At 42.8% G+C, this 55,452-nt stretch carries 67 protein-coding genes (1 of these 67 only partly in view); 27 read left to right on the top strand and 40 right to left on the bottom strand.

What is annotated here, in order from left to right; translation table 11 throughout:
• Window positions 1–206, bottom strand: the 5' end (the start) of a protein-coding gene (mtgA, locus tag HZC12_07060; protein ID MBI5026472.1) for a monofunctional biosynthetic peptidoglycan transglycosylase. The gene continues 601 nt to the left of window position 1, outside the view; only the first 206 of its 807 coding nucleotides appear in the window; the start codon lies at window positions 204–206; its stop codon lies beyond the left edge, outside the window.
• 190 nt (window positions 207–396) lie between these two features.
• Between mtgA and HZC12_07055 the strand changes: the two genes are divergently transcribed.
• Genes HZC12_07055 through HZC12_07040 form a run of 4 tightly spaced genes read left to right on the top strand, consistent with a single transcriptional unit; the run spans window position 397 to window position 1,746 of the window.
• A complete protein-coding gene (locus HZC12_07055) occupies window positions 397–699 on the top strand; it encodes a hypothetical protein (GenBank protein ID MBI5026471.1) in 303 nt (100 codons plus the stop codon).
• 10 nt (window positions 700–709) lie between these two features.
• Window positions 710–1,069 (top strand): DsrE family protein, encoded by a 360-nt coding sequence (locus HZC12_07050; protein MBI5026470.1) that lies wholly within the window; start codon window positions 710–712, stop codon window positions 1,067–1,069.
• Window positions 1,069–1,479 carry a DsrE family protein gene (locus tag HZC12_07045; protein MBI5026469.1) on the top strand — a complete coding sequence of 137 codons (411 nt, stop codon included), beginning with the start codon at window positions 1,069–1,071 and terminating at the stop codon, window positions 1,477–1,479. The genes HZC12_07050 and HZC12_07045 overlap by 1 nt, the downstream gene beginning before the upstream one ends.
• A gap of 15 nt (window positions 1,480–1,494) precedes the next feature.
• Window positions 1,495–1,746, top strand: coding sequence for a sulfurtransferase TusA family protein (locus HZC12_07040; protein MBI5026468.1), 252 nt, complete (start codon window positions 1,495–1,497; stop codon window positions 1,744–1,746).
• A 55-nt stretch (window positions 1,747–1,801) separates the two neighbouring features.
• Here the strand turns inward: HZC12_07040 and HZC12_07035 are convergent, their stop codons facing one another.
• The 9 genes from HZC12_07035 to HZC12_06995 all read right to left on the bottom strand — a co-directional run bounded on the left by HZC12_07035 (window position 1,802) and on the right by HZC12_06995 (window position 8,566).
• Window positions 1,802–1,987, bottom strand: coding sequence for a 4Fe-4S binding protein (locus HZC12_07035; GenBank protein ID MBI5026467.1), 186 nt, complete (start codon window positions 1,985–1,987; stop codon window positions 1,802–1,804).
• 232 nt (window positions 1,988–2,219) lie between these two features.
• The gene (locus HZC12_07030; GenBank protein MBI5026466.1) at window positions 2,220–2,399 is read right to left on the bottom strand and encodes a 4Fe-4S binding protein; all 180 of its coding nucleotides are present in this window, start codon (window positions 2,397–2,399) and stop codon (window positions 2,220–2,222) included.
• A gap of 60 nt (window positions 2,400–2,459) precedes the next feature.
• Complete coding sequence (gene nrfD, locus HZC12_07025; protein MBI5026465.1) at window positions 2,460–3,632, bottom strand: polysulfide reductase NrfD; 1,173 nt, start codon at window positions 3,630–3,632, stop codon at window positions 2,460–2,462.
• Between the two features lie 12 nt (window positions 3,633–3,644).
• The gene (locus HZC12_07020) at window positions 3,645–4,445 is read right to left on the bottom strand and encodes a 4Fe-4S dicluster domain-containing protein (GenBank protein MBI5026464.1); all 801 of its coding nucleotides are present in this window, start codon (window positions 4,443–4,445) and stop codon (window positions 3,645–3,647) included.
• On the bottom strand, window positions 4,442–4,840 hold the full coding sequence (gene dsrJ / locus HZC12_07015) for a sulfate reduction electron transfer complex DsrMKJOP subunit DsrJ (protein MBI5026463.1): 399 nt from the start codon (window positions 4,838–4,840) through the stop codon (window positions 4,442–4,444). The genes HZC12_07020 and dsrJ overlap by 4 nt, the downstream gene beginning before the upstream one ends.
• Complete coding sequence (locus tag HZC12_07010) at window positions 4,833–6,458, bottom strand: (Fe-S)-binding protein (GenBank protein MBI5026462.1); 1,626 nt, start codon at window positions 6,456–6,458, stop codon at window positions 4,833–4,835. The genes dsrJ and HZC12_07010 overlap by 8 nt, the downstream gene beginning before the upstream one ends.
• Before the next feature lie 4 nt (window positions 6,459–6,462).
• A complete protein-coding gene (gene dsrM, locus HZC12_07005; GenBank protein ID MBI5026461.1) occupies window positions 6,463–7,455 on the bottom strand; it encodes a sulfate reduction electron transfer complex DsrMKJOP subunit DsrM in 993 nt (330 codons plus the stop codon).
• A 36-nt stretch (window positions 7,456–7,491) separates the two neighbouring features.
• Window positions 7,492–8,052 carry an RsbRD N-terminal domain-containing protein gene (locus tag HZC12_07000; protein MBI5026460.1) on the bottom strand — a complete coding sequence of 187 codons (561 nt, stop codon included), beginning with the start codon at window positions 8,050–8,052 and terminating at the stop codon, window positions 7,492–7,494.
• Between the two features lie 178 nt (window positions 8,053–8,230).
• A complete protein-coding gene (locus HZC12_06995; protein MBI5026459.1) occupies window positions 8,231–8,566 on the bottom strand; it encodes a TusE/DsrC/DsvC family sulfur relay protein in 336 nt (111 codons plus the stop codon).
• A 355-nt stretch (window positions 8,567–8,921) separates the two neighbouring features.
• On the opposite strand from HZC12_06995, the gene HZC12_06990 reads away from it, so the two are divergent.
• Window positions 8,922–10,679, top strand: coding sequence for a HAMP domain-containing protein (locus tag HZC12_06990; GenBank protein MBI5026458.1), 1,758 nt, complete (start codon window positions 8,922–8,924; stop codon window positions 10,677–10,679).
• Window positions 10,680–10,750: 71 nt separating this feature from the next.
• On the opposite strand, the gene HZC12_06985 is transcribed toward HZC12_06990, so the two are convergent.
• The 12 genes from HZC12_06985 to HZC12_06930 form a co-directional block, all read right to left on the bottom strand.
• Window positions 10,751–13,000, bottom strand: coding sequence for a hybrid sensor histidine kinase/response regulator (locus HZC12_06985; GenBank protein ID MBI5026457.1), 2,250 nt, complete (start codon window positions 12,998–13,000; stop codon window positions 10,751–10,753).
• A complete protein-coding gene (locus HZC12_06980) occupies window positions 13,000–13,401 on the bottom strand; it encodes a chemotaxis protein CheW (GenBank protein ID MBI5026456.1) in 402 nt (133 codons plus the stop codon). The genes HZC12_06985 and HZC12_06980 overlap by 1 nt, the downstream gene beginning before the upstream one ends.
• Complete coding sequence (locus tag HZC12_06975) at window positions 13,398–13,763, bottom strand: response regulator (GenBank protein ID MBI5026455.1); 366 nt, start codon at window positions 13,761–13,763, stop codon at window positions 13,398–13,400. The genes HZC12_06980 and HZC12_06975 overlap by 4 nt, the downstream gene beginning before the upstream one ends.
• Before the next feature lie 11 nt (window positions 13,764–13,774).
• Window positions 13,775–15,052, bottom strand: a complete 1,278-nt coding sequence (locus HZC12_06970) for a response regulator (protein ID MBI5026454.1) — start codon at window positions 15,050–15,052, stop codon at window positions 13,775–13,777.
• A 2-nt stretch (window positions 15,053–15,054) separates the two neighbouring features.
• Window positions 15,055–15,942 (bottom strand): DUF3365 domain-containing protein, encoded by an 888-nt coding sequence (locus HZC12_06965; GenBank protein ID MBI5026453.1) that lies wholly within the window; start codon window positions 15,940–15,942, stop codon window positions 15,055–15,057.
• Between the two features lie 101 nt (window positions 15,943–16,043).
• On the bottom strand, window positions 16,044–16,595 hold the full coding sequence (locus tag HZC12_06960) for a hypothetical protein (GenBank protein MBI5026452.1): 552 nt from the start codon (window positions 16,593–16,595) through the stop codon (window positions 16,044–16,046).
• Between the two features lie 22 nt (window positions 16,596–16,617).
• Entirely contained in the window at window positions 16,618–17,289 is a 672-nt protein-coding gene (locus HZC12_06955; GenBank protein ID MBI5026451.1) for a HEAT repeat domain-containing protein, read from the bottom strand.
• An 8-nt stretch (window positions 17,290–17,297) separates the two neighbouring features.
• Window positions 17,298–18,881, bottom strand: a complete 1,584-nt coding sequence (locus HZC12_06950) for a cobyrinate a,c-diamide synthase (GenBank protein ID MBI5026450.1) — start codon at window positions 18,879–18,881, stop codon at window positions 17,298–17,300.
• 51 nt (window positions 18,882–18,932) lie between these two features.
• Window positions 18,933–19,178, bottom strand: coding sequence for a hypothetical protein (locus HZC12_06945; protein MBI5026449.1), 246 nt, complete (start codon window positions 19,176–19,178; stop codon window positions 18,933–18,935).
• A 67-nt stretch (window positions 19,179–19,245) separates the two neighbouring features.
• Window positions 19,246–20,316 (bottom strand): dissimilatory-type sulfite reductase subunit beta, encoded by a 1,071-nt coding sequence (gene dsrB, locus HZC12_06940; protein MBI5026448.1) that lies wholly within the window; start codon window positions 20,314–20,316, stop codon window positions 19,246–19,248.
• Window positions 20,317–20,339: 23 nt separating this feature from the next.
• Window positions 20,340–21,521: a dissimilatory-type sulfite reductase subunit alpha gene (gene dsrA, locus HZC12_06935; protein ID MBI5026447.1), complete on the bottom strand. Its 1,182-nt coding sequence runs from the start codon at window positions 21,519–21,521 to the stop codon at window positions 20,340–20,342.
• 599 nt (window positions 21,522–22,120) lie between these two features.
• Window positions 22,121–22,360: a sulfurtransferase TusA family protein gene (locus HZC12_06930; GenBank protein MBI5026446.1), complete on the bottom strand. Its 240-nt coding sequence runs from the start codon at window positions 22,358–22,360 to the stop codon at window positions 22,121–22,123.
• Between the two features lie 112 nt (window positions 22,361–22,472).
• Here HZC12_06930 and HZC12_06925 point away from each other — a divergent pair, with 112 nt between their 5' ends.
• The gene (locus HZC12_06925; protein ID MBI5026445.1) at window positions 22,473–23,894 is read left to right on the top strand and encodes a diguanylate cyclase; all 1,422 of its coding nucleotides are present in this window, start codon (window positions 22,473–22,475) and stop codon (window positions 23,892–23,894) included.
• Window positions 23,895–23,959: 65 nt separating this feature from the next.
• Window positions 23,960–26,569 carry a CBS domain-containing protein gene (locus HZC12_06920; GenBank protein ID MBI5026444.1) on the top strand — a complete coding sequence of 870 codons (2,610 nt, stop codon included), beginning with the start codon at window positions 23,960–23,962 and terminating at the stop codon, window positions 26,567–26,569.
• Window positions 26,570–26,828: 259 nt separating this feature from the next.
• Here the strand turns inward: HZC12_06920 and HZC12_06915 are convergent, their stop codons facing one another.
• On the bottom strand, window positions 26,829–27,047 hold the full coding sequence (locus HZC12_06915) for a DUF3553 domain-containing protein (GenBank protein ID MBI5026443.1): 219 nt from the start codon (window positions 27,045–27,047) through the stop codon (window positions 26,829–26,831).
• Window positions 27,048–27,162: 115 nt separating this feature from the next.
• Between HZC12_06915 and mutL the strand changes: the two genes are divergently transcribed.
• From mutL to HZC12_06895, 4 genes are read left to right on the top strand one after another with little or no spacing between them, the layout of a single operon-like run.
• A complete protein-coding gene (mutL, locus tag HZC12_06910) occupies window positions 27,163–28,845 on the top strand; it encodes a DNA mismatch repair endonuclease MutL (protein ID MBI5026442.1) in 1,683 nt (560 codons plus the stop codon).
• Complete coding sequence (gene miaA, locus HZC12_06905; GenBank protein MBI5026441.1) at window positions 28,842–29,885, top strand: tRNA (adenosine(37)-N6)-dimethylallyltransferase MiaA; 1,044 nt, start codon at window positions 28,842–28,844, stop codon at window positions 29,883–29,885. The genes mutL and miaA overlap by 4 nt, the downstream gene beginning before the upstream one ends.
• Window positions 29,882–30,121: an RNA chaperone Hfq gene (gene hfq, locus HZC12_06900; GenBank protein ID MBI5026440.1), complete on the top strand. Its 240-nt coding sequence runs from the start codon at window positions 29,882–29,884 to the stop codon at window positions 30,119–30,121. Before miaA ends, hfq begins: the two co-directional genes overlap by 4 nt.
• Window positions 30,118–30,513 carry an NUDIX hydrolase gene (locus HZC12_06895; protein ID MBI5026439.1) on the top strand — a complete coding sequence of 132 codons (396 nt, stop codon included), beginning with the start codon at window positions 30,118–30,120 and terminating at the stop codon, window positions 30,511–30,513. The genes hfq and HZC12_06895 overlap by 4 nt, the downstream gene beginning before the upstream one ends.
• Here HZC12_06895 and HZC12_06890 read toward each other — a convergent pair.
• Window positions 30,510–30,902, bottom strand: a complete 393-nt coding sequence (locus HZC12_06890; protein MBI5026438.1) for a PaaI family thioesterase — start codon at window positions 30,900–30,902, stop codon at window positions 30,510–30,512. The genes HZC12_06895 and HZC12_06890 overlap by 4 nt on opposite strands.
• A gap of 158 nt (window positions 30,903–31,060) precedes the next feature.
• On the opposite strand from HZC12_06890, the gene HZC12_06885 reads away from it, so the two are divergent.
• Window positions 31,061–32,083: a zinc-binding dehydrogenase gene (locus HZC12_06885; GenBank protein MBI5026437.1), complete on the top strand. Its 1,023-nt coding sequence runs from the start codon at window positions 31,061–31,063 to the stop codon at window positions 32,081–32,083.
• 77 nt (window positions 32,084–32,160) lie between these two features.
• Here the strand turns inward: HZC12_06885 and HZC12_06880 are convergent, their stop codons facing one another.
• The 3 genes from HZC12_06880 to HZC12_06870 all read right to left on the bottom strand — a co-directional run bounded on the left by HZC12_06880 (window position 32,161) and on the right by HZC12_06870 (window position 33,164).
• The gene (locus HZC12_06880) at window positions 32,161–32,376 is read right to left on the bottom strand and encodes a hypothetical protein (GenBank protein ID MBI5026436.1); all 216 of its coding nucleotides are present in this window, start codon (window positions 32,374–32,376) and stop codon (window positions 32,161–32,163) included.
• Window positions 32,367–32,636, bottom strand: a complete 270-nt coding sequence (locus tag HZC12_06875; GenBank protein ID MBI5026435.1) for a hypothetical protein — start codon at window positions 32,634–32,636, stop codon at window positions 32,367–32,369. The genes HZC12_06880 and HZC12_06875 overlap by 10 nt, the downstream gene beginning before the upstream one ends.
• Before the next feature lie 75 nt (window positions 32,637–32,711).
• Window positions 32,712–33,164, bottom strand: a complete 453-nt coding sequence (locus HZC12_06870; GenBank protein ID MBI5026434.1) for a hypothetical protein — start codon at window positions 33,162–33,164, stop codon at window positions 32,712–32,714.
• Between the two features lie 466 nt (window positions 33,165–33,630).
• On the opposite strand from HZC12_06870, the gene HZC12_06865 reads away from it, so the two are divergent.
• Both HZC12_06865 and HZC12_06860 read left to right on the top strand, forming a co-directional pair.
• Window positions 33,631–34,677, top strand: a complete 1,047-nt coding sequence (locus HZC12_06865; GenBank protein ID MBI5026433.1) for an alcohol dehydrogenase catalytic domain-containing protein — start codon at window positions 33,631–33,633, stop codon at window positions 34,675–34,677.
• Between the two features lie 17 nt (window positions 34,678–34,694).
• Complete coding sequence (locus HZC12_06860) at window positions 34,695–35,168, top strand: cupin domain-containing protein (GenBank protein MBI5026432.1); 474 nt, start codon at window positions 34,695–34,697, stop codon at window positions 35,166–35,168.
• A 25-nt stretch (window positions 35,169–35,193) separates the two neighbouring features.
• Here the strand turns inward: HZC12_06860 and HZC12_06855 are convergent, their stop codons facing one another.
• Genes HZC12_06855 through HZC12_06845 form a run of 3 tightly spaced genes read right to left on the bottom strand, consistent with a single transcriptional unit; the run spans window position 35,194 to window position 36,990 of the window.
• Complete coding sequence (locus HZC12_06855; protein MBI5026431.1) at window positions 35,194–36,123, bottom strand: hypothetical protein; 930 nt, start codon at window positions 36,121–36,123, stop codon at window positions 35,194–35,196.
• A gap of 20 nt (window positions 36,124–36,143) precedes the next feature.
• Window positions 36,144–36,581, bottom strand: coding sequence for a DUF86 domain-containing protein (locus HZC12_06850; protein MBI5026430.1), 438 nt, complete (start codon window positions 36,579–36,581; stop codon window positions 36,144–36,146).
• Window positions 36,565–36,990, bottom strand: a complete 426-nt coding sequence (locus tag HZC12_06845) for a nucleotidyltransferase domain-containing protein (protein MBI5026429.1) — start codon at window positions 36,988–36,990, stop codon at window positions 36,565–36,567. The genes HZC12_06850 and HZC12_06845 overlap by 17 nt, the downstream gene beginning before the upstream one ends.
• A gap of 102 nt (window positions 36,991–37,092) precedes the next feature.
• Here HZC12_06845 and galU point away from each other — a divergent pair, with 102 nt between their 5' ends.
• The 6 genes from galU (at window position 37,093) to HZC12_06815 (ending at window position 44,425) form a co-directional block, all read left to right on the top strand.
• Window positions 37,093–37,977 (top strand): UTP--glucose-1-phosphate uridylyltransferase GalU, encoded by an 885-nt coding sequence (gene galU / locus HZC12_06840; protein ID MBI5026428.1) that lies wholly within the window; start codon window positions 37,093–37,095, stop codon window positions 37,975–37,977.
• Window positions 37,977–40,373: an endopeptidase La gene (gene lon / locus HZC12_06835; protein ID MBI5026427.1), complete on the top strand. Its 2,397-nt coding sequence runs from the start codon at window positions 37,977–37,979 to the stop codon at window positions 40,371–40,373. Before galU ends, lon begins: the two co-directional genes overlap by 1 nt.
• 14 nt (window positions 40,374–40,387) lie before the next feature.
• Window positions 40,388–41,404, top strand: coding sequence for a thiamine-phosphate kinase (gene thiL / locus HZC12_06830; GenBank protein MBI5026426.1), 1,017 nt, complete (start codon window positions 40,388–40,390; stop codon window positions 41,402–41,404).
• Window positions 41,405–41,523: 119 nt separating this feature from the next.
• Complete coding sequence (locus tag HZC12_06825) at window positions 41,524–41,979, top strand: DUF2062 domain-containing protein (protein MBI5026425.1); 456 nt, start codon at window positions 41,524–41,526, stop codon at window positions 41,977–41,979.
• On the top strand, window positions 41,976–43,355 hold the full coding sequence (gene rimO / locus HZC12_06820; GenBank protein ID MBI5026424.1) for a 30S ribosomal protein S12 methylthiotransferase RimO: 1,380 nt from the start codon (window positions 41,976–41,978) through the stop codon (window positions 43,353–43,355). The genes HZC12_06825 and rimO overlap by 4 nt, the downstream gene beginning before the upstream one ends.
• A gap of 203 nt (window positions 43,356–43,558) precedes the next feature.
• A complete protein-coding gene (locus HZC12_06815) occupies window positions 43,559–44,425 on the top strand; it encodes a site-2 protease family protein (GenBank protein ID MBI5026423.1) in 867 nt (288 codons plus the stop codon).
• Between the two features lie 79 nt (window positions 44,426–44,504).
• Here HZC12_06815 and HZC12_06810 read toward each other — a convergent pair whose 3' ends face one another.
• Genes HZC12_06810 through trxA form a run of 10 tightly spaced genes read right to left on the bottom strand, consistent with a single transcriptional unit; the run spans window position 44,505 to window position 50,391 of the window.
• Window positions 44,505–45,149, bottom strand: a complete 645-nt coding sequence (locus HZC12_06810; GenBank protein ID MBI5026422.1) for a ribonuclease HII — start codon at window positions 45,147–45,149, stop codon at window positions 44,505–44,507.
• A 12-nt stretch (window positions 45,150–45,161) separates the two neighbouring features.
• Window positions 45,162–45,512 (bottom strand): 50S ribosomal protein L19, encoded by a 351-nt coding sequence (gene rplS, locus HZC12_06805; protein ID MBI5026421.1) that lies wholly within the window; start codon window positions 45,510–45,512, stop codon window positions 45,162–45,164.
• Window positions 45,513–45,516: 4 nt separating this feature from the next.
• Complete coding sequence (gene trmD, locus HZC12_06800) at window positions 45,517–46,248, bottom strand: tRNA (guanosine(37)-N1)-methyltransferase TrmD (GenBank protein MBI5026420.1); 732 nt, start codon at window positions 46,246–46,248, stop codon at window positions 45,517–45,519.
• Between the two features lies 1 nt (window position 46,249).
• Complete coding sequence (gene rimM, locus HZC12_06795; protein MBI5026419.1) at window positions 46,250–46,756, bottom strand: 16S rRNA processing protein RimM; 507 nt, start codon at window positions 46,754–46,756, stop codon at window positions 46,250–46,252.
• 3 nt (window positions 46,757–46,759) lie between these two features.
• Window positions 46,760–46,990 carry a KH domain-containing protein gene (locus HZC12_06790; GenBank protein MBI5026418.1) on the bottom strand — a complete coding sequence of 77 codons (231 nt, stop codon included), beginning with the start codon at window positions 46,988–46,990 and terminating at the stop codon, window positions 46,760–46,762.
• A gap of 28 nt (window positions 46,991–47,018) precedes the next feature.
• Window positions 47,019–47,255 (bottom strand): 30S ribosomal protein S16, encoded by a 237-nt coding sequence (gene rpsP / locus HZC12_06785; GenBank protein MBI5026417.1) that lies wholly within the window; start codon window positions 47,253–47,255, stop codon window positions 47,019–47,021.
• 39 nt (window positions 47,256–47,294) lie between these two features.
• The gene (gene ffh / locus HZC12_06780; protein ID MBI5026416.1) at window positions 47,295–48,614 is read right to left on the bottom strand and encodes a signal recognition particle protein; all 1,320 of its coding nucleotides are present in this window, start codon (window positions 48,612–48,614) and stop codon (window positions 47,295–47,297) included.
• A gap of 28 nt (window positions 48,615–48,642) precedes the next feature.
• On the bottom strand, window positions 48,643–49,134 hold the full coding sequence (locus tag HZC12_06775; GenBank protein ID MBI5026415.1) for a TlpA family protein disulfide reductase: 492 nt from the start codon (window positions 49,132–49,134) through the stop codon (window positions 48,643–48,645).
• 7 nt (window positions 49,135–49,141) lie between these two features.
• Window positions 49,142–50,065, bottom strand: a complete 924-nt coding sequence (gene trxB / locus HZC12_06770; protein MBI5026414.1) for a thioredoxin-disulfide reductase — start codon at window positions 50,063–50,065, stop codon at window positions 49,142–49,144.
• Window positions 50,062–50,391 carry a thioredoxin gene (gene trxA / locus HZC12_06765; protein MBI5026413.1) on the bottom strand — a complete coding sequence of 110 codons (330 nt, stop codon included), beginning with the start codon at window positions 50,389–50,391 and terminating at the stop codon, window positions 50,062–50,064. The genes trxB and trxA overlap by 4 nt, the downstream gene beginning before the upstream one ends.
• A gap of 293 nt (window positions 50,392–50,684) precedes the next feature.
• On the opposite strand from trxA, the gene HZC12_06760 reads away from it, so the two are divergent.
• The 7 genes from HZC12_06760 (at window position 50,685) to HZC12_06730 (ending at window position 55,413) form a co-directional block, all read left to right on the top strand.
• Window positions 50,685–50,915 carry a DUF167 domain-containing protein gene (locus HZC12_06760; protein ID MBI5026412.1) on the top strand — a complete coding sequence of 77 codons (231 nt, stop codon included), beginning with the start codon at window positions 50,685–50,687 and terminating at the stop codon, window positions 50,913–50,915.
• Between the two features lie 41 nt (window positions 50,916–50,956).
• Window positions 50,957–51,505, top strand: a complete 549-nt coding sequence (locus tag HZC12_06755) for a sigma-70 family RNA polymerase sigma factor (GenBank protein MBI5026411.1) — start codon at window positions 50,957–50,959, stop codon at window positions 51,503–51,505.
• The gene (locus HZC12_06750; protein ID MBI5026410.1) at window positions 51,502–52,131 is read left to right on the top strand and encodes a zf-HC2 domain-containing protein; all 630 of its coding nucleotides are present in this window, start codon (window positions 51,502–51,504) and stop codon (window positions 52,129–52,131) included. The genes HZC12_06755 and HZC12_06750 overlap by 4 nt, the downstream gene beginning before the upstream one ends.
• Before the next feature lies 1 nt (window position 52,132).
• Entirely contained in the window at window positions 52,133–52,696 is a 564-nt protein-coding gene (locus tag HZC12_06745) for a hypothetical protein (GenBank protein MBI5026409.1), read from the top strand.
• 12 nt (window positions 52,697–52,708) lie between these two features.
• Entirely contained in the window at window positions 52,709–53,662 is a 954-nt protein-coding gene (locus tag HZC12_06740) for a hypothetical protein (GenBank protein ID MBI5026408.1), read from the top strand.
• Window positions 53,663–53,748: 86 nt separating this feature from the next.
• Complete coding sequence (gene amrS / locus HZC12_06735) at window positions 53,749–54,888, top strand: AmmeMemoRadiSam system radical SAM enzyme (protein MBI5026407.1); 1,140 nt, start codon at window positions 53,749–53,751, stop codon at window positions 54,886–54,888.
• Window positions 54,889–54,981: 93 nt separating this feature from the next.
• The gene (locus HZC12_06730) at window positions 54,982–55,413 is read left to right on the top strand and encodes a DUF488 domain-containing protein (GenBank protein MBI5026406.1); all 432 of its coding nucleotides are present in this window, start codon (window positions 54,982–54,984) and stop codon (window positions 55,411–55,413) included.
• Window positions 55,414–55,452: the final 39 nt, after the last annotated feature.

The following is a 55,452-nucleotide window of genomic DNA, read 5'->3' as shown; positions in this document are numbered from 1 at the left end:
ATCTGGTTTATCCTGTATTTCCTGCCTTCTTTCCTCCATTCCTTTTCCCTGTATTGCATAAAAGAGGTCTTGCCGGGGTTTTCCTTTTTTAATTTTGATACATCTGGCAGGCTCAATAGATAAAAAGCAAGTGCGGCAATAACAGCAATGAATGTCAACAATAAGATTTTTTTAAAAGACCTCTTTAACTTCCCTGAATAAGACATAATCATTCTGCCTCCCTGCCTAACTTCTGACCATCGGCTGTTAACTATATTAACTCTTAATTTACAAAAACAACAGAGGGGAAGTGGTGTCAATTTCTCTTATTATGCCTTGGTTTCCTTGACAAAACATGGCATGAGTGTATAAACTTATGTGCTGTTCATCAATAATATTCCCATGGAGGTGAAAAAAATGAAGCTTGGAGTCTTTCTCAGCGACCTCAGAAGAACCGAAAACACTATTGAGCGGCTTAAGGCCGAAAAATTCGGCATCTTCCTCGTCAGCAACGGCATCTATCATGCTACGCTGAAGTTTAACGGTGAAATTAGTCCTGTCCTGAAGATTCAAGGGGCCAATTATTACGCCCTTCTGGAGGACCTTCAGACGAGAGGGCTTTCAGAGAATAACCTGGTTGATAAAAAAATAAAGGTCATAACCTATGATGGACTGGTTGATTTAATTATGAACGATTACGAACAATTAGCCTGGCTTTAGGAGGGATAAAATGGCTACATTAACCATAGGCACTTTTTCATCTCTTGTTGGCTCCATGAGCCTTGATTTTGTTGCAAAATTGTCAACTGCTGCAGTAAATAAGGGTCATAAAGTAAATATCTGGCTGTCCGGAAACGCCACAATGCTTGCAAAAAAAGGGCAGAAAGCCTTCAAAGATTACTCTCATCTTGAAAAATCAATCAGGGAGCTTCTGTCAAAAGGGGTGGAGATAACTACCTGTGAGGCATGCACCCTGGCGAGAGGAATTCATAAGGAAGATACTATCGAGGGCATTCGGTGGGACGCCATGCACTGGTATTTAGCAAAGATTGCCAATAGTGACAGAGTTCTGCATATAGGAGGTGAATAATGGCCGATACAAAATTATTATTTTTAGTTCAAAGACCCCCGTATAAAAGTGAGAACCCAAGACTCGCTATAACCCACGCCATATCATATCAGACCGTGGATTTGTTCCTTGAGGAGGGAGAGACAGTAACCCCAGTTCTGGCCTTTGTCGGAGACGGTGTCTTAAACTGTCTCAAGGACCAGAAATCTATACAGACATATGATACAACGAGCACGGAAACCCATGTTAAAAACTCCCTGCTCCTTGATATAAAGGTGATTGTGTGTAAGGAAGACCTTGAGAGACTTGGCATCTCCCATGACAGGTTAGCTGATGCTGCCGATATGGGGGCAGAGTCGAGCATAAACGTAGCGCCCTTTGTTGAGATTATGAAAGAAATGGAAACTTCAAAACACTTACTCTGTTTTTAAAAAGGAGGATGTAAAATGACAGATATTAAATCAATAACACCGGCCCAGGAACTCGATGTTTTAGGAAGGGTTTGCCCTTATCCCCTTGTGATGGTTAAAAAGGCTATGGAGAAACTCGGTTCAGGGCAGGTCTTAAAGGTATTAGCTGATGCGCCAGCATCTGTAGAGGACACAATACCACGGTTCTGCGAAAAACAGGGCTATAGCCTGGAGACTGTTAAGCTCGAAGATAAAGGTTACTGGGAGCTTTATATCCTTAAGTCGTAAAGAAAACCACAATAAAAAAAGGGCAGACTATCCGGCTGCCCTTTTTTATTAATCTCTATGCCTCGGTAACTGTGATAGCACCGGTGGGACAGACTTCTACACAGCTCATACAGCCTACACACTCATCAACATTAAATGGATCAGCCTTCCCATCAGTTATCTTTAGAACACCTGAAGGGCAAACATCAACACATTCCCCTTTGCCATCACATTTTTCTTTATCAACTACAACAATCCACACAGTCTTTATCCTCCTGTAAATTTAATTTTAATTCTTCCCTCAATTATTGACTTACGCATAAATAATGTCCGCTTTTTTGTCATTCCCGAAGGTCTTAATCGGGAATCCAGATTTTAAGTCGGGGAATGACAGCACTATCAGTAAATAGGACATTATTATTACGACTATCAATTAGTTGCCAAACAGGGGTTCTCTCCTTACTTTTAACTCTTAACTCTTAACTTTTTTACTCCTACATCTCTGTTATAGCTATTGCATCTGTAGGACACACACCTGTACAGCTCTCGCAGAAAACACACTCAGCAGTCTGGTAAGGGTCTGATTTCACATCTTTCATCTGGAATACGCCCTGTGGGCATACATTCACGCACTCCTCACAGCCCTCACATTTTGCTGCGTCTACCACTACCATGTACAATGAAATCACCTCCTGAATTTTTTTATTCTAAAAAACTTAACCTTAAAAATCAATTTAGCGATCAACTTCGATGCCCACTGTCTCTTCTCTAACTGAGACAGCTATCTTGTAAAGAACAGTTAGTATCAGAAACCCAATTGCCCAGACCCCAATAGTGATTACTGTTTCAGGCATCGTTGGCCAATACTCTGTTATTTTTTCAAAAGGATTGGGGATGAATCCGCCCACAACCAGACCAAATCCCTTTTCGATCCATAAAGACATGAACACTGCTGCAGAAGCCATTGCCAGGGTTTTCTCATTTCTGCGTGTTGCGGGGTTAATCAAAAGAATAAGAGAGAAGACTGCAAGGATAGCTGATGTCCACATCAAGGGAATAAGCCTTCCATACCCTTCTATACCATAGTATAGGTATTCGAAAGTATGCATGTGCCCCGGTATTCGGCTGTAGAAGGCAGTGAAGAATTCAAATCCAAGGAAGAGTACATTTAGAATCATGGTATAAGTAACGATCTTTCCCAGGGCTTGAATAGCCTCTCTGCCAGGATCGAATTTCGTGAACCTTCTTACAATCAGACATAGGATGATAATGAGGGATGGCCCGGAAGCAAACGCTGAGGCAAGAAAACGGACTGCCATGATTGCTGTTAGCCAGAAATCCCTTCCGGGAAGGCCAGAGTACAGGAAGGCCGTCACTATGTGAATGCTGGGGGCCCATGCGATTGATAGATATATGAAAGGTTTTACCCAATTTGGCGGTGGTACATCTTTACGCTCTGCACCCAAAACAGCCCAACCGACCACGATATTAAGCAGAAGATAACCACCCAGGACCATCGCATCCCAGAACATGACCGAATTAGGTGTGGGATGCAAGAATATGTTCATAAACCTCATTGGCTGGCCCATATCCGCAAAGATAAATAACATGCACATAACCACAGAGGGGACAGCCAGAAACTCTCCTAATATTGTTATCTTCCCAAAAACTTTATAGTTATGCAGATAATAAGGCAGGACCACCATAACTGCCGAGGCTGCAACACCCACAAGGAAGGTAAACTGGCCTATATATAAACCCCATGAAACATCTCTGCTCATGCCTGTTATCCCCAAACCATAACTAAGCTGCTTAAGGTAGAAAATAAAACCTATCCCTGTTATCGCAAGTAGAGCGAATATCCAGATCCAGTATCTTCGACTTCCAGTTAGCGCCTTTTCAAGCATTATTGCTACCTCCTATCCTATTATGTAGAAAACACTGGGCATTGTCCCAAGTTCGGCTTTACGTCTTATAGTATAATTTGTGCTGAGCACCTTCCTAACCTCTGAGTTAGGTTCCTTTAAGTCTCCAAAAATCAATGCTCCATTGGATGCCTCCACACATGCTGGTTTAAGACCTTTGGCAAGTCTCTCAAAGCATAAGGTGCATTTTTCCACAACACCTTTTGTCCTTGTTGGATATTCCTTATTCTCCTCCTTGATAAAAGGCCGTCCTTTATCATCTTTACCCCTGGGGTCTCTCCAGTTGAAACTTCTCGCTCCAAAGGGGCAGGCAGCCATGCAGAATCTGCATCCGATACAGCGGTGCTGATCCATCATAACGATTCCGTCTTTTCTCTTGAATGTAGCTTTTGTAGGACATACCCTTACACAAGGTGGATTATCACAGTGGTTGCATAATAGAACAAAGGGCATTCGCTTTAATTTCTCCTCCATATATTCATGTTCCTGCCCGGGGAAGGCATGCTCAAAGGTGTCAGTCCAGATCCATTTAATCTCATCCTTTGGATTGCCAAAATCAGGAACATTGTGGATGCTGTGGCAAGCCTCTATAATCTTTCTGTAATCCTCTTCTGTTTTAAATTTCCTCATATCAACGACCATGGCCCACCTTTTGGCTATTAAGGCATCGGGCCCTGGGGAGAATTGCGATGCCTCTATATCATCTGTGATTTCATTTATTATCGCCATCCCACCTAATCCGAAAATGGCAGAGGCTCCTGCTATCTTTAGGAATTCTCTTCTACTGATGCTCATATCTCCTTCTCCTTTGGCGCAATATGGCAATCCCAGCAGTAAGGTTTTACTGCTGCGTAATTATGGCATTCATCACAAAATTTCTTCTTATTTGAATGGCATTTCATGCATGTATTCTGGAGGCTTATTGTGAACTGCTTCCCTTCACTGTTAATATAGAGCCTATTGCCATCCCGCACAGCTGAATCTCTCCATTCATTCAACAACTTCATGTGCTCAGCCTTCATATAGGCTTTTGGCTCAACACACTTCTTTTCCTTCAATTGCTGGATGACAGAGGTATCAAGCTTTGGTTCTGGTTTAACACTAACCTTCCCAATATTGTAGTATAAAGGAAATGCTACAAAGGCTAAAAAGATAATAAGTCCAATGATAATCTTTCCGCCATTATACATCTTCCTTTGCCTCCTTCCCTGGAAGGGGTTCAAGGCGTAAGTCGGTTGTCCTCTCTTTTTCTCCCTTCATTACCAATGCATTCCCCACCAGCTCGTGAAGGCCCGCCACACGCACACCAGGAACCCAGTAATCCATCAGCGGTGGAAGGGCAGCCCTATCAATGGCACACATATTCGCCAGTATATTCACCCCGTATCTTTCACGAACATACTTCACAGCATTTGCTCTGGGGAATCCTCCCCTCATCCTTAATTCCATATTTTCTCCTGCATTTAAGCCTGAACCACTACCACAGCAGAGGGTTCTCTCCCTGATGGTATTGTCTGGCATCTCATAGAAATAGTTGCATACATTCTTGATGATATATCGGGGCTCTTCAAGAATTCCCATACCTCTGGCGGTGTTACAGGAATCATGCCAGGTCACTTTTAGATGGTCGTTTCGTCTCGGGTCAAGTTTTAGTTTGCCATGCCTGATGAGGTCAGCAGCAAATTCAGCAACGTGAACCATCCTTGCGGATTTTGCATTCTCAAATTTTGTGCCGGTTACTGGTGAAACAGGTACCTCAAGAAAATCTGCAGGTCCGTGCCATGTGTCCAGGTATTGGTGAACAAGCCTCCACATGTGGCCACATTCTCCTCCAAGTATCCACTTTACCTTCAACCGCTTTGCCTCAGCATATATCTTGTAATGAAGTCTTTTCGCCATCTCATTTGATGTGAAAAAGCCGAAATTACCGCCCTCAGAAGCATATGTGCTCCAGGTGTAGTCAAGTCCAAGTTCATGGAAAAGCATGAGATAGCCCATTGCTGTGTAAATGCCAGGGTCACCGAAGAGGTCTCCGGAAGGCGTAACAAAGAGAATCTCAGCACCCTTTCTGTTAAAGGTTGGCTCAATCCTGATCCCTGTAATGGTTTCTATATCATCTATCATAAATTCTATGTTACTTTTGAGTGTATGTGGCTCAAGGCCGAGGTGATTACCCTTTTTATAACAATTCGCCACAGGGCCAGCAATCCAGTCTGTATTCAGACCCAGTAGATTGAGAAGTTCCCTGCCAATTATCGTGATTTCAGCCTGATCAATACCGTACGGGCAGAAAAGAGAGCAGCGCCGACATTCGGTGCACTGGTAGAAATAATACCACCACTCCTTTAGCACATCATACGTGAGTTCTCTTGCGCCAGCAAGCTTACCCAGAATTTTTCCTGATCCTGTAAAATACTTCCTATACACCGACCTTATAAGTTCAGCCCTCAAAACAGGCATATTCTTTGGGTCTCCTGAGCCGAGGAAGAAATGGCACTTGTCAGCACAGGCACCACACCTCACACAGATATCCATAAATATATGAAAGGTGCGGTACTTGCTCAGCCGTTCTTTAATCCCTTCTAACACTATCTCTTTCCAGTTTTCAGGTAGCTTCCAGTCCTCCTCAGAAGACGACCACTCCCTTGGGTTTGGAAAGTCAACTGCCTCGAGATATTTAGGTCTCGTACCATAGCAATACATGCCAGGCTTGAATTCAGCAGGCGTATCCATCCACTTTGTCTTAGGAGGTTTATAGTCTATCTTTGACAGATCTTCTGGTTTTGGTGGTTTTGCCTTCGTTGCCATATTCTCACTCCTTCTCTACTGGTATCCCAGATTGTTTCATTTTTCCTCTGAATTCATCCTCGTACTCCTCATATGTATGAACCTTAACAGGATAATTCCATGGATTAATATGTCTAACTATGCGATTGTTATTTGCGAGGTTCCTCGTAGGACTGAGGAAGACTCCAGCCATGTGCACCAGCTTGCTGAATGGGAAGTAGGCAAACAGGACGCTGATAAGGAAAAGATGGATATAAAATATAACATCGATTCCCTGCGGAATCTTCGGATTAAAATTAACCAATCCCATGGTCAGTTCTTTCACACCGACCACATTCACTTTGAAGAAATACCGCATAAGGATGCCTGTTGCAGCTATACCTAAAATCAAAAAGAGGGGGAAATAATCAGAAGCAAGGGAGATATAACGGACTTGAGGAATATATAGCCTTCTGAGGAAGAGATAGGTTACAGCCAGCAAAAGGATTATGCCTGTCATAAATAGGCGTGGTGCGCCAATTTGCAAAAAACCATCAAGGCTTTCAAGGACATACAAATAAAAAGGCGAAGGTTCGGCAAAAAGTCTGATGTGTCTGAGTAAGATTATTAGAAAAGACCAGTGAAATGCTATGCCTGCTAACCAGAGCCACTTGTCAGAGCCATGAGCGAGCTTTGGCCCTTCCCGCAATTCTGTTTTTGTGTTTCTGAATAGAGAACGGAAAAAAAGCACTTCAAGAGCCATCCTTCCTACAACACCAAGGGTGCTGGAGGGATTATCAAGTTTATTCTGCTTGATCCAGGGGAGAGATTTCTGCTGCCCACCTGTTGTCGGTATACGGAAAGGGACAGGGGAACGCGCCCATTTAATGACACGATAAATAATCCCAAGGGTGAATGTTACAAAAGCTGCGTATGGGATAATAACACCAAAGAGAAAGTGTAAATTTGCTGCCCCTACCCCAATAAAAGCAAGCAGGACAAGTATTATAACTGCAAAGAAAGAGAATATGGCTCCCATTTTTACCCTCTTTTAATTTTATTTGAGATTCAGATATTACTGTCTCTGTCCTGAATTAAATTCAGAATCACGTATCAGCTTCGCTCGTTTCAATAGCCCGAAGGTCATATTTTTCACCTCATTTGCCTTGAGATCATAAATCTTCTCCCGGCATTTCATATAAATATCAAAGGCCAGAAGGGCCAGGTCATCTATTTTATCCTCAAGTGTCAGCAACTCCTCAGCAATTCCGTTTTCGAGTCCTGAATTATCCTGAATTGAATTCAGGGCAGGATCATTTTTCAACTCTTCTCTTATCACTTTTTTTAGAAAGAAAATAAAGGATATGGCCTGCGAGGGCGTAAAATCCTGAATCGCTCTGATTCTGATAATATTATCAAGAAATGGAGAAGCCTTGTCAGGCCTCACCCCATGGAGGAGCTCATCAAAAAGACCCTCTATCCCCTGGAGGATATTTCGCCCCACTGGATTAGTGAATGGGTCCTTTTGCTTCTTTAAAAAACTTGAGGTGGCAGATGGATAAGTATCCAGTATCTCAGCAAACCACTTTTCCAAAATAACAGATCTCTTTGCTGACAGGAGGGTCGAGAGCTTCATATCAGGAAGCTACTGCTCCTTACCGCCTCACTGTTAACAATAGTTTTCACCATGAGAATGGAATACCCTTTCCTATCCTTGATAGTTTTGGTTAAACGTAACGGTAGAAAAATAAAATCCCGGTGCTCGTTCCCTCCGGTACGGATCCTCGATATTGCTTATTCCCTAAGGACTAAACTTACACGCAACCTGTTGGTTTCGGAAGTCCGGCTATCTTACATGCCTGCTTTGCAGGGCCACCAGGGTAAAGCTCATAAAGGTATTTTGTGTTGCCTTTTTCGGGCCCCATAACCTTAGCTATTTCTTTGACAAGGATCTTTATCATTGGAGCAATCTGGTATTTCTGGTAATAGTCCCTGAGGAAATTGACAACCTCCCAGTGTGCCTCGCTCATCTGGATTCCTTCTTTTTCTGCAATAAAATTGGCTAACTCAGGACTCCAGTCATCCAGATTCTGAAGATAACCATCCTCATCAACCTCATAACTCTTGCTTTGAAACTCAATTGTCCCCATTTCTTATCGCTTCGCTCCTTTCTAATTAGATTTATTTAAAAGCTTGAAGCTTCCTACAGTCCCGACGCTTCGGGACCGCTCGCTGTGCATTTTTCAATCTTGATGTTATTGGGATATTATTATAAAATATTTTAAGAAATAATTAAACATATAAGCCTAATATAGCGGTAGCCTGCTGGTCAAATAAAAAAAACTTATCTATAAATCACGATTGCTTATAAACTCAGCATTATTCTGGTCAAAGTCTTTTAATTCTAACGAATTACTTGACTTGAATCTCAATTTAGACTACCTTATAAAGTGAATATTAATAAAATGATAGTATATAAAAAAAAAAAAAAAAAAGGGGGATATTATGGCAGAACTTAAAACAGGGTTGGGTGTGAGATCAAAAATTTTATTAATCTTTATTGTAGTAATCTCCTTAGCAAGCATCTTAGTATTTGCTTATCATCTCCTTAAAATACAGAAAAATACACAAGAGACAAACCTTAAAAAAGGGACTATCGTTGTCTCAACCACCAGTTCAAACCTCACATCCGCCCTTGCAAGCAGTGCTGAACTGCCTCTAACCGAAATCGTGAAGAAAACACTGGCAATGGATAAAGACTTTGCGTACTGCGTTATTCAAGACGACAAAGGCAGTGTTTTAGCCCATACTTTTCCAAAAGATGTGCCAAAGGTTTTAGAGACATTGAAGGCGCCAACAGAAGGAATATCTACAAATAAATGGGAAGACCCCAGAGGTAACCTCATACTGGACATTGCAGCGCCTGCAGGTAAAGGTCGAATAATTCGTCTGGGAATAAAGGAATTTACCCTCCTGGATGCCTTAAACGCAGAGATTACGGACTTTCTTATAGCTATGGCAATAATTTTCTCCATAATAATACCTCTGTCAATCCTCGTATCCGGAAAAATTACCAGACCACTTGTGGAACTTATAGGGGCTACGAGGGCTCTCAGTAAAGGAGACTTCAGCGTTACGGCAACTGTTAGATCTAAGGATGAGTTTGGAGCACTTGCCACGGCTATAAATAACAGCATAGAAACGCTGAGGGCTCAGACCCAGACAGGAGCGGAAAGAAAAAAGACCCAGGAAGGCCTTGTATATATGTTAAACATTATCAGTTCTGCCTCAGAAGGCGACCTTTCTCAGAAAGCGCCAGTGACAGCAGACCTCTTCGGCTCTATTGCTGACGCATACAACCTCATGATCGAAGGACTGTCTGAATTACTTAACAATGTAAGAATGTCCACTACTAAAGTTGGCCAGGAAAGCCAGAAAATGCTTTTAATGCTACGAGAGATGGGTAAAGGCGCAGAGACACAGATGGCAGAAGTAAAAAAGGCTACAGGAAACGTTGATGAAACAATAAACTCAATCATCGATATATCTGAAAAGACAAAGACTGCCCAGGATATATCTTCAGAAACTTCAGGGGCTGCAGAAAAGGGTGACAAGCTCGTTACAGAAAGTATTGATGGGATACAGATTATAAGAGTAACAGTTCAATCTATCAATAAAAAGATGAAAAACCTTTCAGAGAGATTAATGGAGATAGAGACCATATCAAAACTGATCAGTGATGTTGCATTTCAGACAAACCTTCTCGCCCTGAATGCATCCATCGAAGCCGCAAGGGCCGGAGAACAGGGCAAGGGATTTGTTATTATCGCGGAACAGATAAGGGAGCTTGCAGACAGGTCAGCATCAGCTACAAAACAGATAGGTGAAGTGATAAATGCCATCCAATTGGTTGCAGGTGAGGTAACCACTACCCTTGAGGAAGAAACAAGGCTCGTGGAGCATGGAACTAATATAGCAAAAGATACAGGTGATGCATTTGAAGATATTAAAAACGCTATTAACAATACAAGTCGCATAATTTCGGAAATATACGATACTGCTACCAATCAGAAGGGACTTTCCGCTAAAGTTGTTATTGCAATGGAAGAGGTGAACAGGATATCCATGCAGATGTTGAAAATGGTAAAAGACTCTTCGTCCATTTCTGAGAGCCTCTCAGCGACATCAAAAGGGCTCCTCGATGCAGTTGGAACATTTAAACTACCCGGACAACCAGAGATATCTGGAAAGGTAAGCTTCTAAAATAACTAAAACCAAATATATCGTTTAACATTTGGTTTTAGTTATCCTGAGGAGCAAAGCAACGAAGGATCTTATGTGAGGAAGGAGGCAGACAGGTTTCTTCTTACAACTTCTATCAGGGTATCTTCGTCAAAGGGTTTTACCAGATAATCCTTTGCACCGAGTGAAAGAGCTTTTTCCCTGTGTTTTTCGCTGCCCCTTGAAGTCAGGACTACCACCGGAATGTTTTGAAATTTCTCTTCCTTTCTTAGCTCGTTTATCAGCTCATAACCATGCATTACCGGCATTTCAAGGTCGGTTATTATAAGGTCGATCTCATTTTCGCCAAGTAATTTTAAGGCTTCTATTCCGTTAGTGGCAGTATACACCCTGAAGTCCTTTGACTCGAGGAAGCCGCTCACATATTTTCTCACACTGAGAGAATCATCTACAATCAGAACTCTCCTGCCTTGATAAGCCTTCTCTGCAGTTGTAACCGCCCCGATCTCAGAGACTGGAATTTTTTCCTCAAAGAGTTTTGTGGGATTTATAACAACCCTGACTTTCCCATCGCCTGATATTGTGGCGCCTGAGTAAATTGTGAGGCCTTCAAGAAACCTCCCGAGGGGTTTTATAACCGTCTCCTCATGGCTCACTATTTCATCAACTATCATACCTGCAAGCCTTCCCGCGAGATTCACAACAAGAACAGGTTTGTTCCCAACAGTTGCAATGTCCTTGAAACCGAGGGTATCTGTCAGAAGTTTAACAGGGATTCTCCTCCCTCTAAAGTTTAAAGAGTCAGGTTCGTTGATGTCCATATGCGCCCCTGTGTAAGTGATTTCCTCTACAAGTCTTGCCGGCACAACAAATTCCATACCCCCTGCCATAAAGCTCACAACATCAACAATGATAAGAGAAAGCGGTACTTTCAGCCTGAAAGTAGTACCAACGCCCTTTTCTGTATCCACCTCAATAAGGCCGTTGAGGGCAGATATATATTCCCTCACCACATTAAGTCCAATCCCTCTACCGGATACCATATTGGTCGTCTCCGTTGTGGTAAAGCCAGGTGTAAATATTATATCTATAAGATCTTGTCTTCTTAATTGCGGATAATCAACTGAGAACATCCCCCTCTCAACAGCAACCTCGCGAACCTTCTCAGTATCTATACCTCTTCCATCATCTCTTAGCTCGATAACAACGTTGTTACCTTCCCTCCTCGCTGAAAGGGAAATATCTCCCTCAGCCTTTTTGCCTGCCTCTGTCCTTTCCTGCGGAGGTTCTATTCCATGATAAATGGCATTTCTGACAAGGTGCAGAAGGGGGTCGAAGAGCTTTTCAAAGATCAGCTTGTCAACCTTGGTCTCTCCGCCTGAAATATTAAAATCAACCTTCTTATTAGATTCAAGAGCGATGTCTCTCACAGGACGGGTAAACCTGTGGAAGAGCTTACCAATCTCAATCATCCTCACCTCTGAAACTTCTCCCTTCAGAAAACCCACAACTTTATCTATATTTTTCAAAGAAGCCACAAGGTCTCCATAGGTGGCAGCAAGTTCCCTTAATGCCTCATTTATATCGTTTGTAATCTCCTGGAGTTTTCTCGAAAACAGGTTGAGCTCATCGTATCTGTCAAACTCGAGCTCCTGGAAATCTGAAAGGAGGGTGTCTGTATATTTTACAGACTCCGGGAGGGAATACGCATATCTATCCGAGAAACTTGTTAACTCCCTTAGAAGTCTTACACCTGTCGCAAACACCTCATCTGTAAGCTTATCTGTTTTCTTGACGTTCTTAAATAAATGGTTTTTTATTATCGTCAGCTCCCCTACGAGATTCATCATCTCCTCAACTCTACTGACATCAACCCTGACGGACTTGTGCTCAACAAGCTCCTTGTCTTCTTTTCTTCTGCCAAGTTCACGTCTCTCTTCTTCGGGTTTCTCGACTTCCTGTATCTTGGTTTTGATCATGTAATCTATTTTCTCTCCTAAAGACGCGGGCTCTTCTTTGCCCGAGCCGACACCCCTGATAAGTTCCTTTATTGTGTCGAGGATGTAAAGGAGCACTTCTATACACTGGGGTGTAACAGGTATCCTTTCCCCCATAACACCTTCAAGTATATCCTCCATCCTGTGAGCTGCATTACTGATACCATTGAGTTTCACCAGAGCAGCAGACCCTTTTATGGTATGGGCTGACCTGAAGAGCTCTTCTATCTGAGCTATATCCCGGGGATTTGCCTCGAGCTGCAAGATACCCTTTTCGAGGATATTTATATGGTCGTATGCCTCGGCAAGGAAAAAATCAACGAGTCTTGAACTATCAAAATGCATCAGGTCTCCCTTACCCTCAGGGCATCAAAAAACTCAGCGATATCTATCCCTTCCCCGCTCATCTCATCAACAAGGCTCGGAAGGTCTTCTGAGAGAAACCCTATGAGGCCCCTGCCTGCATCAACCACAATTACCACCTTTACAGTTGATGACCTAACCTCTCCTGTATCATATGCCTCGTACACCTGTAAGAGATCCACAACAGGGATTATTCTTCCTCTCAACTGGATAATCCCCCTTACATAATCAGGGGCCAGAGGCACGGGAAATATCTCAGGAATCTTAACTATTTCCTTTACCTCGCTCAGCAGCAGGGTAAACTCCTTTTTGTCCACACGGAAAACACAGTAATTCTTCGGTAATCTTTCCTCGGGAGTCTCTTGCTGTATCTGTTCGTTCATTTACTCAGGTGTTTCTTTACAGCGAGGAGGAGGTCTATTGGTTCAAAGGGTTTAGTCAGATATTCGTCTGCACCCTGTTTGAGGCCCCAGAATCTGTCACCCTCCTGCGTCTTCGATGTAAGCATAATTATTGGAATATTCTTATATTTCTCATCCATTTTTAAGTCCCTGCAAATCTGAAAACCACTCTTTTTGGGCATTACCACGTCAAGGATTATAAGATCAATATGCTCGCTTTTGACCTTTGCCTCTGTTTCCAGGCCATCCATTGCTGTCACCAGCTCGTGAGGGGTATCCTTCAATGCCCCTTTTATAACTTCCAGGTCTGTTGCACTATCATCCGCGATGAGTATCCTCGCCATAAACGCCTCCTTTATTTCTTTTTTACAAGCCCTACTTTTGTAAGAGTATATAGAATTCTCTTTACTTCTCCCTCATCAAGACCACTTTCCTGAATAATTTCAGTAAGGGTCCTTTTACCATTTATGAGGAGGAAAATATTCATCTCCTTCTTATCGAGGGTAACGTTTTCAATCTCTTCGGCATCTGTAATAAGCCTGACAAAGACAACATCCGGTTCTTTGAACGTCTGGCTTGCAAGACGCCTCTCATCAAGACGCCTTACCCCTTCGAGGATTAGAGTGGATACTGCAATCCTGAAGGTTATGTCAGAAAGGCTGTCAGGCAGAGGCATTCTCTCGAAGAAAAACCTCCCCTTTTCAATTCTGATACTTGTATAAACCACATTCTCTACTGTCTTCTTCATCCTCTCCATTAACTCCAGCTCTGATAAAAGACCTTCCTGGACAAGTGCCCTTCCAAGCGGAATACTATCTCTTTTTGAGACTGCGAGGGCGCGGTCAACATCATTTCTTGAGAGTCTCCTGTCCTTCACAAGGTCCTCACCCATAATTGCACTCCATCCCCTTTTGCTCATAATGCCCCACACCACATCGCCATTGTCAAAATAAATCTCTGATGAACACTTAGCCGAGAAAGCCGTGAGTCTTCCTGTTAGCTTACTTGAACCAACAAATTGAAGGACATCAGGCAATTGAAAAATAGAGAGGTCACCAGAAAGCACGAGGGATTCATCCCTTACCAGGCCGAATTTTCTAAGGGAACCAACCAGTATGTTGTTTAGTTGCAATGGGAACTCATTCAGGAAATACCGCCTCATTATACCATCCATTAAGTTCTCGATTCCCCTTACATCTGGCAAAGCCCCTATATGGGGCTCCACCTTTACAGGCTCTTTTTTCACCTCTTCTTTCTCTTCTTCCTCAACAAGGACAGAGGCTATTTTTTCTACAAGGTCGTCGGGTTGAAAGGGCTTTTGAAAATAATCGTTTATCTTGAATGCCTCCATGAACTTTTTACCAACCTGCTCTCCCTTAGCGCTTATAAGGATGAGCGGTGTATTTTTCAGTTCAGGGTCAAACCTTATCATCTTGCAGAGCTGATAACCATTCATACCCGGCATAATAAAATCCACAAGGATAACTGCAGGCTTAATTTCCTTTGCAATTGTGAGCCCCTCCTTGCCGTCGCCTGCTGTATAAACAGTATAACCCTCTGATGTCAGGATGCCCTCTGCGAGTTTCCTTACAGTAGAACTATCATCTATAACAAGCACGCTTCCTCTTGTCATGGCTATTTCTTCTTCAGGATGTCCATTGCCTTCGCAAGACTCAGTTTCAGTCTTGTAAAGGCATCTGCAAGTGTCCTGACCTCATCATTGCTTTTTACGTCAAATTCCTTATCCATCCTGCCCCTGCTGATCTCCTCAGCAGCAATAACAAACCTCTCAATAGGACTTATAATACTGCCTTTTATCACTCTATTTATTATTATCAGGAGGAACAAAAAGAAACCTCCGTAAAGCGATGTGAAGAGTATAAGGGCTTTTTTTGCATTCTTAATAGGCACTTCCGCAGGGACAATAATGGTATTGACTGCAACAATCTCATTCATTTTCCAGCCGTATCCATTGGTTGTGCCGTATTTCTCCCTTTGCTCAGGTGGGGCAATATCAGGGTTACTATGGCACCGCAGACAGTCAAAATCATTCACCACAACAGGCCTCATTATCACATAGAACTCTCCATCAGGAGTGCTTTTAAAACCCCTCCACTCCTTCTCAAGTGTTCCATCACGGAATTTTTTAACCATTTCTTCTTCAAAGGCATCAACCTTATTCTTAGGATTCAAGGGGTTCAGGGTTGCTTCCTTAAAGTAATAGTTCGGCAATTTCTCGTTCATCCTGTTTGCAATATTTGTAGCAACAAAAGTGGATGACATGCCTTCAACTATAAACCTGCCCGGTAATTCCTTGAAGAGTTTTGGTCTTAAGGTCTTACCTACATATGCCCTCGCTGATTCCATAGTAACAAGAAAAATGTTTGCCTCCTCAAGGATTTCCCTTATTGCATTCGCCTTAAGAATATAATAAGAGCTGAATGTCATAATAGGTAGAGATATTGCAAAGACTATAAGCAGTATTACTGTAAATCTTGCCCTTAACCTGAGATTTTTAAGCATCTATAAGTCCCTCCTGTTGATATTTTATTTAAATTATCCTCTTTTGAAATCAGCCCCATGGGACATCTTTATCGGTTTTCTCCTCTAAAACTTTCTCCTCCTCAACTCTTTTCCTCTGAACTCTTCCTTCCTCCCTGCTGGTATTTTGACCTGAATTGCTCCTTTTTGGATTCAGGGAGTTCTCTTATAAGGGATTCCATGAGATAATTGTAATCATCACCTGACATGGAGCTGCCGTTATGGTATGAGATTTCCTTATAAATGTCATTTATAAGCATAGAGCCTATGGGGCCGATAGTATCTACAAAATCTTCCTCAAGGGCCTTTACTTTCTGTGGAGAAACAGTCATAGAGCCGGCAACTATCTCCTTCATAATGGTGGCAACATCCGCTTTACCGATTAGTTTTTCTGTCAGAGGCACCGGCGAAGTCTTCGGGGGTTTCATCCCTTCTATAAAGTTAAATCCGAGAGAGGTCGTATTTCCAATCTTTTCAATACATTCTTCGTTCCTCAGATGTCCAAGGCTTATAAATGTAATTTCCCCATCATTTAGATATATTTTAAGTAAATGTTCCTGCCCCTCTAATTTAACGGAGAGCATCCCCGTCTCACGTTTCTGTGCATGCCTCCTTATAAGGCCTAACAGGTCCATACAGTAAATAATTACAGGTTTTTTAATATTTGTCAAACTTTTCATTTTCCCCATTATTTTTTATCATAGCCATAGCCTTCCTGGCCACTTCTCCGACAGTCATCTGAAAAAGCTCGCCATTGTCATAAATTGTCACAGGAGTGCAGTCGTTCAATAACCGCTGAAGCTCATCTATCCCCTCATCAGCCTTAAGTTGCCCAAGTGTCCATGCTGCTGATGCCCTTACGTCAGGATTATGGTCATCAAGGTAGAATCTAACTAATGGAATATTTGCATTCACCAGAGCAGGGCTTATACTGCCGATTCTTCCTATAGCCCTCAATACACCCGCCCTGAACATCTCTTCCTCATGGAAAGAGACCACGATAGGTAGGATGTCAGAAAAAATGTCAGGGCTGTTTCTGATTATCTCTCCGAGTATCTCTGCCATACTCCATCCGATACCGCCTGATTCTTCGCGCATAGACCAGAGCAGACGCTGGATAAGGTTTCTTACAACCTCTGGATGCTCCTGTGATATTACACCTGTTATTTTCCCTATTGCCTCAATCGCCCTCCAGCAGATGGCACTCTCTTTATTATAGGTAAGGGCTATAAGATGTCTAAAAACGCCCTTATTTCTATGCCCTAAATCAGTCAGTTCTTCAAACCTGCTGTTGTCAAGCATGGTTGCCACCTTTTCCCTTAAGGTCATGCAGATCCTCAGTTAGTTAATTCAGTAATTTTATCTCCACCGTCTAAACTCCTTTGCTTTCTATACATTATTGCGCTGCTGATAATACCCTCTACCCATTCAGGCGTCCCAAGGGCGTGAACATGGGTATATGTAGCTAAGACATTCCTGTAGCACAACCCATCCCTTTTATCTATTATCCCAAGTCCACGTTTCATTTTAAAAGCAGTATATACCCCATTTTTTTCTTTGAACTCTAAAATACTCGAATAATGAAATTCATGGCCTTTTAAAATAGTGCCTGTCCTAAAATATGGATTGGGCATATCTACCTCTATTATTGAATATCCATGTGCCTGGGGCCTCTTTTCCAGACCGAAAACCACTGGCAGCACACCGGCCATAGGATATGTTTTATTTTCTAATACAAGGCTTTCCCCCAGATACATCAAGCCTCCACACTCAGCATAAACAGGGAGCCCATTTTCAATGGCCTGTCGCAGGGAGTTTGGAAAATTAGTATTCTCTGCAATGGTTATTGCATGGGTTTCAGGGAAACCACCACCGATGTAAAGGGCATCGATGTCAGGAAGCTCTTTCTCTGTTAGGGCACTCATCTCAACTATCCTGACACCACGCCTTTCGAGTTCCTCAAAGTTTTCAGGATAATAAAACTGGAAAGCAGTATCTTTGATAACGCCGATTCTTAGTGACGAGTGGCCCTTCGACAGGCTCAGGGCAGGCTCAGAGACGAGTGACTTTTCCAGAGACGAGTGACGAGTGACGAGTGACTTTTCAAGAGACGAGAGACGAGTGACGAGTGACGAGTTATTATATTTACTTGTCTCTTGTCCCTTGTCTCTTGTCACTGAATTGGTCTCTTGTCTCTTGTCTCTTGTCTCTGCCTTAAGCGGCACTGCCCCATTAGCAATCTTCCATATCTCATCTAAATCAAGATAATTCTGCGCTATCTCTAAGATAGCGGAAATAGCCTTTTCAACTTCAGGGTGTTCCTGATAAGGGGTAAGGCCCATATGTCTCTCAGGCAAGGTCGCCTCTTTCAGCTTTGGGACAGCCCCCAATACAGGCACATTACAGTATTTATTTATTGTTGCACGCAATATAGATTCATGTCGCTTACCTGCAACCTGATTCAAGATTACACCTTTAATCTTTACTGATGGATCAAATTTCTGGAGCCCCAGGACCAGAGCAGCAGCAGTGCGTGTTACCTTTGTGCAATCCATGACTACGATAACAGGTGTTTGAAGCAATTTGGCAAGTTCGGCTGTGCTGTAAGTGCCCTCAGCATCAAAACCATCATAAAGGCCCCTGTTGCCCTCAATAACAGCAATCCGAGCTCCATAAGCGTGTTCTACAAATGAACAAAGAAGCTGCTCTTTACCAATTAAAAAAGGGTCCAGATTATAACAGGGCTGGCCTGCTGCTGAGGCCAACCAGCCCGCATCGATATAATCTGGCCCCTTCTTAAATGGGACTACTTTAAAGCCTTTTTTTCTCCACGCCGCTATCAGGGCAATGGAAAGGATGGTCTTACCACATCCGCCACTGAGGCCTGCTACAACTACCCTCGGAATTGAATAATTAAGCATATGAAAGTGGGAAGTAGAAAATGGGAAGTTAAGTTCTCACTTCTCACTTCTTCAGAGAAGGCCTTTTTCTTTGAGGTACTCTTCACTCGGGATCTCCACAGAGCTGGCACCGCCAGAATACGAATACATCACTTTTCCAACATCTATCATCTCTCTTAGAGCCTTCTTTACAGTGTCCTTATCAACTCCTGTCTCCTCGGATATGGCTTTAATCACATCTTTCTCTTTGAGTTTTTTCTTGCCCTTTGATTTTTCTAATAATTCATAAATCTTCTGTTTTATCTCTTCCTTCTCCATCCCTCCACCTCCTTATTGAGGTTGAGGTTAAGGTTAAGTATCTCTCAACCTCAACCTCTACTATAGTTTACCATTTAAATGTCGCCGCTGTCCTGAAGGTCTCACGGGCAAATTTGAAATCGTCAATATGCTGGAATGTAAACTCAATGCCTGTAAGCTTGAAGAACTTTTCCCAGCCAATTCTCTCTATCCACTCGCCTACCCTTTCATGTTGCTTTGCATGCCTGGCATAAGTTTCAAGGATGTTCTTTACAGCAGCAACAACCTTTGGCCACCGTGGAGGTTCGTTGTAAAAGAAAGGAATTGCGAGCTTGGAGAATTTTGGATTGCTCCTCAGGCTGCCGACCTTTCCACCCACCACTATGGCAACACCATCATTTTCAGGGTCATGGATATCTATTGGCGGACAGACAGTAAAGCAGTTTCCGCAGTACATGCACCTGTCAGGATTAATCTTTACACTTTTCTTTGCAGGGTCAGGGCTTATAGCATGTGTGGGGCAGGACGCTATGGTTGTAGGGATTTCGCACACATTCGCTAACCTTCCATGGTCTATCGTTGGTACTTTCCTGTGAACAGCGACTATGGCTATGTCTGAACAATGAACAGCTCCACACATATTAACACAGCACGCCACTGCCAGCCTCACCTTGTTAGGGAGCTCTTTTGTAGTAAAGTAATCGTAAAGTTCATCCATCATGGCCTTTACCAGACCAGAGGCATCGGTGCAGGCACTGTGACAGTGAATCCATCCCTGAGTATGAACAACATTGCTCACCCTCGGGCCTATACCTCCAACAGTGTAGCCTTTGTCTTTGAGTTCTTTTTTAAGAGGCTCAACCTTACTCTTATCTGATACGAGAAACTCTATGTTGTTTCTGCTGGTAAAGCGAAGATAGCCTTCGCAGTATTTATCTGCAATATCGCTGATCTCACGGATAGTATCAGTGCTTAAAAGCCTCGGCGATGCAACTCTCACGGTGTATATCTTATCACCGCTTTCCGCCACATGCACCATTGTTCCGGGGTCCAGCACTTCGTGATACTTCCACTGGCCATAATTCTTCTGGATTACAGGTGGAAGAAACTGCTTATAATGAGGCGGCCCTATATCTGTTTTTCTCTGTGGTAATGACATTTATTATTCCTCCTTTAAGATTTTTATTTTAAATCTTTCTCTGCCCAGAAGAAGAACGGGTCTCTTCTCGGTTCCTTAATCATCTGGGGAACTGGTGGAAGACCAACATACTCAAGGAATGACCTCATGCCTTTGTGTTCTATGACCTCCCCTATCCTCTCCCTGGCCTTTCCGTTCTCATCCCACCACTCTAAAATCTTGCGGATAAGGTCCTTCAATTCTTGATACGGAGGCTCAAGCTTTATGAATGGCACAACGACCCACGAAAGCATTGCGCCCACAACAATCGGGGCTTTACTCCCGATAAGGAGGGTTGCGCCCCTTTCATCGCCAGGCCTGAGGGCCTTTGTCATCTTTGCTATACAGTGCATACATCTGTTACAGTCCTCATCTTCTATCTTTAGTTTCTTACCGTCATAACTCATGCAACCTGTTGGACACATATCAACTATCTCGGCATTGATGTCCATTCCATTTTTAGCATAGTTCTTTACTTCAGCCTGGTCGATCTTTATATCGCCTTTCCATGTCCCGATAATAGATAAATCAGCACGTGCAATTGCGGCGATACAGTCAACAGCACAACCTGCGGTCTTTATTTTAAATTTATACGCGAATGACGGTCTGTGAAGTTCATCCTGAAATTCCTGTGTAAGGGCATAGTTAATATCGAGGGTATCTATATTCGCCCATTCACAGCGGCCAGGACCAACACAGCAGCTCGGAGTCCTCATCGCAGAGCCAGAGCCGCCGAGATCCCATCCGCGGGATGAAAACTCGGCAAAAATGGGCTCGAGACTTTCTGTATTCGTGCCGAGAAGTATCATGTCACCTGTGGAGCCATGCATGTTAGTAAGCCCGCTACCATATTTATCCCACATATCGCACATCTCTCTTAACGCCTTTGTTGTGTAGAACCAACCACTGGGCTGGTTTATTCTCACGGTATGGAAATGAGCCACTCCGGGAAATTCTTCTGGCAGGGAAGAATATCTCCCGATAACTCCGCTCCCGTAGCCGAGGACACCAACAATACCACCGTGCTTCCAGTAACCTCTCTTTGTTTTGTAAGACTTCTCAACCTGGCCTAATTCATCTGCTGCTCTTTCACTCTTTTTTGCGGCCTTCTTAATCTCTTTTACAAAGCTCGGCCACGGACCTTTTTCCAGCTCATCCAACAACGGTGTGTCATACTTCTTACTCATAAACGCCCTCCTTAAACTTAAATTTGGTTCTTCTCCCAAAAAATTGCTAAAAAGGGTTCAAGCAAAATCAAAAATCAAATATCAAAATAATGGAATTCCTTAATTTTGCATTTTGAATTTTGCATTTTGATTTATTACTTATTTATCCCTTGACCCCTTGAATCCTCTTAATTCTCCGACTATTGAAAACTGCATAAGAAATGTCCTATATTTCGTCATTCCCGTGAAGCTTGTCCCCGAAGGTAGTAATCGGGGAACGGGAATCCAGAGACGTACAAAATACTGGATTCCGCATCAAGTGCGGAATGACAACCACAGGAGACATAGGACATTAATATTACCATCTTCATTAATTTGGACATGACCCTTAAATTTTAAATAAGACATGGATATGCAACCGTTAGTAAGACAATTGAAAAACACAGATGCGATTTTTCCATAAGAAATAATAATCCCAAAATTCAAAATATTAAACAAACAGCTAATTTTAAATTTACATTGTAAAAGAGGTCAAATTAGAAAAATTTATCTATTTATAAACTCCTGAAATATCAGTGCTAAATGAACTACCCTGCAGCAAGCTACAGGGAATTATCAAATTAAACCGTCTTTTTTATCAAAAAAATAAAGGTATTGCCTTCTTCTTTTGTTTCGATTAGTTCATTGCCTGTTCTTCTCAGTAAAGCGGGAATGTCGGCCTTTGAACCTGGGTCAGTTGCCACTACGCGTAACACCTGTCCAGTTTTCATAGCATCTATTGCCTTTTTTGCCTTTAGCACAGGCATCGGGCAGCTAAGCCCCTTACAATCTAATGTTACGTCAGGTTGGATATCAGGCATCTTTTCCCTCCTTTTCCTTTGACAAGATAACGAGCAAATATAGCTTATTTTTCAAAAACTTGTCAACCTGAAATATTTTCTGGTAAAATATGTTTGATATGAAAGGTTTAGCATGAAAAAAATCCTGGTCCTCGCAAATCAAGCCACCTCAGGAGCTATTGAATCACCCCTGAGCAAGAAAGAATACTCCATAAAAATAGTATCCAATTCAAGAGAGGCCTCAAAATACATCAAAGATACTCAGTCGGAGATTCGTTCCGAACCTGATGTCATACTTCTTGGTCTTCCTGAAGGGCTCGATAAGCAAAAAATAAAGGCTATTAAGGCCATTGAAGGGCACCCCCCTGTTGTTGGTGTTTTGAAAGGAGATGCAGGCAGGATAATTGAAAGGGCATCTAAATCAGGTGTTGAAGATTTCATTATTTATCCCTGCAAACCAGCTTATTTAAAACTCAGGATAGAAGGTGTCCTGAAGTCGGTTAGTAAGCTGAAGGCACTCAGGAAGGAGAGGTGGAATCTTGAGAACATAATAGAGATAACATCCCTTGTCTCTTCCAGTCTTGACTCTGATAAAATCCTTTACCTTACAGTAAAAAAGATTGCAGAAATAATGCCAGTTATCCGGTGTTCTATTCTTCGCATAGATAGTAAAAACAAGTCTGTTCATGTAATCGCAACCTTTGAGGACCCGAAGATTAAAGATCTAAAGCTTGATTTGAGAAAATACCCTGAAATCAGAAAGGCACTCACATCAAAAGAGCCGGTGATAATAAATGATGTAAATACAGACCCTTTAATGCATAGTGTCAGGGATATTATCTCTCCGCTGGGAATAAAATCTATCATAGTTCTGCCTATTATTTTCCAGGATGAGCTTATCGGAACCCTATTTTTAAAAACATCCCGCGCTGGAAAATCCTTTACAAAGGACGAAATAAAGTTCTGCACTGCTGTTGCAAACGCCTCTGCCAATGCCTTACACAATGCCCTTCTTTATGGAAAGTCAGAGGTAGAAAAAACACGCCTGGAAAAGCTTGCAATTACAGACTATCTGACAGGTGTATTTAATATACGGTATTTCTATCATCGGCTTAAAGAGGAATTCAGCAGGGCCGTGAGATACACAATTCCACTCGCATGCATGATGGCCGATATAGATTTTTTTAAGCGCATAAATGACACTTACGGGCATAAAACAGGGGATAGGGTTCTGAGGGAATTTGCACAGCTCTTAAAAAAGAACACCAGAGAAAGTGATATCCTCGCGAGATATGGAGGCGAGGAATTCATCATTCTGCTGCCCAACACAACAAGAGATGGCGCTGTAGCAGAGGCTGAGAGGATAAGGCACAGCATAAGTAACCACGAATTCAATGCCCTCGGGGGTAAGGAAACCTTAAAAGTAAGCCTTGGTGTTGCCACCATCCCCCATGAAGATATTAATACACCTGACGCTTTAATCTCATGTGCTGATAATGCACTCCTTCTGGCAAAAACCAGTGGAAGGGACCAGGTAGCAGTCTTTAATAAATAGACGGCAAGTTCGGTACGAATCTCTGACTGGTTGGTGTGAGGCCACAGAGGGTCGCCACTACAGTTATGAATATAATCACAACCCACATAAACGCAGATTTTGATGCACTTGCCTCAATGCTCGCAGCAAAAAAATTTTACCCCGATGCGCTGGTCGTATTCCCGGGCTCTCAGGAAAAGAGTGTAAGGGATTTTATATCTTCCCATCAAATACCCCTGGACATTAAAAAACTTAAGGACATCAACCTCGATGATATCAGGCTTTTAATACTTGTCGATACAAAAAACCCACACAGGATTGGCCGCTTTTCTGAAATCTTAGAAAGAAAGGGGTTGAAAATCCACATCTATGACCATCATCCTTTCACCGCTGATGACATACGGGGGCAGAAAGAGGTAGTCGAAAATATTGGTGCCACAGCAACCATCTTTACAGAGATGCTCAAACAGAAAAAAATAGCAATAACACCTATTGAGGCAACCATCCTGTGTTTAGGGGTTTATGAAGAAACAGGCTCCCTTACTTTTTCTTCCACAACTGAAAGGGACTTAATGGCAGCGGCATATTTACTCAAAAGGGGGGCAAATCTGAATATAGTCTCAAGCTTTATAACCAGAGAGTTGAGCAGTGATGAAATAGAACTCTTAAACGAGCTGATACAGTCTTCCAAAGACTATGTCATTCACGGAATAAGGGTAAAGGTTTCAAAGGCATCGAGGGAGCATTATTTAGGGGATATTGCTTATCTGGCACATAAACTAAGGGACATCGAAGACATCGATGCCCTTTTCCTCCTTGTCAGGATGGAGGATAGGATCCACATAATTGCAAGGAGCCGCATGCCAGAGGTGGACGCCGGAGAAATTGCCCAGAGCTTTGGCGGAGGAGGACACTCAACAGCATCTTCTGCAGTTATAGATGAACTCTCTCTGGAAACTGCTGAGGAAAAACTCCTGTTGGTTTTAAAACAGAAAATCAAACCTGAAAAAACTGCCCGCGACATTATGACCCGCCCTGTAAAGAGCATCCAGTGCAATAGCACTGTGAAAGATGCAGAGCAAATAATGACACAGTATGGTGTAAATGTCCTGCCTGTCATGAAGGGAGACTCTTTCTTTGGCCTGATATCAAGAGAGATAGTGGAAAAAGCCCTGTTTCATGGGTTTGCAAAAAACGAAGTTTATGAGTTTTCTACTACAGATTCCTTCACCGTGACACAGCAAACACCCATAAGAGAAATCGAATCACTAATGATAGAGCAGAATCAGAGATTTATGCCAGTGGTCGAAGGCGAAAGGATTGTAGGTGCTATAACGAGGACAGACCTCTTAAGGACCATTTATGAGGACCTGCTCAGAAAGAGCAGACTTGAGGGAGAACAACCGAGAGAAAAACCGTCCATGGGTAAAAACCTTACATCCCTCCTCGAGGAAAAATTTCCAGAAGAACTCCTCCGCATATTGAGACTCGCAGGAGAAGTTGCAGAAACCCTCGGGTTTTCTGCCTATGTAGTTGGTGGCTCTGTGAGGGACCTCCTGAGAGGAGAGGCAAACCTGGATATTGATATTGTCATCGAGGGTGATGGCATAACATTTGCCCAGGCCTTTGGAGAGAAACTTAATGCAAGGGTTAAGAGTCACAAGAGATTCGGCACTGCTGTTGTAATAACCCCGCATGCAGGAAAATTAGACATAGCCACGGCAAGGACTGAATACTACGAATTCCCTGGCGCCCTTCCAAAAGTAGAAATGTCTTCCATAAAAAAAGACCTCTACAGGCGGGATTTCACTATAAACACCCTCGCCTTAAAATTAAATCCGAGGGACTTTGGACAACTCTTAGATTTCTTCGGGGGACAGAGGGATTTGAGAGAAAAGGGTATAAGGGTCCTTCACAACCTGAGCTTCATCGAGGACCCGACAAGGGCCTTCAGGGCCATAAGGTTTTCAGAGAGGTTTGGCTTCAAAATAAGCAAACACACATTGACATTAATAAAAACCGCAGTAAAGATGAACCTGTTTGAAAAACTTTCAGGCTCAAGGCTCTATGACGAACTTAACCTCCTGTTTCTTGAGACAGAACCAACTAAGGCCATAAAGAGGCTGTCAGAGATGGACCTTCTTAAATTTATACACCCATATCTCTCATTGACAAAAGCCCTGATAGAGACCTTTGAATCCCTTCAGGAAACACTTACATGGTTTAACCTCCTGTTCTTTGAAGAAACCCCCAACAAAGGCCACCTCTTTCTCATGGCCCTCATCGAGGGGCTGAAGGCAAAAGATCAAGAAGATGCACTTCAAAGATTCTACGTCCCACCCAGGGAAAAGGAAAACATAATAGCAGGGCTGAGGCAGTCAAAAGAAGCACTGCGAACTCTGAAGGCAGAACCAAAAGGAATTTATTATACCTTACAGCCCCTTAGCCTTGAAGCCATCCTCTTTGCAATGGCAAAGGCAAAAGAGAAAGAGCAGAAAAAGGCCATATCCCTGTATCTAACTGAATTGAGAAAAATAAAAACAGCCATCACAGGAAAAGACCTGAGGCAGATGGGATACCCGCCAGGCCCGCTCTATAACAAAATACTGAAAGGAATCCTCGAGGCCAGACTTGAGGGGCAGATTAAAAGCAAAGAAGAAGAGATAAAGTTTGTAAGGGAAAAATTCCCGATTTAGAGTTTTTATCCCAAAATAGAGATAGGGAAGTAGTTTTACCCCGCTTTTTTAGTTCTATCTCTAATTTCATTACTGTCCGAAATATTATATAAACTTATTGATAATACACATTTTTATAAATCATGTTTAAAGACATTTTTGCGTCATTCCTGCGGAAGCAGGAATCCAGTAGTTTTTACTTTATTTTTCTGGATTCCCGCCTTCGCGGGAATGACATATAGTAGTAATTTCTTAGATTTTTAGCGGACACTACTGATTCTTAATAGAGAATCCTTATGCCTGCATAATAACAGCAGCCTTCGCTGTCGAGGTCATTGATAAACGACCTCTCATTGCCATCCTCAAAGAGGACCCTGACAAGGCAGAACCCCCCTGAAAGAAGCGAATGCTTCTCCTCCACAACCTCTCCAACACCCCATACAGAGTGCCTGATATGTTCCACCCTGTCCCCTACTCTCAGATAAAGCCTCTGCCTCATAATTAAATTATACGAGTTTAAAATAAAAAATCCTATTCCCAGCCACCCCTTTGATTAAAGAATAGTAAAACATGTTGTCCTTGTCAAAATAAAAGCTCAGAGGATAAAATAGATTATGTCTGAAATCTCCATCCTTCCAGAGTTCTTGATAAACAAAATCGCTGCCGGTGAGGTTATTGAGCGGCCAGCATCGGTGGTGAGGGAACTCATAGACAATTCTATTGATGCCTCTGCGAAAAAAATCTCTGTGGAAATACTCCATGGGGGGAAGCAACTAATAAGGGTAATTGATGACGGCGAAGGAATGGACAGAAAGAATGCCTCGCTCTGCTTTGAGAGGCATGCCACAAGCAAGATAAAATCAGAGGACGACCTTTTTAATATATTCACCCTCGGCTTCAGGGGCGAGGCCCTCCCTGCCATAGCATCTGTCTCAAAAGTTACCCTGATAACTTCACAGCCGGACTCTCCAAATGGCACAAAGATAGAAATCAGAATAGGGTATGAAAGGTTGATAACAGATGCCCCTGTATGGCGCGGGACATGTGTAGAGGTGAGGGATATATTTTACAACACACCTGCAAGACGGAAATTCCTCAAGAGCGTTTCCACAGAGCTGTCCCATATAATTGATGTTGTCACGCAGAAGGCCCTTTCATATCCGGAAATATCATTTTCCCTCATACATAACGGAAGGGACATAATTTCTGTCCCTGAGGCAGGCAGTCGCAGGGAGAGATTTATCCAGCTTTACGGCGAAGAATTATTCAATGAATTTTTTGATGCCTCTGAAGAAGGAGATGGAATAAAGCTCTATGGGTTTTTCTCATTCATAGAATTTGCAAGGGCAACCAGAAACTACCAGTATATATTCGTAAACAGGCGGGCTGTAAAAAATCCGACTGTAAGCCATGCTGTGTATAATGCTTACAGCGGTCTAATCCCTAAGGACAGGCACCCGGCATTTTTCCTCTTTCTCGACATTAATCCCAGGAAGGTAGATGTGAATGTTCACCCTGCAAAGCGTGAGGTCAGATTTGATTCTCCTGAAGAAATCCATAAATTGATAACATCTTCCCTCGATAAAAATCTTTCGAAAGGCTCTCCTGTGACAATGATGCAAGATACCCCGTCCTATGAATGGACTGAAACCAGAGGGCCTTTTGCTGTTCATGATTCAGGGCCTGTATTTGATTCAGCAGGTTTTCAAACAGACATCCTGACCTATGGGGCTGTTCCCCATGCACGGTATTTTTATATCGGGGAATCTTTTATTGCAGCAATCACAGAGGGCGGCCTCACAATCATTGACCAGCACGCAGCCCATGAGAGAATCCTTTATGAAAAATTTCTAAAAAAGACCAGCGTAGAAGTAGAAAACCTGCTTTTCCCGGCAAGGATAGAGCTACCAGTTAGGGAATACAATGTTATTATGGATAATAAAAAGCTCCTCCATGATTTTGGCCTTGATTTCGATGAATTCGGCCTGAACAATGTGATAGTTAGAGCCCTTCCCAGGGAACTCCTCAAAGCAGACATCAAAGGACTTTTATTAGACATAGCTTCAGGAATCCTCGAAGAGCAGGGAACCGGCAAAGAAAAACTCATACACACTACAGCCGCCAGACTTGCATGCCATAAAGCTGTGAGAGGCGATGAAGGGTTAAAACAGGACGAGATTACCCGGCTACTATCAGAACTTGAAAAAACAGAAATGCCTGACAGATGCCCTCATGGAAGACCCACGAGGATACACTTCAGCATCAGAGATTTAAGGAGACTTTTTAAGAGAGAATGAAGTCAGTTATTATAATCCTCGGCCCAACCTGTGTTGGTAAAACAGGCCTCTCCATCCTCCTCGCAAAGGCCCTTGACACAGAAATAATCAGTGCAGACTCCATGCAGATTTACCGACACATGGACATAGGGACTGCCAAACCATCTGCTACAGAGCTTAAAGAAGTAAAGCATCATCTGATTGATATTATGGATCCAACCGAATCTTTCAGCGCAGGTCTTTTCAGAGACATGGCTGTAAGGATTATTAATAACCTGCATGAGCGTGGCAAGATTCCAATAGTTGTCGGAGGAACAGGGCTGTATATAAGGACTTTAACAAGGGGACTCTTTGAAGGCCCATCAGCAGATTGGGCATTAAGGGAAAAACTTATAGAAGAAGAAAAAATCCATGGTACAGGCCATCTTTACGAACGCCTGAGAAAAATTGATCCTGCAGCCGCAGATAAGATTAATCCAGCAGACACAAGGAGGATAATCAGGGCCCTTGAGGTCTCACTTAAAGGTAAAAAGGCGATCTCAGAGCTTCAGCGCTCATTCACCGCTGCAGAGCCTTATGAATTCATAAAGATAGGACTCTACAGAGAAAGAAAAGAGCTTTACAGGATGATTGAGCAAAGGGTTGATGAGATGATGGAGAAAGGGCTGGTTGATGAGGTTAGGCAAGTCATAGAATTAATAGGGAAGGATTCCAGACTTCCTTCAATGCAGGCCCTCGGCTATAAAGAAATGTCTTTATACCTTTCCGCCACAGGCGGATCCGCCGAAGGCGGAAAAGGCAATATCAGCTCAGTTACGAGTCGCAACGACCTTCAGGATGCCATAAAAATTTTTAAAAAGCGCACCAAACTATTCGCAAAACGGCAATTCACATGGTTTAAAAAAGAGCCTGATATTTTCTGGGTAGGCATAACAGGGCTCACAGAGTCGGAAGAAATCCTTTCAAGGGTTATAAATAATATTGCAATCTTTAAGGAAATCTTTTATCTTAAAAATAAAAAAATCTGCGATTTGCTGAGTCAGAAAGGAGAAAGCCCATGAGCACCAAAAATCAGAACCTTCAGGATCTCTATCTCAATTATCTGAGGAAAGAGAAAATTCCAGTTGTTATTTATCTTTTAAACGGAGTGCGTCTGAAAGGACTCATAAAGGGCTTTGATAATTTTGTAGTCCTGATAAAAGAAGGCACCCAGCAGCTCGTCTACAAGCATGCAATCTCCACAATCGTCCCGGAGAAAGATGTTGATATAAAATTTGAGACCCCGCAGGAACAGTGATCCACAAAAATCCATTTCTCACCGTCGATATAATTATAGAAATAGCAGACGGGATAATCCTCATTAAAAGAAAAAATCCGCCTGAAGGCTGGGCCCTGCCTGGAGGATTTGTTGATTATGGAGAATCCCTCGAGGCAGCAGCAGTAAGAGAGGCAAAAGAAGAGACAGGCCTCGATATAAAACTGATAAGACAATTCCATACATATTCAGAACCAGATAGAGACCCGAGGCATCATACTGTAAGCACAGTATATATAGCCACTGCCTCAGGCAGGCCAGAGGCAGGCGATGATGCCAGAGAGATTGGGATTTTCAAGAAAGACTCTCTTCCTAAAATCATAGCCTTTGACCACAGAAAAATACTTGAGGACTATTTTGAGGGGAAATATTAATTAACCTTAATAAGCTTGCCCATGGCTTCGGCAATAATAGTTCCGTTTTCTGTGGTAGCCTTTGCCTCTGCCTCTAAAATCTTTTTTGTATCCCTGATTATATTTGCCTCGACTATTAATTTCTCTCCAACGTTAAGGGCCTTTTTAAGGCGGATTTCCATCATAGCTGTAACCGCAGGGATATTAAGGGCAAGGGCAAGCTTGACCATTGCCTCATCAAGCAGAGTTGCTATAATCCCGCCATGGACAATATTTAGATACCCCTGATGAACCTTCTGAGGGGTAAACTCAGTCTTTATGGTCTTTCCATCAAAGGAAAAATCAAGCCTGAGACCTATCGGATTCTTAGGCCCGCACACAAAGCAGTAACCATCATCAGCAAGCTTCATATGAAAATCTACCACAAAGCAATGACAACCTTCAAATCTTTTGGGAAACTGCTCCTTTGAACAAACTACCTCCTAAGAAATTTCTTCCCTTAGAGTTTTAAGGCAGGGGCATTAAAGTGCTTGACCCACATGCATATTTTAGGTTACCTTTCAAACAAATGAGGGCAAATCTTTTAATAAGTCCTGGCGTCTTAGAGCTGAGAGAAATCGAAACCCCACGACCCTCTGAGGGAGAGATTCTGATAAAAATAAAGGCTGCCCTTACCTGCGGCACTGACCTGAAGGCATTTAAAAGGGGACATCCCCTTATTCCAATGCCAGGGGTTTTCGGGCATGAGTTTTCAGGTGTAATTGCAGAGGTTGGCCTTCGTGTGAATGACTTCAAAAAAGGCATGGAGGTAATGGCAGTTCACAGCGCACCATGTGGAGAATGCCCATTCTGCAGGAAAGGCCTACACAACCTCTGTGAGAAAATTATGGATACAAAAATTCTCGGGGCCTTTGCAGAATACATATTGCTTCCGCCACACATCGTGAGACAGAATGTATTTCAAAAGCCAGATAGCCTCAGCTTTGAAGAGGCCGCATTCCTTGAGCCACTCTCATGCGTTGTGCATGGAATTAATTCTGTTTCTCTGTCAGGAGAAGACACGGCACTAATCATCGGCGCAGGTCCAATAGGACTTCTGCACATTATGCTTTTAAAGACAATGGGGCTAAGGGTAATTGTTCTCGGTAAGAGAAAAGAGCGGTTGAAAAAGGCGGCAGAGCAAGGGGCTGACCTCGTAATAGATGCAGATGAAGGGAATGCTGATAAAGCAATAAAAGATTTTACAAAGGGGCTGGGGGCAGACATTGTCTTTGAATGCACAGGACTTCCAGAGGTATGGGAGACATCTATATGGCTTGCACGAAAAGGCGGTACAGTTGTGCTCTTCGGTGGATGCAAAGAAGAAACCACTGTAGTGTATGATACGAAAAGGCTCCACTACGATGAAATGACCCTGAAGGGCATCTTTCACTACACGCCATCTGATGTTAAAAAAGCTTATAAGCTCCTGTGTGATGGAAGCATCAAAGTCAGGGGACTTATCTCAGACAGCTACCCGCTCGATAATCTCAAGACAGCCCTTGAACGCCTTATTCGAGGCGAGGGTATAAAGTATGCAATCATCCCCTGAATACATACCAGTAACGCCTGAACTCACAGGTGCGGTTTCCGCATCCTGTGGAGTGATTTGTTATAGCAGCATTACTTCTATTTTTTTAGAATATCTTCTGCTGTAAAAAAAGATACTTTACCTTTACGCTCCTTTGCCTCAAATTTTTTTATCTCGTCCAAATCCACGACATTTTCATACAACTCAAGCAATGATTTTTTAACTAACGCCGATTTATCCTCATGAAAATACTCGGCCAGTTTCTTTAGAATCTTTTCTTCATCTTTATTCAATCTAATGGATATTACTCCCATTTATCATATACCTCCTCTCTCTTGGCAATTGATATAACGTAATAGTTATTGTTCTCAATATAGAATATGGCTCTATATTTCCCTTTTCTAACGCGATAGTATGTCCTCTTTTCAGATGCCTTTAATTTTTTAATATCAAAAAGGCTGAGATCATGAGTCGTATCTAAAGCAATAAAAACGTTATTAAATCTTTCAAAAACATCTTTAGGTAAAGAACCTTTAGCAACTGACTTTTTAACGTTCTCTTCATAAACAACCATGATATATGTTTACAATGTATTACAGCATTTGTCAAGATGCACTGTGGTGGAATGTATTTTTTTAGCTATAACGACCTAAATCACCGAGAGGCGGGGCAGTTCCCCGCCGATTCGGTGAATTGATTCGTTATGTCCTGCCTTATTTCTTCTTCTTATTAATGGTTCTGGTGACATCCGGAAGTCTATCCATCTTATATATTTTGAAATTGGGAATTCTTGTTTAATATTTTTTAGATAGTTTTTCCTGGCAAGTAAAAACACGATGTCTTTATCTTCAATATTTATTTTTCTTTTCTTCATCTTAGTTCGTAATTTCGGAATCTCTTTAATGAGACGCTGGATGCCATTTGAATTACCTCTGACTTTGATAGGATCATCGCATATATCAATCAGGAATATCCCTTTTGACTGAAGCAGACGAAGAAGATTGTCATATTCTTCTTCAGTTGTTGGTCGTTTTTGAAAATAGTGACTGAAAATTGTGGCTGGTAAGCTTCTATCCTTTTGAATAGAAATCTTGTCTGACATCGCTTTTGGAACATAAAAATATGTCTTTCCAGAGGAGGGCGGAGCTGAGGTCTTTCATATTTTTTTAATCTCGGGCCAACAGCAAGAGCCAATCCACCGATAATCACTAAAATATATGAAACAATTTCACTTTTTGACCAAGCATCCATATTTTTTATTTTTCATTATTTATTATTATTTGTTGTCTAACAATTACTATACGAACTACCGTATTTTCCGAAAACTGGTTAAAATGTAGCACAGCTTGAAGATTTTTTAAAGAGGAAAAGTTGCATAAAATCAATTATGAGGCATTCCAACAATTTCGTCTTTTGTGGTAATATGGACTAAAAGCGAAAGGTTATAAATCATGGCAAAGTCTACTCGGGCATAAGAATGTAGAGACGACCATGATTTACACCCATGTCCTGCGCGATATGAAAAATGCGCCGCAAAGCCCGCTTGATGTGCTTTATGGAGAGAGCAAATGAAAGTAGCAAAGCTTTATAGCTTCACCGATATACGAATAGAAGATATCCCCATTCCGCAGATCGGCCCTCGTGATGCACTTATAAAGACAAAGGCCTGTGGCATCTGCTCAGGGGATGTGATGCCATGGTATATAGAAAAGAAGGCGCCCCTCGTGTTAGGCCACGAGCCAGTGGGTGAGATTGTAGAATTAGGCTCGTCACTTGTCACTCGTCACTCGTCACTTTCTGTTGGTGACATGGTATTTGTTCACCATCATGCGCCGTGCCTAAACTTAAAATCCTGTAGATATTGCAAGCGTGGCGATTATGTCCAGTGTGATACATGGCGGGACACGAGGATAATCCCAGGCGGCATCTCTGAATACATACTCATACCTGAGATAAATCTAAGAAACGATACGCTGATACTTCCAGAAGATATAGACTATGAAGATGGGACATTGATTGAGCCAACTGCATGTGTTGTTAAATCTTTAAAGAGGGCGTCCATAAAAAAGGGTGACACCATACTTGTCATCGGGCTCGGCGTTATGGGACAGATGCATATACTACTTGCCAGGGAATTCGGCATAGAAAAAATAATCGGCGCTGATATGGTACCATTCAGGCTGAATAAGGCACTGGAGTTTGGCGCTGATTATGTCATAGATGTCTCTAAAGAAAATCTCATAGAGAGAGCGAAGGACTTGACCGATGGTTTTATGGCAGATGTTGTGATTGTTGGCCCAAACAGTGTGGAGGCTGTGAAACAGGGGATAGAGGCTGTTTCAAAGGGTGGGACAGTGATTTTGTTTACACCTGTAAAGCCAGGGGAAAATCTTACAATAGACCCTAACCACCTGTATTTCAGGGATATAAATATAGTCACAAGTTACTCATGCGGCCCTACAGATACAAGGGAATCGCTCAGGTTCATATCAGAAGGTGTTGTGGGGGCTGAAAAGTTAATCACCCACAGGTTCCCTGTTGAAAAGACAGCAGAGGCATTCAAGCTCACTTCTCGGGCGAGTGATGCACTTAAAAGTATTATTGCTTTCGATTAATTAACGGAGGTCTTTAAATGCCTAAAAAGGAAAAAGCCCCAATATCATGTGATTGGAAGATGAGGTCTACAACCAGCAGAGGAAAGAAGGCACACATAAAAAATAAAAGCAAACTCTGCAAACACAGGGGCAATTTCACATGGCAGGGCATAAAGACAGAAAAATATAAGCCAGAGGCTGGGAATTGGGCAGCTATTGTAAGGCGAGTTATAATCGGCAATTACGGCGAATCTGCAAAATTTCACCTGAGATACTTTGAGATTGCTCCAGGAGGCCAGAGCAGCTTTGAAAAACACAGGCATGAGCATGTGGTAGTAGTAATCAGGGGCAATGGAAAAGTATTTTTAAACAAAAAACATCACAAGCTAAGTTTTCTCGACATTGTCTATATATCGCCCAATACGCCTCATCAGCTTCTGAACCCTTTTAACGAGCCATTTGGATTTCTCTGCGCCGTACCTGCAAAAAGAGATAGACCGATTGCCCTGTAAATTGTAACCATACACCCATGCTACATTATCTGGTGCCACTTTTCTTTTTAACAGGAGAATAAAAATTCTCAGCAGGAGGAGTCCCTCTAAAATTTCTTGAAAGCGAAATATTCTCAATCGAGCTACTTTTCTTTCTCCTATTATAGGATGCCAGAAGGCATACTGTTGTCTCATTCAGTTTCCCATCGTCCATCTCTTTTGTAAGATGATCTATTGCTGCCCGTATGGTATAAGATTCCTTTCTATATGGCCTCTCTGAGATAAGGGCATCATAGATATCACTTGTAGTAACTATCTCGACAATGGGATGCGACTCCTTAATCCCCCTCGGATAGCCTGAACCATCGATCTTTTCATGATGTTCAAATGCAACCTTATTATTCAATGAATCAACAGTCCCCTGATAATATATAAGCAAAAGATAACCAACAGTTGAATGTTCAGATATAAAGTCATTCTCAGCAACAGTCAGAAAATTGGTCTTTTGCATGACGTGGAGGGGCACTCTTATCTTTCCAAAATCGTGTGTAAATGCTGCTTCTGCAGCATTAAATATCTCATTGGCATTTGAATAGATATCCAATGCCATTCTTACTGTTAAGGCTGTGGTAAGGATGACATGCCTATAGGTGTAAAAATCCCTCTCCTTCATTAAATCAAACTCTTCAAAGAGGATGGGCTGAAGGCTTATACCCCCAATGACCTTTAGCACCTCATCCTTTACACCTTCAGGATCAAATATAAATTGGTAGTTTTTGTAATTTAAGAATTCCTTCAGGTCACTAAACATGGTTGTCTCACTAACTAATTTTTTTACCTCCTTTTTGAACCTGCAAGAATCTGCCAGTAAATGGAGATAGCCTTCTGTTAATACATCGCCTGCCTTTGCAACCCGATTACCATGAATATCATGTATATCGTGTTTGATTGTAAGGTATGTACCTGTTTCATTCATTGTGTCACCCTATTTAAAAATCAGGCTTCCGGAGAACTTTTCAGATACGCCAGAACTGCATCTTTAAATCTTTCAAAATCTCCGAGATGCTTTTTCAGGATAACAACTACAATCTCAGCATCCACCTCTTCATACTGATGGATAACAACATTCCTGAACTTGGCCATTTTTTCCATGATGGTAAATAGCTCTGGAACAATAATATTGTTCTCGAACAAGACCTTAAATGTATCAGCATAACTCGTGGGAGATCTCATACCTCTATCAGAGACAATGTGATTAGCAATGTCTGCACAGGTCTCTATCATTATCTGGAGAGTCCTTTCAACAATACGCTGGGTTTTCCAGTCTGCCTTATAGGCCTGGAGTGTTATATTAGAAAACTCTCTTATCTGCTTCTGATATATTTCGAGTTCTGAAATCTTTCTAAGGACAACAGCCTTATCTACCAACTCCATACCTCCTTGCAAAGAAGGCATCCTCTTTTACTTTAAAATCAAAAAATTCCCTCAATGTTATTGATTCATAGGCATGGCGAATTGGTGGCTCCTTATCTACAAGGGTCTGTTTCTTTTGCAAAATCCTTCCTGTAAGGCTGATAGGGGCTGTATTAAGTATTATAAGGTCAAGTTCGCTTGTCCCAAGGGCATCTGTAAGTTTATCGAAAAGCTGAAGTTTGTATTCGACAAGATTGCTCGTGTCTCTTAGATAAACAGCGATATCGATATCAGAAAGAGGTTTGGCGTCACCTTCAGCAAGCCCACCAAAGATGTATACAAAAATAACATTGTCATCTTTAACAAGAATCTTTTTCCCCTCAAGGATTCTTGACAGGATATCTGCTGGCAATCTTTCAAATTTTATCATGTCTAATTATCACTTAAGGCTATGGGGTTGTCAACCTCAGCCTCATATTACACTCCCCCCCTTTCACAATCAAGACATTAATGTTAATATATATAACAAATTATGAGTAAAATTGTTAAAAAAGCAATATTTCCAGCAGCAGGGCTTGGCACGCGTTTTCTGCCTGCCACAAAGGCATCACCAAAAGAGATGCTGCCAATCGTGGACAAGCCAATGATACAGTATGCGGTTGAAGAGGCAGAGAAATGCGGCATAGAGGAATTCATAATAATCACAGGCAAATATAAAAGGGCAATAGAAGACCACTTTGACTCTGCCATGGAACTTGAGGAAGACCTCAGAAAAAAGGGCAAAAAGGCCCTCCTCGATGAAATCCAGAGGCTGAACCACCTGCAGTTTGCATATATAAGGCAACGGGCACCACTCGGCCTGGGCCATGCAATACTCTGCTCAAAACCATTTGTAAAGGATGAGCCTTTTGCCGTTATTCTGAGTGATGACATAATAGACCCTGATTGTGACCTCTTAGGAGATATGTTGAGGCTTTACAGTATTTACCAATCTCCAATACTTGCCCTTGAGGCCGTGCCAGAAGATGAGATCCATCGCTACGGCATTATAAAGGGAAAAGAGATTGAAAAGGATCTATTCAAAATTTCTGACCTCATTGAAAAGCCAAGGCCGTCAGATGCACCTTCGAATATTGCAATCATTGGCCGCTATATCCTTACCCCTGATATATTCAACACTATTGAGGCTACTGATACAGGGAAAGGCGGAGAGATCCAGCTAACAGATGCCCTTAAGGCTCTCCTCAAAAAAAGGGCCATCTACGGCTATCTCTTTAGAGGAAAACGTTATGATGCAGGCGACAAGTTCGGATACCTTCAGGCCACCGTTGAATTAGCATTAAAAAACCACCAGGTTAACAGCCGGTTCAGAGAGTATCTGGTATCTTTAATAACGATGTCCAAAAAGGAGACATAATGGCATTTGAGATAAAAGAAGAGCACGAAATAGAAATCCCGGATAAACTGCCAATTCTGCCTGTCAGGGACATAGTGATATTTCCTTACATGATTCTCCCGTTATTTGTCGGCAGGGAAATGTCCATCAAAGCCATTGAGCATGCCCTTGCCGGCAACCGCATGGTAATGCTCCTGACCCAGAGAGATTTGAATGTAGAAACCCCTACCAAAGATGACCTTTACACCACAGGTACAGTGGGGATGATAATGAGGATGCTCAAGCTTCCTGACGGAAGGATAAAAATCCTTGTGCAGGGACTTGCAAAGGCAAGGGTATTGAAATTTACTCAGACAGAGCCTTTCTATGTAGGTCAGATACAGAAGATTGTTGACCCGAAGATTCCTGAGCTGACCCTTGAGATCGAGGCCCTTATGCGTAATGTAAAAGAACAGCTCGATAAATTAGTATCCCTCGGCAAGGCAATACTGCCAGACATAATGGTTGTCGTAGAAAATGTCGACGAGCCAGGCAGACTCGCTGATTTAGTAGCATCCAACCTCGGCCTTAAGTCTGAACAGGCCCAGGAGATAATTGAAATAACAGACCCTGTAGTGAGGCTTAGCAGAATAAGCGAGATCCTGAACAGGGAAGTAGAGCTGCTCCTTGTGCAACAAAAGATTCAATCCGAGGCCAAAGGTGAGATAGACAAGACCCAGAGGGAGTATTTTCTCAGGGAACAGTTAAAGGCCATACAAAAAGAGCTTGGAGAGATAGATGAAAGGGCAGAAGAAATTCAGGAGATGAAGAAAAAGATACAAGAGGCAAAGATGCCTGAAAAGGTGGAGAAAGAGGCCAATAAACAACTCAAGCGGCTCGAGAAGATGCATCCTGATAGTGCAGAGGCCGGCACAATAAGAACCTATGTAGACTGGCTTATAGAGCTACCATGGGCAAAGAGTACTCAGGACAATCTTGATTTAAAGGCTGCAAAAAAAGTCCTTGATGAGGACCACTATGACCTTGAGCGTGTAAAGGAAAGGATACTCGAATATTTAGGAGTCAGGAAGCTCAAAGAGAAAATGAAGGGCCCGATCCTCTGCTTCATTGGCCCGCCAGGTGTTGGAAAAACTTCTCTTGGAAAATCCATTGCACGGGCACTCGGAAGGGAGTTTGCCAGGATGTCCCTTGGAGGGATGAGGGATGAGGCAGAAATAAGAGGGCACAGGAGGACTTATGTCGGCGCCCTTCCAGGCAGAATAATCCAGGGCATAAAAACAGCAAACACCAACAACCCTGTATTTATGTTAGATGAGGTAGACAAGATTGGCATGGACTTCAGGGGGGACCCTGCCTCAGCACTCCTGGAGGTTTTAGATCCAGAGCAGAATTCTTCTTTTACAGACCATTACCTCGGGGTTCCTTTTGATTTGAGTAATGTAATGTTCATAACGACAGGCAATCTGATTGACCCTATTCCTTCACCCCTGAGGGACAGGATGGAGATAATAACACTCGCAGGCTACACTGCAGAGGAAAAACTCGGTATAGCAAAGAACTACCTTATTCCGAAACAATTGAAGGAACACGGCATTACGGAAAAGAACCTCAAAATAAACGATGAGGCCGTGCTCCAGCTTATCTCCCAGTATACACGAGAGGCAGGGGTAAGAAATTTAGAGCGCGAGATAGCCAACATCTTTAGAAAGGTTGCAAGGAAAATCGCTGAGGGCAAGGACAAGCTCTACAGGATACTCCCCAGGAACCTGGATAAATATCTTGGTGTGCCAAAATTTCTCCCAGAAGAGGAAATGGAAAAGGATGAAGTCGGAGTCGCAACAGGCCTTGCATGGACAGAGGCAGGAGGCGACATAATCTACATAGAAGCTACCACCATGAAAGGTAAAGGCCATCTCACCCTTACAGGCCATTTAGGAGATGTGATGAAAGAGTCAGCCCAGGCAGCCCTGAGTTATATACGCTCAAGGTCAAAAACCCTCGGCATTAATGAAGAGATTTTTTCAAAAAATGATATCCACGTCCATGTGCCTGCCGGGGCAATACCAAAAGACGGGCCATCAGCCGGCATCACCATGGCCACTGCCCTCGCATCTGCCATCATAGGCAGACCTGTAAACAAAAACATTGCAATGACAGGTGAGGTTACTCTGAGGGGAAGGGTACTTCCCATAGGAGGGTTAAAAGAAAAGACTTTAGCTGCAAGGCGAATGGGTATTAAAAAAGTAATAATACCAAAGAGGAACAAGAAAGATCTCGAGGATCTACCTAAATACATAAAAAAGGATATGGAGTTTATCTTTGCAGAGACAATGGACGATGTGCTCGATGTCGCACTTAAAAACGGCAAGTTACGTCGCCACCAATCCTCAAAAGCAAATACGAGAAACAGGAAGTGAGAAATTAGTTTTAAATGAAGCTCTCAGAGCTTGGCGAGTTCGGCCTTATAAGAAGGCTAAAAAAGTCGCTGCAAAAGATTTCCCCTCAGGTGCTTGAAGGCATAGGAGATGATGCAGCAGCCCTCAGGCCTTCAAAGAAAAAGCTCCTCATTACAACTGACATGCTCCTTGAGGGCATCCATTTTGACCTCAGGTTTTACACCCTTTTGCAGCTCGGCTATAAGACCCTCGCAGTAAACATAAGCGATATCAGCGCAATGGGAGGCACTCCAAAGTATTTTCTCCTGGGTCTTGGCATCCCTGGTGGTTACACCTCTCAGGCTATAGATGAACTTTATTCAGGGATTAAGACATTAGCAGAAAAACACAAAATAGAGATAATCGGAGGGGACACATGCGCATCAAAACATGGGTTAATACTGAGCGGAACTCTCCTCGGCGAGACCGATACAGTTATAAAACGCTCAGGAGCGAGGGCAGGAGATAGCATCTTTGTAACCGGCACCCTCGGAGACTCTGCAATGGGGCTTATACTCTTAAAAAGACTGAAAAGACCTGTTAAAATGCAAAATGAAAAATGCAAAATGAAAAATTTAAATTTTAAGATTTACCATTCACAACTTTCCCTTTATAATGTTCTTCCCCTTTTAAAGAGACATCTAATGCCTGAGCCAAGATTCCTGAAAACAACAACAGGCATAACAGCCATGATAGATATAAGCGATGGCCTTCTTATAGACCTCTGCCACATATGTGAGGAGAGCAATGTAGGAGCAAAGATTTATCTCAATAAAATACCCATCTCCAAAGAGCTTTTATCAGCCTCAAAACTGATGAAGATAAATCCGATAGAGCTTGCCCTGAAAGGCGGAGAGGATTACGAGCTTCTTTTCACAGCTCCTGCCGGGTCAAAGGTCAATGGGACTCTGATTGGAGAAATAACTAATAAAGGCAGAGTCATGGTGGATGCATCAGGCAAGGAGACACCATTCAGGCCTGAAGGCTATGAACATTTTAAAAAGTCCAAATGACAAAGTTCAAATTTCAAATATTTGACATTTGGATTTTGAACTTCCTTTGGCATTTGGATTTTGGAATTTGGATTTAATTATTTACCACAACAATTCGTGATGAGCTGATTTTTAAGGCAATGGGATTTAAAGCTAAACTAAGAGAAATTATTCGCATAAAAGACACTCCTCACCGTATTGCGATCTCTTTTGCAATGGGCATCTTTATTGGTATGTCTCCTTTTTTTGGTTTTCACACCATTGGAGCTTTTGCCCTCGCGTGGCTCTTACGTCTTAACAAATTTGCTGCAGTTGTTGGGGTATACATTACAAACCCCCTGACCATCATTCCGATTTATACCTTCAGTCTTTGGTTCGGGGCTAAATTAACCGGTATGGAAGAAATCCTCCCGGATATTGACTGGAATCAGATGACCTTTATATATCTTCTGGATAAACTGAGCCCGTTAATCCTGCCATTTTTTGTAGGGACAACAGTCCTCGGCCTTATATCTGCTGCAGCGAGTTATTATATAATTCATAAGGCAGTGACAAATTATTCAAAGAATCGGCCTACGGAGAACTCCGACAAATGAAAAAAGCTTTTTTAATAAACCTCGGCTGCCCAAAAAATCAGGTAGACGGAGAACACCTCCTATCAGGGCTTCAGCAGAACGACATTTATCTCTCTTCTGAGCCTGAAGATGCCGATGTAATTCTCGTTAATACCTGTTCTTTTATTGAAGATGCAAAAAGAGAATCCATTGAGACAATTTTTGAGGCATCGAAATTCAATAAAAAACTTGTGGTCTTTGGCTGCCTTCCTGAACGTTATATGAAAGAACTAAAGCAGGAACTCTCAGAGGTTAACGCCTTCTTCGGCGTCGGAGAAGAAAGAAAAATTATTGAATATCTAACAGACGGAGCAGACAAAAAATCATTTAACGCCAGAGTAGCAAGACCAAGGCTTGACCATCAGCATTATGCATACTTAAAGATTGCAGAGGGCTGTAATAATGCCTGCACTTACTGTGTCATTCCATCAATCAGGGGGCCTTACAAAAGCATAGCCTCCGAAGAACTTTTAAAAGAAGCACATTCCCTTATAAGCGATGGCGTTAAAGAATTAATCCTCGTTGCCCAGGACACAACAAATTACGGCATAGACCTTCCCGATATTCGGGACAAAAATGCCCTTCCAGAACTTATAAAAAACCTCTGTAGTATCAATGGGCTTCAGTGGCTGAGACTGCTCTATACCTATCCATCACAGATAAGTGATGAGCTAATTAATACAATGGCTCGTGAGGAAAAAGTCTGTAAATATTTAGACATTCCCCTTCAGCACAGTAGTCCAGAGATACTTAAAAAAATGGGAAGAAAAGGAAGCGGGAAAGAATACCTAAAGCTTATTGAAAAGATACGGAAAAGGGTATCTGATATAGTGTTGCGGACATCCCTGATAGTTGGGTTTCCTGGCGAAACAGAAAATGATTTCAAAGAGCTCCTAAAATTCGTAAAAGAGGCTGAATTTGAAAGGCTTGGGGTCTTTGCCTATTCAAAGGAAGAGGGCACAGCAGCCTCAAGAATGAAGAACCATATCCCGGGGAAAATCAAAGAGGAAAGAAGAGAAGAGCTTATGGCCCTTCAGGCCGATATATCTTACAGGAAAAATATTTCAATGATAGGGAAAACTGAAAAGGTCTTAATAGATGAAATCCTCCCCTCCCCCATCCCCCTCCCTTTGAGGGAGGGGGCGAGGGGGAGGGTGAATGGAGATGTCTTCATCGGCAGGTATAAGGGACAGGCACCTGAGATAGATGGGGTAACCCTGATTGAGTTACCAGTAACCGCTGACCAGTTTTCAGTAATGAGCTTGTCGAATTATAATTTAAAAAAAGGAGACATTGTTGATGTTAAAATTAAAGAAGCCCGGACCTATGACCTCATAGGAGAGATCACCCCAAAATAGAGATAGAACCAAGGAAATGTAGTAAAACTAATAAAAAGGATAGGGAAGGCTGGTGAAGAATTTTTATACGACACCTTAAATAAAAAGAACATTATGGAATTGGTAAAAACTTTGAAATTAAAAAGGATAAAACAAGATATAAATAATCTGTCGATTATAAAAATTCTGAGACAGCCTTCCCTATCGACACTTTGGAGAAATAATTGACCGCTAATAAACTAACGCCTCTACATGTCCTATTATTTATTGCCACAATTGCCACAACCCTCCTTGCAGGCGCTGTCCAGAACGAGCCGAATGGACTCGCAGAACCACTAAAGGCACTCCTGTCTGTAATCAAAGAACCACAGAAGATATTATCTGGAATTCCATTCGCTTTATCTCTACTGATTATTTTACTTGCCCATGAGCTTGCCCATTACTTCACATCAAAAAGGCACGCAATACCTGCCACCCTGCCCTATTTTATACCTGCCCCAAATATTATCGGCACCTTTGGAGCTATTATAAAAATGAAGCCTCCTGTCATGGACAGGCGCTCGTTGATTGATATCGGCGCATCAGGCCCACTGTCAGGATTCCTTATTTCAATAATTGCTGTAATTGTGGGCCTGAACTTCTCAGAACCAGCAGGCGAAGAATTAAGCAAAGGAGAATTTGTCCTTGGCCCTTCGTTTATTTTTTATTTCCTGGTCAAATTAATCCTCGGCCCTGGGTCCTTTCCTGTCAGCCTTCATCCAGTTGCCTTTGCAGGCTGGGTTGGCCTCCTTATCACATCCCTGAATCTCTTTCCAATAGGCCAGCTTGACGGCGGTCATATTGCATACGCCCTTTTTGGAGAAAGGCACAGATGGGTCTCTATCAGTATGATACCCCTGCTGTTTCTTCTCGGTCTTATATTCTGGCCGGGCTGGCTGATGTGGGCTCTTTTGATGTTTATTCTCGGCCTCGAACACCCACCTGTCGTCCATCCCGAAATACCACTCGATAGAAAGAGAAGGCTTATCGGCTATCTGGCACTTGCAGTCTTCATCCTCACCTTTGCCCCAATACCATTTGGCGAGATATAGGAAAGTAGGACTAAAAAATGTAATAAAACCTGTACAGGTCTTATATGACCTATTAGACCTATATTTTGAGGAAATAATTTTATTCCTTAAAAGGCAATCCCATATCCATCACCTTTCTGAAGCTCTTTCGATGTATGGGGCATGGGCCATGAAGACGCAGGCACTCAATGTGTTGTCTCGTTGAATATCCTTTGTGCTCCATAAAATTGTAAAGCGGGTATTTCTCATGATAGGCCCTCATCAGGCTATCCCTGACAACCTTTGCAATTATTGATGCGGCTGCAATTGAGGCGCTCACGCTCTCGCCCTTAATGATAGATTTCTGCGGGATGGAGACATCCTGGAGCCTTACAGCATCTATCAAAAGTATATCTGGCTTTCTATTTAACTCTTTTATTGCCATTTCCATAGCAAGCTTTGTGGCCCTGAGGATATTTGTACCGTCTATGATATCTGACTCTACAATGCCGACACCTATATCAAGGCTTCCGCACAGAATATCCCAGAAAAGCCTCTCACGCTCATCCTCTAAAACTTTTTTTGAATCCCTGAGACCATCAATGGCGAGTTTCCCTGGAAGTATTACAGCAGCAGCAACAACAGGCCCGGCAAGCGGGCCTCTTCCTGCCTCATCAAGACCGGCTATAAGGGGATAATTTTTGCGTATTTCTTCATCGTATGAGAATATTGAATTTATGCCTTTTTTTTGGCCCAAGGGTATGATAAATAAAACCGATTACTGCTGATAATATTCTTTCTCTTTTATCCTCGCTGCCTTGCCCTTCTTGCCGCGCAGATAATAAAGTTTTGCCCTCCTTACATCTCCCTGCTTAACAACCTCAATCCTTTCTATCATTGGGGAATGGAGAGGGAAAATCCTCTCAACACCAATACCGTAAGATACCTTCCTTACAGTGAATGTCTCACGGGTATTGCTTCCGCTCCTGGCAATGACAACACCTTCATACGCCTGTAGCCTCTCCTTATCACCTTCGATAACCTTCAGATCTACCCTGACAGTGTCCCCTATCCTGAAAGCAGGGATTTCCTTTTTGAAGCCCTCCTCCAGGGTTTTTATAGCATTCATCTTATTACTCCTCCTCTATCTCTGAAATCAGTTTTTTATCCTCATCTGTAAGTTGAATCTTCTCAAAGAGGTCAGGCCGTATCCGCATTGTCTTTTTCAATGCCTCTCTCCTCCTCCAGAGCCATATCTCTTTATGGTTCCCTGAAACAAGCACCTCTGGCACTTTAAGACCATGAAACTCTCTGGGCCTTGTATAGTGCGGATAATCCAGCAGTCCCCACGAAAAAGATTCTTCCTCTGCCGACCTTTCGTCTCCAAGCGCTCCAGGGATTAACCTGACAGAGGCATCAATTATAACAAGGGCTGCCAGCTCACCGCCAGTAATTACATAGTCGCCTATTGAGACTTCATCATCTACAAGGGCAATCTTTACCCTTTCGTCAATCCCCTCATAGCGGCCGCATATAAAAACAATCCTCCTCTTTTCTTTTGAGAATTCCTCAGCCATCCTCTGGTCAAAAGGCCTTCCCTGCGGACTGAGGAGGACAACCCGTATCGGCTCCCCATTGGACTTAATAAAATCCACTGCCCTGAATACAGGCTCGGGTTTAAGCACCATACCAGCCCCACCCCCGAAGGGGTAGTCATCTACAGTCTTATGCCTGTCCTGGGCAAAATCCCTTATATTATGAATCCTGATATCAAGGATGTCTTTCTGCCTTGCCCTCTTTAAAATGCTCTCTCCGAGATATGCCTCTATAATATCTGGAAAGAGGGTCAGGACATCACACTTCATTTCATTCTAAAAGACCAGCCATAGGGTGAATTATAATCAGCTTTTCTGCCAGATCTATTTTTTTCACCACATCCTTTAAAAAAGGAATGAGATATTCTTTTTCCCCCTTCACTACAAAGACATCATTGCTTCCAGTTGACAATATGTCCTCAACAATGCCGAGGGGCCTGCCCTCATCAGTAACTACCCTCAGACCTTTTATCTGAAAAGTGTAATACTTTCCCTCGGGTAGCAGTGGTAATTCATTCTTAGGAACTGCTAAAAAGTATCCTCTCAGGGCTGCTGCCTTTTCAGGGGAATTGCACCCAGCAAGACTAAGGAGAACCAACCCTTTCTGCTGTCTCAACACAGTTACTCCCCTTAGTTCTCTCTTACCATCTGGCGAAACTATATAAACCCTGTCGAGTTTCTTAAATCTTTCAGGGTTATCAGAAAGGGGAAGGACTTTTATCTCTCCACAGGTCCCCCATTCTTTGAGGACTTTGCCGATTACAACAATGTCCTCCAAATACTATTCTAATATTTCAAGGACGCAGCGCTTGCCAATTTTGGTGCCAGCAGCACCTATAATGGTTCTCATGGCCCTTGCTGTCTTGCCCTGTTTGCCTATTACCTTTCCAAGGTCACTTGAGGAAACCCTCAGCTCATAAACAGAAGTCCTTTCTCCATCCACTTCGTTCACAGAGACTTCCTCTGGCTTATCTACCAGAGCCTTAGCCATCATCTCAATCAGATCTTTCATCTCCACCTCCATAAGAATTCGGGCTATTTTACAGGCCCGCCCTTTTTAAGAGTTTCCTGGCAATAGAAGTCGGTTGTGCGCCACGCTCAAGCCAGATTTTAGCCTTCTCTGTATTAATCTTGACCTCTGAAGGATCTTTCAGAGGGTCATAGGTGCCGAGAATCTCAAGAAAAGGGCCGTCCCTCCTTGCCCTCGAATCAGCTGCAATTACCCTGTAAAAAGGCCTTTTATTTGTTCCAATTCTTGTCAACCTTATCTTGACCAAAAAAATCACCTCCTCTGAACCTCGATCGCGAATCCTTAATTAAATCCTGAATTGTGGGAGTCTGAACCCCTTACCTTCCTTAAACATCTTTAGCATCTTCCTCATTTCAAGATACTGTTTAAGAAGCCTGTTTACATCAGGCACCGACGTGCCGCTTCCAGAGGCAATTCGCCTCCTCCTGCTGCCGTCAATTATAGCATAATTTTCCCTTTCCTGCCTGGTCATAGAGTTTATAATCGCCTCGATTTTAATAAACTCCTTATCATCAACTTTCAGTCCTTTGATATGCTTGCCAATGCCTGGAATCATGCCGAGTATGCTCTCAAGTGAGCCCATTTTCTTCATCTGTTTGATTTGATTCTTGAGGTCATCAAAAGTAAAACTGTCCTCTTTCAGTTTCTTCTGCAGTTTCAGGGCCTCTTCCATATCAATAGCCTCCTGGGCCTTTTCAATAAGGCTGAGGACATCTCCCATGCCGAGGATTCTACTGGCCATCCTGTCAGGATGAAAGGGTTCAAGGAGGTCTAATTTTTCACCAACACCCAGGAACTTTATAGGTTTACCTGTAACTGAGACAATGGAAAGGGCAGCGCCACCCCTCGCATCACCATCCATCTTCGTAAGAATAACACCGTCAATTGAAAGCCTTTCATTAAAGGCATTTGCAATATTCACAGCATCCTGCCCTGTCATTGCATCAGCTACTAAAAGTAATTCCTTTGGCATTACCTTTTCTTTTATCTGATCAAGCTCTTTCATCAGAGGTTCATCTATATGTAATCGTCCGGCTGTATCGAGGATTACCACATCTCTTCCTTCTAACCTGGCCTTTTGAAGGGCATCAGCACAAACCCTTACAGGGTTATCTCCGCTTTTTGAAGCGTAAACCGGGATACCTATCTGTGCACCGAGGGTAACAAGCTGCTCTATAGCCGCAGGCCTTGCAGTATCAGCAGCAACAAGAACTGGCATCCTTCCGTCTTTTTTAAAACCCTTTGCGAGTTTTGCAGCAGTTGTGGTTTTGCCAGAGCCATGAAGGCCAACGAGCATAATAACAGTTGGTGGCTCTGAAGCAAGGTGAATCCTGCTATGGCTACCTCCCATGAGGCTGCATAGCTCGTCATAAACTATTTTTACAACCTGCTGTCCTGGAGTCAGGCTATCCAATACCTCTTTTCCGACAGCCCTCGCCTTTACCTTCTCAATAAAGTCTTTGACAACCCTGAAGTTGACATCTGCCTCAAGCAAGGCCATCCTGACTTCCTTGAGGGCTGAAACAACATCCTCTTCTTTGAGCAGGCCCCGGCCCCTGAGTTTTTTAAATATCCCTTCTAATCTTTCTGAAAGAGCCCCAAACATTTTACTCCATCACTCCATTACTCCATTTCTATAAAAGTTCCTTGATTTTCCCTTCTAATTCTGTTTCCAATGACCGCGAAACGCCGTCAATGCGATCAGCAATTTTTCCATCCCTGTCTAAAATGAACATCGAAGGTATGCCACTTACTCCATAAAGTTTTGCAGTAGCCTTCCCAGCCATAAGCAATGGATAATCTATCTTATATCGGCCTTTGAATGTCTTCACAACAGAGGGTTTATTGTCTAAAGAAAGCCCGAGAATGATAAAGCCATTATCCTTGTGCTTTTTATAAATGTTGTTAAGTGCCGGGACAGAATCTTCACATGGAGGACACCATGTTGCCCAGAAGTCTATGAGAACAACCTTCCCCCTGTATTCAGAAAGGCTTATATCATGCCCATCTATGGACTTCAGCGTAAAATCAGGGGCAATATCTCCAACACCTTTGCCCTTCTCCATAGAACAGCCAGTAAACAGGCCAAGCACAATTAAAATAAAAATAATGCCTTTCTTTCTCATTTCCCCTCTAAAAACTCTCCTCTATATACTTTTCAGCGGCTACTGCAGCGGTCGCTCCATCTCCAACAGCAGTTGCTATCTGCTTTAAGAGTTTAGCCCGCACATCGCCTGCAGCAAAGACTCCGGGGACAGAAGTTGTCATCCTGTCATCGGTAATAATATATCCATCCCTGTCCATGTTTATAAGTCCCTTTAAGAATTCTGTGTTCGGATTATAACCAACATAGATAAAAACGCCCTGGACATAAAGTTTTGTCTTCTGCCCTGTTTTCACATCCTTCAGGCTTATTGAGTCAACTGTATCATCGCCTTCTATTTTCTCCACTACCGAGTTCCAGATAAATTTAATCTTCTGATTTGCCATAGCCCTTTCCTGGATTATCTTTGTAGCCCTGAGTTTATCTCTCCTGTGTACTATATAGACCTCTGAGGCAAACCTGGTCAGGAAAATCGCCTCTTCAACTGCTGCATCGCCGCCGCCTATCACAGCAATCTTCTTACCCTTGAAAAAAGCTCCATCACAGGTGGCACAGTATGAGACCCCCTTTCCGCGGTATTTCTCTTCTCCATCGATATTCAATGGCTTTGGGTTAGCGCCAGTTGCAATAATCAGGGCCTTTGCTTCAAATAAGGTGCCGTCATCTAAAGTCGCCCTTTTTATTTTCCCTTGTAAGGCTATGCCTGATACTGCACCATGAACCGTCTCAAGGCCAAAGTTTTTTGCCTGCTTTTCCATTTTCAGGGAAAGGTCAGACCCTGAAATCCCCCCATCAAAACCGGGATAGTTTTCAACCCAGTCAGTCGTCATGACCTGGCCTCCGGGCATTGCCTTTTCAATTAAGAGACTTTTAAGTTTTGCCCTTGATGTGTAAAGCCCTGCAGTGAGGCCGGCAGGGCCTCCACCAATGATTATTACGTCGAAAAGCATCAGGAGAGCAATGAATCGAGTTTTGTCTTAAGCTGCCCTTTGGGCACAGCTCCAACTATCTGATCCACCTGCTTGCCGTCTTTGAAAAACATAAGGGTTGGTATCCCCATCACTCTATACCGCCCGGCAAGGTCAGGACTCTCATCAGTATTAACTTTTACAAACTTAGCCCTTCCGGCGTATTCCTTTGCCAGTTCCTCAACAACAGGGGCAACCATCCTGCATGGACCGCACCATGTAGCCCAGAAGTCTACCATTATAAGCCCCTTCTGCTGCGTAACCTCCTTATCCCAGGTATCTGCCGTCACATTTGTAATTTCTTCAGCCATTAAAACATCCTCCTCTGGATTGAATTCTTGGAATTTTAGAAATTATATTTACTGAGAGAAGACTTTGTCAATAATATAGATTCTGCATGTAAACCTTTTCTGCTCCCCATGCAACTAATCTTACGGAAGGAGTTGGAAGCCATGAAAATGCAAAGCGAGCGCTACCCCTCCCCAAGGGGTGGGGTTAGCGAGCGAATATGAAAAAGAAATATTCCGTACATTTCGAAGATTCCCCGTCCCGATACTTCGGGACTGCGGGGAGCTTCAAAATATATCCAAGTTCAGGGTAAATTATGAAACTTTCAATCACAGTGAAACCAAGATCATGCCATGAAAAGATAGAGAGAACTGCCAATGGCTATGTAGCTTATGTTAAAGAACAACCTATAGAAAATAAAGCAAACAGGGCATTAATAAAATTACTCTCCGAATATTTTGGTGTTCCAAAATCTCATATTACAATTTTGTCAGGCATGAAGTCAAAACAAAAAATCGTTGAGATAAAAAACATTTCAGATCTTTAAACCTTTTTCTCTTTTACCTGTCTAAATAAGCAGAAAAACAGATGGAAGAAGATATAAATCTTATTGAGAAATATCTCGCTGGAGACGCTGAGGCCATAGAGGAGCTTGTGATGAAATATCAGAGACATATTTATGCCTTTCTTTACAGGATGACAAACGATATGGAAGGGGCAAAGGATTTGACTCAGAAGACATTTCTGAAAGCTATAAAGGGCATCAATGGTTTCAGGAGGGAGGCCTCATTCAAGACCTGGCTATATCAGATAGCTATGAACACAGGCCTCAATCACATCACGCAAAAAAGACATGAAGAGGTAGAGCTTGAAGAGTCAATTATGGACCCTGAACTTGATTCAGGACAGACAGGGGCCCTATCAGCAATTATAGAGAAGGAAAAGAGGAATCGTATCAAAAAAGGCATAGAAGAACTGCCAGAAAGGCAGAGACTTGCAATAGTTCTCAGGGTATATGATGGCCTTAGCTGTAGTGAGACAGCCAGGGTCATGGGATGCTCCGAGGGGGCTGTAAAGGCACATTACCACAATGGAGTGAAGAGATTAAGGGAGGTTTGTAAAGGAGAAGGGTTATGAGATCAAGTCATGACAGGATAAAGGAGATGTTCCCTGAATATCTTAAAGGCGCTCTCCCTGAAGAGGTGAGGGAGGATATCGAAGCCCATTTAAAGTGTTGTGAGGAGTGCAGCGGTGAGTTTTTTCTTATCACCGAGCTTGTCAAAGTTGATGTGCCTGATCCAGGAGACCTTTTCTGGAAGACTCTCCCTCAGAGGGTGAGAAGGGCTGTTGAGAAAGAAGAGGCTAATCTTTACAAGGATTCCCAGAAGGGCAAATCGAAGATTCGTACCGAAAGGCTTTTTGGGGTGCCCCTTTCGATAAAGTCGTTATTATTTAAACCACTGCCAGTTGCGGTAACCATTATAGTTCTGGTTTTCCTGATATTTGCATACTCCAAGAAGAAGGAAATTCCGGAATTAGACCCATTTCTCAAAGACCCCCTTACAGCATCCGTTTTAGATTATAGTGACATAACCGAAAAAGATATCCTCCTGATTACAGAGCGGCTAACAGATGATGGGTTATATCTGGATCAGGAGAATTTCATGGAATATTCCTACTACAGTGAATTTGCTTCTTTGAGCTCAAAGGAGATGGAGAGCCTCTATGAGGTATTGGGAAAACAACAGAATAAAGGAGGTTAATATGGGAAGGCATATCTTTAAGATTTTGTTGTTACTCTTTTTGGTCTTCGGTTTTTCTCTAAATGGTATGGCTGAACCACCGGAGGACATTGAAAAGCCACCGTCTAAGGAACAGATGGAGAAGGTGAGGAGGAGGATCGCGACATTGAAGATGTGGCGGCTGACTCAGGCCATCGACCTCGATGAGAAGACCTCAGCCCAGCTCTTCCCTCTACTCAATAAGTACGACAAAAAGAGGGTTGAGATAAAAAACGCCATGAGAGATGACATGAAACAATTGAGGGAGGCCCTGAAGGAGAAGCGTGAAGGGAATCTGAAGAATATCCTCGATAGGCTTGAGCAGAATCGTAAGGCCCTTCAGGGCATTAACGACGAAGAGAAGGTGGAGCTTAAAAAGATCCTCACGATTGAACAGCAGGCAAGGTTTATAATCTTCCAGCAAAAATTCCATAAGGAGATTAGAAAAATCATTGCAGAGGCAAAGCAGAGAAGGGCTGAAAGATTTAGAGAGGACAGGCCCGAGAGAGCGCTGCCACCAGAGAGGCCGTCGATTCCTGAAAGATAAAGAGGTATTTCTATGAAAAAGATATTAATTCTTTTACTGGCCGTAACCTTCTCATACACAACCTATTCATTCGCTAAAGAGAGGGATAAGATTGAGGAACTCAGGAGAGAGATTACCCTTTTAAACCTCATCAACGGGCTGAACCTCACCGACTCTCAGTCTGAAGAGATCCTGAAATATGTAAAGGAGGCGAAGGCTATCAGGGATTCTACAGAGAGGGAATACGACCTAATGAAGGGACGGCTTAATGCTGCCTTCGCTGAACTCAGAGATAGTCTCTACGATAAAAATACAAGACCAACACAGGAGGTTGAAAGGCAGGCAGCGGAGTTAAACCGCAGGGTGAAAGAAAAGAAAGAAGAAACATTGAGACAATTAAGGGAGATCGAGGGAAAGACAAGGTCTGTCCTCACACCAGGGCAGATAGAGATAGTCCAGAGCTTCAGGCCCTGCCTGATCCCTCCAAAGGACCTTAACAATCCTGTGCGGGCAGGGCAGGCCTTTGATTCGTCTCCTGCAGAAAGGCTTCTTGAGCGAATACGGTCAATACCGGAAAAGAGATATGCAACTGCAAAATACAGAATTGCGGATGAATACATTAAAAGGTTGGAATCACATATAGGTGGAATGGCGGAATCAGAAAAAGATGCAAAGATTGCAGTCCTTTTAGAGACCCTTTATAAGGCCCGAAAGATGTCTGATGAGGAGTTTGCCCTTAATAAAAGAGAGTTGGCTCTGCAGATAAATCCTAAAAAGGAAAGAGCTGAGCTTAAAAAGAGATTTTACTTGGAAAGATCAAGAAAGGGCATTGGGCCTGTTGGAAGATTCTTGCTTGACGAGAAGGCTATTACTATCCTTGAAAAAAGGCTTGAGGCATCAAAAGGTCAGGGTTCGACAGGGAATATGGGCCTTTCAGATATCGATGAAGACAGCAAGGGCAGGACCTGTGCTCTCAGATATAAGTAAAGAAGTTCGGAGTAATCAGTTCGTAGTTAGGAGAAAAAGCAAATACTCCGAACCCATAACCTTATTTAAAAAGGGAGGGTGATAAGATGCTAATCACGGAAAAGACAACGAGGAGGGAATTCCTGGAGGGTGCGGTGAAATTCGGCATCTGTCTTGGAACCGCATCATATGTCTGGGATTTGATAAAACCTGATATATCTATAGCATCTTCGGGTTATAAAGAGGTTCAGTGGTATAGACGTATTGAGGGTGATAAAGTGCAGTGTGATATATGCCCGAAGAACTGTCTACTTGAAGATGGTCAGACCTGTTTCTGCCGGACAAGGACAAACATTAATGGAAGACTTGTAACCAAGGCATGGAACAACCCGAGCGTTATTGAGATAGCAAAAATAGAATCAGCGCCTCTTTACCACTATGCCATCGGAAGCGAATTTCTTGCGATCGGTATATCAGGATGCAACCTGAGATGTTCGTACTGCCAGAACTTCAAAGCATCCCAGTATCGACCTGAAGAGACAAAGAACTATATGCTCAATAGCAGGGAAGCCGTTTCTACCGTTAAAAGAAAAACACTGAAGGGAATACTTTTTACATTTACGGAACCAATAGCATATCTCGAATATCTTATAGCAACTGCTGAAAGGGCAAAATCAAAGGGTTTAAAGATTGCTGTTGCGACATCGGCATATATAAATAAAAAAGCCTTGCAAGAGACTGCAGAAAATGTTGACGCCTTTACAGTTACCCTCAAGGGGTTCAGCAACGACTTCTACCGGAAGGTCTGTGATGCCGATATGACACCTGTGCTCAAGGCGATGGAGACCATAAAAGGCGAGGGCAAATGGCTTGAGGTGGCGAACCTCATTATACCTACAATTAATGATAACCCGGCAGAGATAAGGGATATGTCGGTATGGATAAGGAAGAACCTTGGAGCTGACACACCTCTTCATTTTACAAGGTTTTATCCTGCATATAAGATGAAGAACCTTAAAGAGACACCGATAACATCGCTGGAGGACGCAAGAAATATTGCTCTGGACGAAGGGCTTAGATATGTATATGTGACGAACATACCGGGACATCCTGGCGGAGATACATACTGCCCTAACTGTAGCGGTGCTGTTATAAACAGGAAGGGATTCGATGTGGTGAAAACAAACTTGAAATCAGACAGATGCAATTCCTGCGGAAAGGAGGTGGCAGGGTGGTTCTTTGCATAAGGATTTTCAAGCCCTTCGCTCCTGGCTGATGTCAAGGGTGTTTTTCATAATTACCTCATTTCTCACCTGTTATTATGCTATTATCTCAGTCTGATGGAGGCAAGAAGACTTTACACCCTCGGCACGAGCCGCCGTTCTGAAGAGGATTTCATTGAAATACTTAATTCCTATGGGATAGAGGCTGTCATTGATGTAAGGAGTTTTCCGGTGAGCAAACTCGAATATTTCCGGAAAGAAAATCTTGAGAGTCTCCTCAAAAATAATGGCCTGGAGTATTATCATTTAGGCAAAGAATTGGGAGGATTCAGAAAGGGCGGCTATCAGGCATATACACTCACAGAAGATTTTGCAAAAGGAACAATCCTCTTAGAGACGATTGCCACAACAAAGGTCTCAGCAGTAATATGCGCCGAGCGATTTCCATGGAAGTGTCACAGGCGATATATTGCGAGGGCAATGCATAAAAAGGGATGGGAGATAATACATATCATTGATAAAGGTAAGATATGGGTGCCGAAACCCTGAGCCCTGCGAAGGGTCTCATTGTAAAGACTACATCAAGTC

The sequence above is a fragment of the Nitrospirota bacterium genome, from assembly GCA_016214385.1.
Lineage (GTDB): Bacteria > Nitrospirota > Thermodesulfovibrionia > UBA6902 > JACROP01 > JACROP01.
Note: the sequence above shows the minus strand (reverse complement) of the source record. Positions and strands in the feature narration are given on the sequence as shown.

Coding starts and splice junctions, on each gene's coding strand:
- galU (MBI5026428.1), top strand. CDS start 37,093: ATGAGTAAAATTGTTAAAAAAGCAATATTTCCAGCAGCAGGGCTTGGC.
- HZC12_06860 (MBI5026432.1), top strand. CDS start 34,695: ATGCCTAAAAAGGAAAAAGCCCCAATATCATGTGATTGGAAGATGAGG.
- HZC12_06975 (MBI5026455.1), bottom strand. CDS start 13,763: ATGGCGAGGATACTCATCGCGGATGATAGTGCAACAGACCTGGAAGTT.
- HZC12_07000 (MBI5026460.1), bottom strand. CDS start 8,052: ATGAAGCTCTCGACCCTCCTGTCAGCAAAGAGATCTGTTATTTTGGAA.
- HZC12_06920 (MBI5026444.1), top strand. CDS start 23,960: ATGAATATAATCACAACCCACATAAACGCAGATTTTGATGCACTTGCC.
- HZC12_06950 (MBI5026450.1), bottom strand. CDS start 18,881: ATGCTTAATTATTCAATTCCGAGGGTAGTTGTAGCAGGCCTCAGTGGC.
- HZC12_06970 (MBI5026454.1), bottom strand. CDS start 15,052: ATGACAAGAGGAAGCGTGCTTGTTATAGATGATAGTTCTACTGTAAGG.
- HZC12_06990 (MBI5026458.1), top strand. CDS start 8,922: ATGGCAGAACTTAAAACAGGGTTGGGTGTGAGATCAAAAATTTTATTA.
- HZC12_07010 (MBI5026462.1), bottom strand. CDS start 6,458: ATGGCAACGAAGGCAAAACCACCAAAACCAGAAGATCTGTCAAAGATA.
- dsrJ (MBI5026463.1), bottom strand. CDS start 4,840: ATGTATAATGGCGGAAAGATTATCATTGGACTTATTATCTTTTTAGCC.
- HZC12_06755 (MBI5026411.1), top strand. CDS start 50,957: ATGGAAGAAGATATAAATCTTATTGAGAAATATCTCGCTGGAGACGCT.
- HZC12_06915 (MBI5026443.1), bottom strand. CDS start 27,047: ATGAGGCAGAGGCTTTATCTGAGAGTAGGGGACAGGGTGGAACATATC.
- HZC12_06875 (MBI5026435.1), bottom strand. CDS start 32,636: ATGGTTGTTTATGAAGAGAACGTTAAAAAGTCAGTTGCTAAAGGTTCT.
- HZC12_06825 (MBI5026425.1), top strand. CDS start 41,524: ATGGGATTTAAAGCTAAACTAAGAGAAATTATTCGCATAAAAGACACT.
- HZC12_06740 (MBI5026408.1), top strand. CDS start 52,709: ATGAAAAAGATATTAATTCTTTTACTGGCCGTAACCTTCTCATACACA.
- HZC12_06980 (MBI5026456.1), bottom strand. CDS start 13,401: ATGAACGAACAGATACAGCAAGAGACTCCCGAGGAAAGATTACCGAAG.
- ffh (MBI5026416.1), bottom strand. CDS start 48,614: ATGTTTGGGGCTCTTTCAGAAAGATTAGAAGGGATATTTAAAAAACTC.
- hfq (MBI5026440.1), top strand. CDS start 29,882: ATGAGCACCAAAAATCAGAACCTTCAGGATCTCTATCTCAATTATCTG.
- HZC12_06855 (MBI5026431.1), bottom strand. CDS start 36,123: ATGAATGAAACAGGTACATACCTTACAATCAAACACGATATACATGAT.
- HZC12_07040 (MBI5026468.1), top strand. CDS start 1,495: ATGACAGATATTAAATCAATAACACCGGCCCAGGAACTCGATGTTTTA.
- thiL (MBI5026426.1), top strand. CDS start 40,388: ATGAAGCTCTCAGAGCTTGGCGAGTTCGGCCTTATAAGAAGGCTAAAA.
- HZC12_07030 (MBI5026466.1), bottom strand. CDS start 2,399: ATGGTAGTGGTAGACGCAGCAAAATGTGAGGGCTGTGAGGAGTGCGTG.
- HZC12_06790 (MBI5026418.1), bottom strand. CDS start 46,990: ATGAAAGATCTGATTGAGATGATGGCTAAGGCTCTGGTAGATAAGCCA.
- HZC12_06930 (MBI5026446.1), bottom strand. CDS start 22,360: ATGCCTGATATCCAACCTGACGTAACATTAGATTGTAAGGGGCTTAGC.
- HZC12_06960 (MBI5026452.1), bottom strand. CDS start 16,595: ATGGACCTGTTAGGCCTTATAAGGAGGCATGCACAGAAACGTGAGACG.
- mutL (MBI5026442.1), top strand. CDS start 27,163: ATGTCTGAAATCTCCATCCTTCCAGAGTTCTTGATAAACAAAATCGCT.
- HZC12_06845 (MBI5026429.1), bottom strand. CDS start 36,990: ATGATAAAATTTGAAAGATTGCCAGCAGATATCCTGTCAAGAATCCTT.
- HZC12_06775 (MBI5026415.1), bottom strand. CDS start 49,134: ATGAGAAAGAAAGGCATTATTTTTATTTTAATTGTGCTTGGCCTGTTT.
- HZC12_06985 (MBI5026457.1), bottom strand. CDS start 13,000: ATGCATTTTGATAGTTCAAGACTCGTTGATTTTTTCCTTGCCGAGGCA.
- trmD (MBI5026420.1), bottom strand. CDS start 46,248: ATGAAGTGTGATGTCCTGACCCTCTTTCCAGATATTATAGAGGCATAT.
- dsrB (MBI5026448.1), bottom strand. CDS start 20,316: ATGTCATTACCACAGAGAAAAACAGATATAGGGCCGCCTCATTATAAG.
- HZC12_06945 (MBI5026449.1), bottom strand. CDS start 19,178: ATGGAGAAGGAAGAGATAAAACAGAAGATTTATGAATTATTAGAAAAA.
- nrfD (MBI5026465.1), bottom strand. CDS start 3,632: ATGCTTGAAAAGGCGCTAACTGGAAGTCGAAGATACTGGATCTGGATA.
- HZC12_06745 (MBI5026409.1), top strand. CDS start 52,133: ATGGGAAGGCATATCTTTAAGATTTTGTTGTTACTCTTTTTGGTCTTC.
- lon (MBI5026427.1), top strand. CDS start 37,977: ATGGCATTTGAGATAAAAGAAGAGCACGAAATAGAAATCCCGGATAAA.
- rplS (MBI5026421.1), bottom strand. CDS start 45,512: ATGAATGCTATAAAAACCCTGGAGGAGGGCTTCAAAAAGGAAATCCCT.
- HZC12_06880 (MBI5026436.1), bottom strand. CDS start 32,376: ATGGGAGTAATATCCATTAGATTGAATAAAGATGAAGAAAAGATTCTA.
- miaA (MBI5026441.1), top strand. CDS start 28,842: ATGAAGTCAGTTATTATAATCCTCGGCCCAACCTGTGTTGGTAAAACA.
- HZC12_06885 (MBI5026437.1), top strand. CDS start 31,061: ATGAGGGCAAATCTTTTAATAAGTCCTGGCGTCTTAGAGCTGAGAGAA.
- HZC12_06965 (MBI5026453.1), bottom strand. CDS start 15,942: ATGCTTAAAAATCTCAGGTTAAGGGCAAGATTTACAGTAATACTGCTT.
- HZC12_07020 (MBI5026464.1), bottom strand. CDS start 4,445: ATGAGCATCAGTAGAAGAGAATTCCTAAAGATAGCAGGAGCCTCTGCC.
- HZC12_06870 (MBI5026434.1), bottom strand. CDS start 33,164: ATGTCAGACAAGATTTCTATTCAAAAGGATAGAAGCTTACCAGCCACA.
- dsrM (MBI5026461.1), bottom strand. CDS start 7,455: ATGGGAGCCATATTCTCTTTCTTTGCAGTTATAATACTTGTCCTGCTT.
- amrS (MBI5026407.1), top strand. CDS start 53,749: ATGCTAATCACGGAAAAGACAACGAGGAGGGAATTCCTGGAGGGTGCG.
- HZC12_06750 (MBI5026410.1), top strand. CDS start 51,502: ATGAGATCAAGTCATGACAGGATAAAGGAGATGTTCCCTGAATATCTT.
- HZC12_06760 (MBI5026412.1), top strand. CDS start 50,685: ATGAAACTTTCAATCACAGTGAAACCAAGATCATGCCATGAAAAGATA.
- rimO (MBI5026424.1), top strand. CDS start 41,976: ATGAAAAAAGCTTTTTTAATAAACCTCGGCTGCCCAAAAAATCAGGTA.
- HZC12_06730 (MBI5026406.1), top strand. CDS start 54,982: ATGGAGGCAAGAAGACTTTACACCCTCGGCACGAGCCGCCGTTCTGAA.
- HZC12_06890 (MBI5026438.1), bottom strand. CDS start 30,902: ATGAAGCTTGCTGATGATGGTTACTGCTTTGTGTGCGGGCCTAAGAAT.
- HZC12_07055 (MBI5026471.1), top strand. CDS start 397: ATGAAGCTTGGAGTCTTTCTCAGCGACCTCAGAAGAACCGAAAACACT.
- HZC12_06865 (MBI5026433.1), top strand. CDS start 33,631: ATGAAAGTAGCAAAGCTTTATAGCTTCACCGATATACGAATAGAAGAT.
- trxA (MBI5026413.1), bottom strand. CDS start 50,391: ATGGCTGAAGAAATTACAAATGTGACGGCAGATACCTGGGATAAGGAG.
- HZC12_07050 (MBI5026470.1), top strand. CDS start 710: ATGGCTACATTAACCATAGGCACTTTTTCATCTCTTGTTGGCTCCATG.
- HZC12_06850 (MBI5026430.1), bottom strand. CDS start 36,581: ATGGAGTTGGTAGATAAGGCTGTTGTCCTTAGAAAGATTTCAGAACTC.
- HZC12_06925 (MBI5026445.1), top strand. CDS start 22,473: ATGAAAAAAATCCTGGTCCTCGCAAATCAAGCCACCTCAGGAGCTATT.
- HZC12_06955 (MBI5026451.1), bottom strand. CDS start 17,289: ATGACCTTAAGGGAAAAGGTGGCAACCATGCTTGACAACAGCAGGTTT.
- HZC12_07045 (MBI5026469.1), top strand. CDS start 1,069: ATGGCCGATACAAAATTATTATTTTTAGTTCAAAGACCCCCGTATAAA.
- HZC12_06995 (MBI5026459.1), bottom strand. CDS start 8,566: ATGGGGACAATTGAGTTTCAAAGCAAGAGTTATGAGGTTGATGAGGAT.
- dsrA (MBI5026447.1), bottom strand. CDS start 21,521: ATGAGTAAGAAGTATGACACACCGTTGTTGGATGAGCTGGAAAAAGGT.